Raw genomic sequence first — 57,671 nt, forward strand, 5'->3', positions numbered from 1 at the left:
CGCCGACGCCGTCGCCCCGGGCATCGCCTTCGCCCAGGCGATCGGCCGCTGGGGCAACTGGTTCAACCAGGAGCTGTACGGACGAGAGACGCACGTTCCGTGGGCGCTGCACATCACCTCCTCGACGGACGGCCGGGTGCCCGGGTACTACCACCCGACGTTCCTGTACGAGTCGCTGTGGTGCGTGGGCGTCGGCTTCCTGGTCATCTGGGCCGACCGCCGCTTCCGGCTGGGCCACGGCCGCGCCTTCGCGCTCTACGTCGCCGCGTACTGCGTGGGGCGCGGCTGGATCGAGTACATGCGCGTCGACGACGCCCACCACATCCTCGGTCTGCGGCTGAACGACTGGACCGCGATGATCGTGTTCCTGCTGGCGGTGGCCTACATTTGGGTGTCGGCGAAGAAGCGGCCGGGCCGCGAGGCCGAGGTCGAGCGCGGCTTGGCCGCCGACGGCGAGGCGACCGGGGCGGAAGCGGCCCAGACGCCGGGCCCGGACGAGAAGGGCGCCGCGACGCCCGGCAGCGCGGGGGAGCCGGCCGAGGATGGCACGGCCGGAAAGCCTGCTGAGGACGGCACGGCCGCGAAGCCTGCCGGGGACGGCACGGCCGGGGAGCCTGCCGGGAAGTCTCGCGCGGCCGAGACCGCCGGAGCAGCCGCGGGCGCCAGCGCCTCCGGGAGCGCCGGGGCCGCCGACGCGGAGGTCGGCGCCCCGCGCGATGCCGCGGCTCAGGACGCCCGGAACGCCCGGAACGCCCGAAACTCTGAGACGGCCGAGCCGGACGGACCGGTCCTGGCGGACGCCGACGCGAAGGACTCGGCTCTCCCGCAGGACTCCGCTGTGGCTGAGGACTCGGCTCTCGCGAAGGAACCCGGTCTGAAGGACGGCGCCGGTTCCGGTTCGCTGCGCAAGGGCTGACGCGCGACCGCGACACGCAGGAGGGCGCCCCCGGAGTTTTCCGGGGGCGCCCTCTTTCGCACGGGGCCGGGCGCCCGGAAGGAGGCGCGGCCCGACGGAAGGCAGGGGGCTCCTGGGCGCGGCATCGGGCTGCCCCGGCGTGCCGGGCGTGCTGGGCAGGCCGAACCAAGAGCCCGCCCCGAGGGCGCCTCCCGCGCGCGGGGTCGGACAGGGGCATCACGCTTGCCGTATCCCGCCAGGGGGGCCTCCTGTGCTCGGGGCCAGGGTCGGGGCGTCGCGCTCGCTTTGCCCAGCAGGTGGGGCGTCTCCTGCGCGCGGGGGCGGGGTCGTCAAGATCTGCGGGCCAGTGCCAAGGTGCGGTGTGCGTCCGCGACCACTGCCGCGTCGACGAAGCGGCCGTCGGCCAGTGCCTGCGCGCCCCGGTCCATGGCGGCTGCCTTGACGACCGTCTCGGCCTCCTCCAGTTCGCGGTCGGTCGGCAGGTAGGCGCGCTCGATGATCGGGAGCTGGCGGGGGTGGATGGCGGCCCGGCCGAGGAAGCCCAGGGCGCGGCCGCGGGCGCAGGAGGCGGCCAGCCCCTCCAGGTCGCGGATGTCGGGGTGCACGGACTGCGCGGGCGGGGCGAGGCCGGCCGCCCGCGCGGCGACCACGACCCGGGCCCGGCACCAGTCGAGCCCGGAGTCCTGCCGCACCCCGAGGTCGGCCCGCAGGTCCGCCTCGCCGAGCGAGACGCCCCGCACGGACGGGTGCGCGGAGGCGATGGCGTAGGCGTGCTCGATGGCCTGGGCGCTCTCCAGCAGGGCGTAGAGCGGCGTGCCGGGGCCGTCGGCCGTCGGCGCGCCGCGCCGCGCGATCCCGCGCCCCTGCCGCGCTGACGTCGCCTTCGGCAGCGGCAGCAGCCGCGCGATCCCGCGCACCTGCCGCGCCGAGGTCACCTTCGGCAGCCGTAGCCCGGCCAGGCCCGGCCGGTCGGCCACCGCCGCCAGGTCGGCGGCGGCGAGCGGCCCGTCGAGCGCGTTGACGCGCACGTGGACCGGGACCGGCGGGGGCTCGCTCAGCAGGTCCGCGGTGGCCTCGCGGGCGTACTCCTTGCGGTCCGGGCCGACCGCGTCCTCCAGGTCGATCACCACCACGTCGGCGCCGGAGGCGAGCGCCTTGACGACCACGCGGGGGCGGTCGCCGGGGGCGTACAGCCAGGTGAGCGGGAAGGGGACGGCGGTCGTCACAGCGCGCCCTCCGCGCGCAGCGCGGCCAGCTCCTCGGGGGTGAGTCCCAGCTCGGTCAGCACCGCGTCGGTGTCCGCGCCGTGCGGGCGGCCCGCCCAGCGGATGGTGCCCGGCGTGTCGGACAGCCGGAAGAGGACGTTCTGCATGCGCATCCGGCCCAGCTCCGGGTCGTGCACCGTGGCGAGCGTGCCGAGCGCCTGGTACTGCGGGTCGGCCATCACGTCCCGTACGTCCTGGACCGGTGCGATGGCCGCCTCGGCCTTCTCGAACGCGGCCGTCACCTCGTCGCGGGTGTGCCGGGCGATCCAGCCGCCGACCGCCTCGTCCAGGACGTCGGCGTGCGCCGCCCGCTCGGCGCCGGTCGCGAACCACGGCTCGTCGACCAGCTCCGGGCGGCCCACCAGGCGCATCACCCGCTCGGCCACCGACTGGGCGGAGGCCGAGACGGCGACCCAGGTCCCGTCCGCGGTGCGGTAGGTGTTGCGCGGGGCGTTGTTGCGGGTGCGGTTGCCGGTGCGCGGCTGGACGTAGCCGAGCTGGTCGTACCAGAGGGGCTGCGGGCCGAGCACCATGAGGATCGGCTCGATGATCGCCATGTCCACGACCTGGCCCGTGCCGGTGCGCTCGCGAGCCGCCAGCGCGGTCATCACGGCGTACGCCGTGGCCAGGCCCGCGACGGAGTCGGCGAGCCCGAACGGCGGCAGGGTCGGCGGCCCGTCCGGCTCCCCGGTGATCGCGGCGAACCCGCTCATCGCCTCGGCCAGGGTGCCGAAGCCGGGACGCGAGGAGTACGGGCCGAACTGGCCGAAGGCGGTGACCCGGGCGAGGACCAGGCGCGGGTTGGCCGCCGACAGCTCCGCCCAGCCCAGGTCCCACTTCTCCAGGGTGCCGGGGCGGAAGTTCTCGATGATCACGTCGGCGTCCGCGGCCAGCCGCAGCAGGGTCGCCCGGCCCCCACGCGTGGACAGGTCCAGGGTGATGGCGTGTTTGTTGCGGCCCAGCAGCTTCCACCACAGGCCCACGCCGTTCTTCGCCGGTCCGTGGCCGCGTGCCGGGTCGGGCTTGGCGGGGTGCTCGACCTTGACGACCTCGGCGCCGAAGTCGCCGAGCATCGTGGCGGCGATCGGACCGGCGAACAGGGTCGCGAGGTCCAGGACGCGGAGCCCGGCGAGGGGCGCGGCGCCCTGCGGGCCGGGCGGGTGCGCCGTCATGGGCGGGACGCCTCCAGATGGGTGAGGTGGGCCAGGGCGTCGAAGCCGACGCCGTCGAAGTCGCCGACCGTGCTGGCCAGGCGGTTCTTCAGCGGGGCGGTCCAGCGCTCGGGCAGCGCGCCGGGGGCGCCGGCCAGCAGTCCGGCGAGCGACCCGGCCGTGGCGCCGTTGGAGTCGGTGTCCCAGCCGCCGGAGACCGCCCGGCAGACGGCGCCGCCGAAGTCGCCGTCGGCGTGGGTGAGGGCGGCGGCGATCAGCGCGGTGTTGGGGACGGCGTGCACCCAGTGGCAGCCCGCGTGGGCGGCGTGCAGCGCGTCCACGACCGCGTCGAAGTCCGGATGGGTGTTCGCCAGCCGCACGGCCTGGCGGACCGCGACGGCCAGCCGCGAGCCGGGCGGCACCACGGTCAGCCCGGCGGCCAGGCAGGCGTGCACGTCGTGGCCGCCGGCCGCCGCCGTCGCCAGCGCGGCGGCGGCGAACATCGCCGCGTAGACGCCGTTCGCGGTGTGGGTGAGGCAGGCGTCCCGGTACGCCTGTTCGGCGGCGGCGGCCGGGTCGCCCGGGTTGGTCCAGCCGTGCACGTCGGCCCGGATCAGGGCGCCGATCCACTCGCGGAAGGGGTTGCGGTGCCGGGCGGTGCGCGGCGGCTCGATGCCGAGCAGCAGGTTGCGGTACGCGACGCGCTCGGCGGTGAAGGCGCGGCCGGCGGGCAGTTCCTCCAGCCAGAGCCGGGCGACGTCGGCGGTGCGGAAGGCCCGGCCGTGCCGACGCAGCAGCATCAGGTTGAGCAGCGGGTAGTCGAGGTCGTCGTCCTCGGGCATGCCGTCGATGTTCTCGGCCAGGCTGGTCGCCGCGGAGCGGCGGTTCCACGGGTAGCGGGCTGCCAGGTCCGCGGGCACGCCGCGGGCGGTGAACCAGGCGCTCAGCGGCCAGTCACCGGCGGCGCGGGCGAGCAGGCGGATGCCCTCCAGGGGGAGCTTCTCGACGGGCTTGCCGAGCAGGCAGCCCGCCGCCCGGCCGAGCCAGGCGGCCTCGTAGCGCTCGGGCCGGGGCACGGCGGGCGCGGCCTGGCCGTCCCGTCGGGGGTCCGCGGGCCAGTCGGGGCACAGGGCCCGGATCCCGGCCAGGTCCGCCGGTTCGGCCTCCGCCCAGCGGCTCGGCAGTTCGGCCAGCTCGTCCAGGAGGTCTTCCGCGAGCAGCCGCATGTACCGGGAGGCCGGTTCGGGGGAGGCGCCGGCGCGGGCCGGGGCGTCCAGTCCGCCCGCCGCCCGCCACCGGGCGGCGATCGCCGACGGCTCGCGCCCGTCTTGGGCGGCCTCGCGCAGCTCATGGCCCAAAAGGTCCTCGGGCTGGACCCAGGTCAGTCGGAGCACGCCGGGCCTCCCATCGCGGCGAACGCCCGCTCGTGCGCCCGCCGCCGCCGTACGTCCGCGGCGAAGACCTCGCCGGTCACCTCGGCCAGGGTGCGGGCCGGCGCCCACAGGTCGAGGCGGCTGGCCTCGGCCACCGTCGTCGCCCAGTCCTGCGGGACCGGCGAGCCCAGCGCCCCGGCCAGCGCCCCGGCCATGGTCGCGATGGAGTCGCAGTCGCGGCCGTAGTTCACCGCGCCGAGGACGGCCTCGCGGAAGTCGCCGCGGGCCGCCACGAGCATGCCGAGCGCGACGGGCAGTTCCTCGATCGCGTGCAGCCGGGACGGGCGGCGGGCGCCCAGCGAGGGGGCGCGGTAGTCCGGGCCCACCGTGTCGTACGGGGCGACGGCGGCGCGCAGCGCGCCGAGCGCCGACTCGGCGTCCGCGCAGCCGCCTGCCGCCTCGCAGACCTTCTCGATCGCGGTCCGGGTGCCGTCCTTGGCCAGCGCGAGGCAGGCCGTCACGACCGTGTCGGGGCTCGCCTCCGGCGCGCAGGCCGCCGCCACCCCGGCGGCGAGCACGCCCGCCGCCTCGCGGCCGTAGGAGGACTGGTGGGCGCCGGCCACGTCCAGCGCCTCGGCGTACGCGGCGGCCGGGTTGGCCGCGTTGACCAGGCCGACCGGGGCCATGTACATCGCGGCCCCGCAGTTGACGATGTTGCCCACGCCCGCCTCGCGCGGGTCGACGTGGCCGTAGTGCAGCCGCGCCGCCAGCCACTTCTCCGCCAGGAACACCCGGTGCAGCGGCAGCGCCTCGGCCTCCAGTTCGGGGATCCAGCGCGGGGTGGTCATCAGGTCGGGGACCAGGTGGTCGGCGACGGCGTAGGCGTCGAGGTGGTCGCGGACCCGGGCGTACACCCGCACCAGGGCGTGCGTCATCAAGGTGTCGTCGGTGACGTGGCCGTCGCCCTTGTGGTAGGGCGCGACCGGACGGGCGGTGCGCCAGTCGTCGCCGTGCCAGGGGCCGACGACGCCGCGGATCCGGCCGCCGTGGCGCTCGAGGATCTGGTCGGGGGAGTAGCCCTCGACGGGTCCGCCGAGCGCGTCGCCGACCGCGGCGCCGACGAGCGCCCCGGTGATCCGCTCCTCCAGCGTCGGCTCGTGACCTTCCGAGCGCGTTCCCTCTGTGCGCGTTTCTTCTCTGGTGGGCGTCATGCCCGCATCATCCCCTCGGCTGAGCCGGTTGCGCGGTTTCCAGTAGTCCGGCGAGTTCCACCAGGTCGGTGCCGGTGAGCCGGGGCAGCACACAGCCGGACAGGACGCGGCACGCGTCCCGCCAGGGGCCCGGGATCGCCGCGGCGCCGCCCAGCGCGCCGGTGAGCGCGCCCGTCAGGGCGGGGGCCGAGTCGGCCACCCGGGACAGGCAGGCCGCGGCGGGCAGCGCCCGCGCGATCCGGCCGTCCGCCGCCACGGCCAGGGCCAGGGCGATGGGCACCGTCTCGGCGGCGGCGACGCCGTAGCTGTAGACGTGGTCGACGATCTCGTGCTCCAGCAGCGGGACCAGCGCGAACGGGTCCTCGCCGGCGCCGGCCAGGCGCAGGGCGTGCCGGGCGTTGCGGCCGATCTCCGTCCGCGCGGGCAGCTCGGCCAGCGCGGCCGCCGCGCAGTCGCCGCTCTCCGCGCCGGCCAGGGCCGCGGCGAGCGCCGCCGCCATCGCCCGCGCGCCGTGCACCCCGTCGCCGTCCTGCGTGTAGCGGGCGTCGAACTCCGCCAGCTCGGCGGCGCCCAGCGGGTCGCCGGGGCAGGCGGCGGCCAGCACGCAGGCGCGGACGCAGGCCGCGTCGTCGAAGTAGTGCGGATTGTCGTGGCCGGCGGCGGGCGGCCGCAGTCCGGTGGCCAGGTTGCCGAGACCGGCCCGTACGGAGATCCGGGCGCGCAGCGGGAGGACGGCGCACCCCGCCTCGAGCGGGCGGTCGGCGGCGGCCGCGACCTCGGCGGCCGCGGCGCTCCAGGTGAGATCGATCGCGGCCCTGATCCGGCGTTCCCGGCTGAGGTCGCCGAGCGCGTCGTCGTCCCCGGCCCGCAGCAGCGCCTCGGCGGCGAACGCCGCCCACTCGGCGTCGTCGGAGGGACCCAGGCGCAGCGGCTCGGGCGGCTGGTTCAGCGCGATCGGGACGGGCAGGGTCGTCGTCGCGTGCTGTTCGGCGAAGGCGTCCAGCTCACGGGTGAGCCGGCGCGTCCACTCCGGCATCCGCGCGGCCCGGTGCCGCGCGGCGGGCCAGCCCGCGGCGTCCCCGGCGGCCAGCCCGAGCAGCATCCCCTCGATCCGCCGGGGCCCGGTCGCGGCGTCCGGCTCGCGGCACTCGGTCATGTCCCCGCCTCGGCTTCGTCGGCGGTGAGCACATAGGCGGCCGGGTCGGGCGGCGCGGGAGCGGCGGCGGCCACGGGGCGCGCGTCCGCCGGCGTCCGGCCGCCCGTCCGCGCGCAGTCGCCGTGCGCCGCGGCCCCGGCCTCGATCAGGCGGTCCGCCAGGTGCAGCACATGACGGCCCGCCATCGACGGCAGGCAGCTTCCGCGGGCCGGGCCGATGGCGGCCGCCCAGTCGCCGGGGATGGCGGACGCCCCGTGGGTCGCCCCGGCCAGGGCGCCCGCGACCGCCGCCGTGGTGTCGGCGTCGCGCCCCATGTTGACGGCGGTGAGGACCGCGTCCCGGAAGTCGCCGTCGGCGGCGGCGTAGGCGCCGAAGGCGAGGGCCACCGCCTCGGGGGCCAGGTCGGACCAGGGGTAGCCGCCGATCACCGCCGCGGCGCGCACCGCCCGTTCGCCGCGGCGGGCCGCCGCGACCGCCCGGCGCAGCGCGCGGGCGGTCCAGGAGTCGTCCGGGACCACCGCGAGGGCCGAGGCCACCACGGTGACCGGCGGCGCGCCCGCCATGGCCGCCGCGACCCCGGCCGCCACCGCCCGGCCGCCGTGCACGCCCTCGCCCTCGTGGCTGACCGAGCCGTCGATCGCGACCAGCCGGGCCGCCTCCGCGGGGCGCCCGGCGGCGAACACCCCGTAGGGGGCCGCCCGCATGGCCAGACCGTCGCTCCAGGCGTGCCGGTGCTGCGCGGAGACCGGGGCGGCCAGGCCGCGGCGCAGGTTCTCCAGCGTGCCCCGCTCGCTGAACCCGGCGCCGCGGAAGGGGCCCTCGGCGCGGCAGGCGATCTCCTCGTGCCAGGCCGTCTCCACGTCGGCGGGGGTGAGCGCGGCGCCGTGCCGCAGCAGCAGGCAGCCGGAGAAGAGGGCGTACTCGGTGTCGTCGGTACCGGCCGGGCGCGCGGCGACGTAGCCGGTGATCCGGCCCCAGCGGGCGCGGATCTCGGACGGCCGCAGGTTCTCCGCGGGCGCGCCGAGGGCGTCGCCGACCGCGAGGCCGAGCAGCGCGCCGCGCGCCCGCTCCTGTAGCTCGGTTGCCATCGCGGGCTCTCCTCTCGCCGCGCCGGGCGCGCCGTACCGGGCGCGGCGCCCCCAGGGCGTGTCTCACGCGTCCCGTCCGTCAGACGCCGCCGGGGCCGCCCCGCGGGCGGACGGCGCTGCTCTCGAGACACGCCCTGGCGGAACTGTCCCCGGTCCGGGCCGCGACGCAGCCTCTCCGGCCTCCGCGTCACCCGGACGACAGCGCGGCGGGTTGATCCACCGCTGCCGGGGCATCGGTGAACTCCCTGGTTAGCGCAGCCTCCCCTTGCTGGCGGGCGGGAATCCCGCGGCATAGATTGAGTGTTGTCGAAAAGTAGAACGCGTCCAAAAGCAAGCCTTTCCTAACCTGACTGGGGGACCGTCGTGGCCATCCTCGACACCGAAGCGACGCTGCACGAGGCGCACCGGGACAACCACACCCACCGCGACGTCAACGGCGGCTGGCTGCGCCCCGCGGTCTTCGGCGCGATGGACGGCCTGGTCTCCAATCTCGCCCTGATGACCGGCGTCGCGGGCGGCTCGGTCGGGCAGCAGGCCATCGTCCTGACCGGGCTCGCCGGGCTGGCCGCGGGCGCGTTCTCCATGGCGGCCGGCGAGTACACCTCCGTCGCCTCCCAGCGCGAGCTGGTCGAGGCCGAGCTGGACGTCGAGCGCCGCGAGCTGCACAAGCACCCGCAGGACGAGGAGGACGAGCTGGCCGCGCTGTACGCGGCGCGCGGCGTCGAGCCCGCGCTCGCCCGCGAGGTGGCCCGGCAGCTCTCGAAGGACCCCGAGCAGGCGCTGGAGATCCACGCCCGCGAGGAGCTGGGCATAGACCCGGGGGACCTGCCCTCCCCGCTGGTCGCCGCGGTCTCCTCCTTCGGGTCCTTCGCGCTCGGCGCGCTGCTCCCGCTGCTGCCCTACCTGCTCGGCGCCGCCGCGCTGTGGCCTGCCGTGCTGCTCGCCCTGCTCGGGCTGTTCGCCTGCGGCGCGGTGGTCGCCAGGGTGACCGCGCGGAGCTGGTGGTACAGCGGTGTGCGGCAACTGCTGCTGGGCGGCGCCGCGGCCGGTGTGACGTATCTCCTGGGGGTCCTGTTCGGGACGGCCGTAGGATGAGTGGACAGGGGCCTGAGCGGAGCGCCGCACAAGTACCCGGTTACCCGCTGGTTTCGGGGGTGTGACCGCCGGGCATGAGCCGTACGCGCTCCGGGCAACGAGGCCCGCCGCGCACCCCTGCGGAGCGGGCGAAGCCGCCGCTCTCTCCCCCCTGGGCCGCCGGGCGCGGCATCCGACCGATCCCGCCCGTCCCACTCCTGCGCGAAGTCTCCGCCGCCGGGCGCGGAAACCCCACGCCGCCCACGGTCGTGTCCGCATGTTGGACAGGACTATCCGCTCACCGAGATGCGCCCCATCATGTAACCTGCACGAAATTTCGCATCCCGCACGAGGGCCAACGTCGTCCCTTCAGCACCTGCACATGCCACCGACGACGACGGGAGAGCCGATGCGTACGCCGCGCCAGCCGTCCCAGCACTCCGCGAACGGCCGAAACTGGTCCTTCATGGATGCTCGCCCTGCCGCGCAGGGTATGTACGACCCCCGCGACGAACACGACGCCTGCGGCGTCGGCTTCGTGGCCACCCTCACCGGCGAGGCGAGCCACGCGCTGGTCGAGCAGGCGCTGACCGTGCTGCGCAACCTGGAGCACCGCGGCGCCACCGGCTCCGAGCCCGACTCCGGCGACGGCGCCGGCCTGCTCTGCCAGGTGCCCGACGCGTTCCTGCGCGCGGTGGCCGGATTCGAGCTGCCCGCCGCCGGCGCCTACGCCGTCGGCGTCGCCTTCCTGCCCGAGGACGGCGCCGCGGACGCCGTCGCGCACCTGGAGACGATCGCCGCCGACGAGGGCCTGACCGTCCTCGGCTGGCGCGACGTCCCGGTCGCCCCCGAACTCCTCGGCGCCACCGCCCGCTCCACCATGCCCGTCTTCCGCCAGCTCTTCGTCGCCGCGGAGCGGTCCGAGAGCGCCGCCGCCGTCGAGGGCATCGCGCTGGACCGCAAGGCGTTCGTGCTGCGCAAGCGCGCCGAGCGCGAGGCCGGCGTCTACTTCCCCTCGCTGTCCGCCCGCACCCTCGTCTACAAGGGCATGCTGACCACCGGCCAGCTCGAGCCGTTCTTCCCGGACCTGTCCGACCGCCGCTTCGCCTCGGCCATCGCCCTGGTCCACTCCCGCTTCTCCACGAACACCTTCCCGAGCTGGCCGCTGGCCCACCCCTACCGCTTCGTCGCGCACAACGGCGAGATCAACACCGTCCAGGGCAACCGCAACTGGATGCGCGCCCGCGAGTCCCAGCTCGCCTCCGGGCTGTTCGGGGACGCGGAGCGGCTGGAGCGGATCTTCCCGGTCTGCACCCCGGACGCCTCCGACTCCGCCACTTTCGACGAGGTCCTGGAACTGCTGCACCTCGGCGGCCGCTCGCTGCCGCACTCCGTGCTGATGATGATCCCGGAGGCGTGGGAGAACCACGCGTCCATGGACGCGGACCGGCGCGCGTTCTACGCCTTCCACTCCACGATGATGGAGCCCTGGGACGGCCCCGCCTGCGTCACCTTCACCGACGGAACCCAGGTCGGCGCCGTGCTGGACCGCAACGGCCTGCGCCCGGGACGCTACTGGGTCACCGACGACGGCCTCGTCGTCCTCGGCTCCGAGGTCGGCGTCCTCGACATCGACCCCGGCAAGGTCGTCCGCAAGGGCCGCCTCCAGCCCGGCCGGATGTTCCTCGTCGACACCGCCGAGCACCGCATCATCGAGGACGACGAGATCAAGGCGTCCCTCGCCGCCGAGCAGCCCTACGCCGAGTGGCTGGAGGCCGGCGAGATCGAGCTGGGCGACCTGCCCGAGCGCGAGCACATCGTGCACACCCACGCCTCGGTCACCCGCCGCCAGCAGACCTTCGGCTACACCGAGGAGGAGCTGCGCGTCATCCTGGCGCCGATGGCCAAGTCCGGCGCCGAGCCGATCGGCTCCATGGGCACCGACTCGCCGATCGCCGCCCTCTCCGCGCGCCCGCGCCTGCTCTTCGACTACTTCACCCAGCTCTTCGCCCAGGTCACCAACCCGCCGCTGGACGCCATCCGCGAGGAACTGGTCACCTCCCTGCGCAGCTCGCTGGGTCCGCAGGGCAACCTGCTCGACCCCACCGCGGCCTCCTGCCGCAGCGTCACGCTGCCGTTCCCGGTGATCGACAACGACGAGCTGGCCAAGCTCATCCACATCAACGCCGACGGCGACATGCCCGGCTTCAAGGCCGCGACCCTCTCCGGCCTGTACCGGGTCTCCGGCGGCGGCGACAGCCTGACCGCGCGCATCGAGGAGATCTGCGCCGAGGCCGACGCCGCCATCGGCAACGGCGCCCGGCTGATCGTGCTGTCCGACCGCCACTCCGACGCCGAGCACGCGCCGATCCCGTCGCTCCTGCTCACCGCGGCCGTGCACCACCACCTCATCCGCACCAAGCAGCGCACCCACGTGGGCCTGCTGGTCGAGGCCGGCGACGTCCGCGAGGTCCACCACGTCGCGCTGCTCATCGGCTTCGGCGCCGCCGCGGTCAACCCCTACCTGGCCATGGAGTCCGTCGAGGACCTGGTCCGCGCGGGCACCTTCCTGCCGGGCGCCGAGCCGGAGACGGCCATCCGCAACCTGATCCACGCCCTCGGCAAGGGCGTGCTGAAGGTCATGTCCAAGATGGGCGTCTCCACCGTCGCCTCCTACCGCGGCGCCCAGGTCTTCGAAGCCGTCGGCCTCGACGAGGCGTTCGTCGGCGAGTACTTCGCCGGCACCGCCACCAAGATCGGCGGCGTCGGCGTCGACGTCATCGCCAAGGAGGTCGCCGCCCGCCACGCCAAGGCGTACCCCGCCTCCGGCATCGCCCCGGCCCACCGGGCGCTGGAGATCGGCGGCGAGTACCAGTGGCGCCGCGAGGGCGAGCCGCACCTGTTCGACCCGGAGACGGTCTTCCGCCTCCAGCACTCCACGCGCACCGGCCGCTACGACGTCTTCAAGAAGTACACCTCCCGGGTGAACGAGCAGTCCGAGCGCCTGATGACGCTGCGCGGCCTGTTCGGCTTCGCGTCCGGCCGGCAGCCGGTCCCGCTCGACGAGGTCGAGCCCGTCTCCGACATCGTCAAGCGCTTCTCCACCGGCGCCATGTCGTACGGCTCCATCTCCCAGGAGGCGCACGAGACCCTCGCCATCGCCATGAACCAGCTCGGCGGCAAGTCCAACACCGGCGAGGGCGGCGAGGACCCCGAGCGCCTGTACGACCCGGCCCGCCGCTCAGCGATCAAGCAGGTGGCCTCCGGCCGCTTCGGCGTGACCTCCGAGTACCTGGTCAACGCCGACGACATCCAGATCAAGATGGCCCAGGGCGCCAAGCCCGGCGAGGGCGGCCAGCTCCCCGGCCACAAGGTCTACCCGTGGGTCGCCAAGACCCGGCACAGCACCCCCGGCGTGGGCCTCATCTCGCCGCCGCCGCACCACGACATCTACTCCATCGAGGACCTGGCCCAGCTCATCCACGACCTGAAGAACGCCAACCCGCAGGCCCGCATCCACGTGAAGCTGGTCTCCGAGGTCGGCGTCGGCACGGTCGCGGCCGGCGTGTCCAAGGCGCACGCCGACGTGGTGCTCATCTCCGGCCACGACGGCGGCACCGGCGCCTCCCCGCTGACCTCGCTCAAGCACGCGGGCGGCCCCTGGGAGCTGGGCCTGGCCGAGACGCAGCAGACCCTGCTGCTCAACGGGCTGCGCGACCGCATCGTCGTGCAGACCGACGGCCAGCTCAAGACCGGCCGCGACGTCGTCGTCGCCGCGCTGCTGGGCGCCGAGGAGTTCGGCTTCGCCACCGCTCCGCTCGTCGTCTCCGGCTGCGTGATGATGCGCGTCTGCCACCTGGACACCTGCCCGGTCGGCATCGCCACCCAGAACCCGGTGCTGCGCGAGCGCTTCGCGGGCAAGGCCGAGCACGTGGTGAACTTCTTCCAGTTCATCGCCGAGGAGGTCCGCGAACTCCTCGCCGAGCTGGGCTTCCGCTCCGTCGACGAGGCCGTCGGTCACGCCGAGGCGCTCGACGTGACCCGCGCCGTGGACCACTGGAAGGCGCAGGGCCTGAACCTGGCGCCGCTGCTGCACGTGCCGGAGCTGCCCGACGGCGCCGTCCGCCACCGGGTCGTCGCCCAGGACCACGGCCTGGAGAAGGCCCTGGACAACGAGCTGATCCGGCTCGCCGCCGACGCGCTGGCCGCGCCCGGCGCCGCCGAGGCCCAGCCGGTGCGCGCCCAGGTCGCCATCCGCAACATCAACCGCACGGTCGGCACCATGCTCGGCCACGAGGTGACGAAGAAGTTCGGCGGCGCGGGCCTGCCCGAGGACACCGTCGACGTCACCTTCACCGGCTCCGCCGGCCAGTCCTTCGGCGCGTTCCTGCCGCGCGGCGTCACGCTGCGCCTGGAGGGCGACGCGAACGACTACGTCGGCAAGGGCCTGTCCGGCGGCCGGATCGTGGTCCGCCCGGACCGCGCGGCCGAGCACCTCGCCGAGTACAGCGTCATCGCGGGCAACACCCTCGCCTACGGCGCCACCGGCGGCGAGTTGTTCCTGCGCGGCCGCACCGGCGAGCGGTTCTGCGTCCGCAACTCCGGCGCGCTGGTCGTCTCCGAGGGCGTGGGCGACCACGGCTGCGAGTACATGACCGGCGGCCGCGCGGTGGTCCTGGGCGAGACCGGCCGCAACTTCGCGGCCGGCATGTCCGGCGGCGTCGCCTACGTCGTCGACCTCGACCGGGACAACGTCAACGCAGGCAACCTGGGCGCCGTGGAGGCGCTGGACGACGCCGACCGGCAGTGGCTGCACGACGTGGTCCGCCGCCACCAGGAGGAGACGGGCTCCACCGTCGCGCGGAAGCTGCTCGCCGAGTGGGACACCGCGGCGCCGCGCTTCAGCAAGATCATTCCCAGCGCCTACAAAGCAGTGCTCGCCGCCAAGGACGCCGCCGAGCGAGCCGGTCTGTCCGAGACCGAGATCACCGAGAAGATGATGGAGGCGGCGACCCATGGCTGACCCGAAGGGCTTCCTGCACCACGGCCGTGAGATCGCCGCGTCCCGCCCGGTGCCCGAGCGCGTGCGGGACTGGAACGAGGTGTACGTTCCCGGCTCGCTGCTGCCGATCGTCAGCGCCCAGGCCAGCCGGTGCATGGACTGCGGCATCCCGTTCTGCCACAACGGCTGTCCGCTCGGGAATCTGATCCCGGAGTGGAACGACTACGCCTACCGCCAGGACTGGGCGGCCGCCTCCGAGCGCCTGCACGCCACCAACAACTTCCCGGAGTTCACCGGCCGGCTGTGCCCCGCCCCGTGCGAGTCCGCCTGCGTGCTGGGCATCAACCAGCAGCCGGTCACCATCAAGAACGTCGAGGTCTCGATCATCGACAAGGCGTGGGAGACCGGCGACGTCGCCCCGCAGATCCCCGAGCGGCTCTCCGGCAAGACCGTCGCGGTCGTCGGCTCGGGCCCGTCCGGCCTGGCCGCCGCCCAGCAGCTCACCCGGGCCGGTCACACCGTCGCCGTGTACGAGCGGGCGGACCGCGTCGGCGGCCTGCTGCGCTACGGCATCCCCGAGTTCAAGATGGAGAAGCGGCACATCAACCGCCGTATCGAGCAGATGCGCGCGGAGGGCACCCGCTTCCGCACCGGCGTCGAGGTCGGCCGCGACGTCAAGGCCACCGATCTCAAGAAGCGCTACGACGCGGTGGTCCTGGCCGTCGGCGCGACGACGTCCCGCGACCTGCCGGTGCCCGGCCGCGAGCTGAACGGCATCCACCAGGCCATGGAGTACCTGCCGCTGGCCAACAAGGTGCAGGAGGGCGACTACGTCAGCCCGCCGATCACCGCCGAGGGCAAGCACGTCGTCGTCATCGGCGGCGGCGACACCGGCGCGGACTGCGTGGGCACCGCCCACCGCCAGGGCGCCGCCTCCGTCACCCAGTTGGAGATCATGCCGCGACCCGGCGACGAGCGGCACCCGACGGACCAGCCGTGGCCGACGTTCCCGATGCTGTACAAGGTCACCTCGGCCCACGAGGAGGGCGGCGAGCGGATCTACTCCGCCTCCACCAGCCACTTCGAGGGCGACGAGGACGGCAACGTGCAGTGGCTGCACCTGACCGAGGTCGAGTTCGCCGACGGCAGGCTCGCCTCCAAGCCGGGCACCGAGCGCCGCATCCCCGCGCAGCTCGTCACGCTCGCCATGGGCTTCACCGGCACCGACCGGGTCAACGGCCTGGTCGAGCAGTTCGGCCTGGAGCTGGACGAGCGCGGTAACATCGCCCGGGACGCCGACTTCCAGACCAACGTGCCCGGCGTGTTCGTCGCGGGCGACGCCGGCCGCGGCCAGTCGCTCATCGTGTGGGCCATCGCCGAGGGCCGCTCGGCCGCCCGCGGCGTCGACCGGCGCCTGACCGGGGCCAGCGACCTGCCGTCCCCGATCCGCCCGACGGACCGCTCGCTCATGGCCTGATCCGCGGCCCTAAGACGTCCCGTACAACGGCGTACGGAACACCGCCGGCGCCTGCCCGCCCGTCCCCGACCGGACACCAGGGCAGGCGCCGTCACATGCCGGGAGGCAACCTGGGGGCGTCCGGGCGACCGGTCCCTAGGGCGTGTTGCGAAAGTAGCGTCGTCCGCCCGCCGGGCAGACGGGACTTTCGCAACACGCCCTAGGTGTCGCACTCCAGCACCGTCCGGCACAGCGCGCAGCGGGCTCGCACCCGGCCCCGCACCGGCACCCTGATCCGCTGGTGGCAGGTCGGGCAGGGGAACGACACCCGCAGCGGCTCGCCCCCGGACGCCGTGAAGGAGTACGGCGCCTCCGGCCCGGCGGACGGCTGCCCCGGCCCGCGCTCCTGCGCCTGGCGCCGGTCGCGGGCGTAGCGGCGGCGCCCCGCCCACCCGGCCGCCGTCAGCGGCGGCTGCTGCTCGTCCCGGCGCGCCCGCGCCAGCCCCCGCGCGTACGCCTCGTACGCCTGCGGGCTGGTGAACCACGTCGAAGGGTCCTCCCCGAAGAACAGCGCCCGCTTGGCCAGCACGTAGCCGAACTCCTCCGGCGTGAGGTACCCCAGCTTCTGCGAGGCCTCGCCGTGCTCCCGGAAGGCGTCCAGAAGCAGCCAGCCGGCGCCCAGGTACGTCGCCGCCGTGTCGGTGAGGACCTCGTTGTCGCGGGTGCCGGGGAAGGACAGGCCCAGCCGGTGCAGGTACACGTGCATCACTTCGTGGGCCAGCGCCGCGCCGATGTCCCTGCGGTGGGTGCGGAAGCGGTCGTTCAGCTCGACGAAGTACTCGGGGCCCGCCGTCAGTTCCACGTTCGCCGCGTGCGCCATCTCCCGGAAGCTGACGATCAGACGGGCGTCCGGCAGCCCGTAGTGCCGGACCATCTCCCGGGCCACCCGCTGCGCTCCCAGGTGCAGGTCGTCGGTGTCGCAGAACGCCACGTCCACGGGGGCCACGCTCACCCCGAAGGTCTGCACCGTGTCGCACGTCAGCCGCCGGTAGAGCGCCGTGATCGCCGCGCGCACCGTCTCCAGGTGCGGGTAACCCCGCTCGACCGGTCCGCCGTCCGTCACGCCCGTACCCCCAAAAGACGCCCTGGCCCTCTCCCACTGTAGGCGCAGCCGGGGGCGTACTCCCGGTTCCCGCGCGGACGGGGGGATGGGCTAGGGCGTCTGTCGTCGACCGCAGAACGGGTTCAGGCGGCGAGGCGCGGCGCCAGGGACCGCGCCTCGAGGGCGCTGTCCTGACGAGGCGTCGCCGCCTGAACCCGGTGTGGCGCCGCGTCTACCAGCGGTACCAGCGGCCCTTGCGGCCGCCGCTGCCCGCGGGCCGCACGACGAAGCCGAGCAGCCACACGACCAGGACGATCACCGCGATCCACCAGAGCGCCTTCAGCGCGAAACCCGCGCCGAAGAGAACCAGAGCCAGAAGAAGAACCAGAAGCAGGGGAACCATTGTCATCAACCTCCTGGCCACCGCTTGCCCTTACGCCCGCCCCGCACACACACGAGAACCGGATTTCTTCCACGGCGTCCCGGAACACGGTCCCGGACATGGACATGGACATGGACATGGGCATGGGCATGGGCATGGACATCGTCCCGGACATGCCCGCATCGCGCGTCAGTCCCCCTTTTCCCGCTTCCTATGCACGGTGAGTACGGAGGAATGGAAAGTCAAATCGGTTCCGGTGCACAAGGTTTGCGAATCCCGGACGCGGTCACACGATCTTCCAGCAGACGACGTCGACACAGGAAGACGGTGAGCGAGATGACCGCCAGCGAGAAGGCCAAGGCGAAGACCGAGCAGGCTGCCGGCAAGGTCAAGGAGGCCGCGGGCAGCACGGTGGGCAACGAGCGGATGACCGCCGAGGGCCGCGCCGAGCAGGTCAAGGGCGACGCCCGTCAGGCCAAGGAGAAGATCAAGGACGCCGGCCAGCACTGAAGCCGTCAGGGCGTTCACGGCGTGCGGCGACCCCTTTTCCGGGGGGCTCGCCGCACGCCGTTTCTTTGCGTGGAGTTCTCTGCGTGCAGGGATGGGAGTGAGACCTGGGTCTGAAGTGAGCGGTTCGACGATTCAATTCCTTTGATCCCGTGCGCACTTGGCCTGGGGCACGCGTCACAGTTCTGCCGCCGCGAGGCAGCGCCTCCCAGGCGGACGACGGGTAGCCGCGCAGGCAGGGCCTAGGGTTGACTTCTATGACCACCACCACCGGCGACGGCGGCGTCGCCCCCGCCGTCCGCGAGGAACTCGCCCGGCTGCGCGACAGCATCGACAACATCGACGCGGCCGTCGTCCACATGCTGGCCGAGCGGTTCAAGGCGACCCAGCAGGTCGGCCATCTCAAGGCCGCCCACCACCTGCCGCCCGCCGACCCGGCCCGCGAGGGCCGCCAGATCGCCCGGCTGCGCGCCCTGGCCGAGGACGCCAAACTCGACCCGGCGTTCGCCGAGAAGTTCCTGAACTTCATCATCGCCGAGGTCATCCGCCACCACGAACGCATCGCCGAGGACTCCGCCGACGCCGACCCGGCCGACGCCCCGGCCGACCGGCGGGCGCGCTGACCCGTACGGAGCGCTGACCCGTACGGAGCGCGGGCGGGCGGGGAAACCGGCCGTTCGGACCGGCCGCAGCGCGCCGGCGCCGACCGCCCCCGGCGCGGCGCCGGCGCGGTGCTCCCGACACGGCCGGGCGTCCGCTCCGGCCACCCCCTCGTGCCGCGCGCCGGCCATCAGGCAGCATGGCGTCCATGTCCGTTCTCACGCGCGACGAAGCGCAGACCCGTGCCCAGCTCCTCGACGTCCAGCACTACGCCGTCGACCTCGACCTGACCGTCGGGGAGGACGTCTTCGACTCCCTGACCGTGATCCGGTTCACCGTGCGCGCCGGCCAGGACGGCACGGACACGTTCGTGGAGCTGAAGCCCGCAGCACTGCGTTCCGCCGCCCTCGACGGACAATCCCTCGATCCCGCCGCCCTCACCGGCAGCCGGCTGCACCTGAAGGGCCTCGCCCCCGGCGAGCACGAGCTGCGCGTCGACGCGCGGATGCGCTACTCCCGCACCGGCGAGGGCATGCACCGCTTCACCGACCCCGCCGACGGCGAGACCTACGTCTACACCCAGCTCTTCCTGGACGACGTCCAGCGCGTCTTCGCCGCCTTCGACCAGCCTGACCTCAAGGCCGTCTTCGACCTCACCGTCAAGGCCCCCGAGGACTGGACCGTCCTCGCCAACGGCGTCGCCGAGCACACCGGCGACGGCGTCTGGAAGGCAGCCGCCACCCCGCCGCTGTCCACCTACCTCGTCGCCGTCGCCGCAGGCCCCTGGCACTCGGTGCGCACCGAGCACCGCGGCCTGCCCTTCGGCCTGCACTGCCGCCGCTCCCTCGCCCCGTACCTCGACGCCGACGCCGACGAGATCCTCGACGTCACCCGCGCCTGCTTCGACCGCTACCACGAGAAGTTCGACGAGCCCTACCCCTTCGACTCCTACGACCAGGCGTTCGTCCCCGAGTTCAACGCCGGCGCCATGGAGAACCCCGGACTGGTCACCTTCCGCGACGAGTTCGTCTACCGCTCCGCCGTCACCGACACCGAGCGCCAGACCCGCGCCATGGTCATCGCGCACGAGATGGCCCACATGTGGTTCGGCGACCTCGTCACCCTCACCTGGTGGGACGACATCTGGCTGAACGAGTCCTTCGCCGAGTACATGGGCTTCCAGACCACCGCCGAGGCCACCCGCTTCACCGACACCTGGACCCAGTTCGGCGTCTCCCGCAAGTCCTGGGGCTCCGACGCCGACCAGCGCCCCTCCACCCACCCGGTCGCCCCCGAGGCCGTCGACGACACCGCCTCCGCCCTGCTCAACTTCGACGGCATCTCCTACGCCAAGGGCGCCTCCGCCCTGCGCCAACTGGTCGCCTGGCTCGGCGAGAAGGACTTCCTGGCCGGCATCAACACCCACTTCCGGCGCCACCGGTTCGGCAACGCCTCCCTCGCCGACTTCGTCGACTCCCTCGCCTCCGCCACCGACCGCGACGTCCACGCGTGGGCCGAGGCGTGGCTGCGCACCACCGGCGTGGACACCCTCACCCCGCGGCTCGACTCCGGCGCCGACGGGGGCTGCGCCCTCACCGTCGACCACCACGGCAGCCGCCCGCACCGCGTCGCCGTCGGCCTGTACGACCAGGACCTCACCGACGAGGGGCGCCTCATGCTGCGCGGACGCCCCGGCCTCGACGTCCCGCAGACCGCGCCCCACCCCCTCGGCAGGCGCCCCGCGCTGCTCCTCCTCAACGACGGCGACCTGACCTACGCCAAGGTCCGCTTCGACCCCGAGTCCTTCCAGGCCGTCCGCCAGGGCCTGTCCGGCCTGCCCGACCCGCTGACCCGCGCCGTGGTCTGGAACGCCCTGCGCGACGCCGTCCGCGACGGCGACCTGCCCGCGGCCGCCTATCTGGAGACCGCCCGCGCGCACCTGCCGCGCGAGACCGACCTCGCCCTGGCCGAGGCCGTCCTCGCCTTCGCCCACCGGCACGTCGCCGACCGCTACCTCACCGCCGAGGAACGGCCGGCCGCCCTGGCGACCCTCGCCTCCCTGTGCCGCGACCTCATCCGGCGCACCGAGGACGGCGACAACCCCGGCCTGCGGCTGATCGCCGTGCGCAAGGCCGTCGACGTCGCCGCCCAGCCCGACGCCCTCGCCGCCTGGCTCGCCGACGGCACCGTCCCCGGCGGTCCCGAACTCGACCCCGAGCTGCGCTGGCGCGTCCTCGCCCGGCTCGCCGTCCTCGGCGCCGCCGACGAGGCCGCCATCGCCGCCGAACTGCGCCGCGACCCGTCCGCCGCCGGACAGGAGGGCGCCGCCCGCTGCCGCGCCGCCCTGCCCGACCCCGAGGCCAAACAGGCTGCCTGGCAGGCGATGTTCGGCGCCGACGAGGACGCCGACCTGTCCAACTACCTCTTCACTGCCACCGCCCAGGGCTTCTGGCAGCCCGAACAGGCCGCCCTGGTAAGGGACTACGTGCCCCGCTTCTACACGGACGCGGTCTCCGTCGCGGCCCGACGCGGCCCGGCCATCGCCCGCGCCGCCGGCCAGTGGGCCTTCCCCGCCCACGCCGTCGACGACGCTCACCTCCGCCTCGGCGAGGCGTGCCTGCGCGAGGGCGGCCCCGTCCCCGCCCTGCGCCGCACGCTCGTCGACCAACTCGACGACCTGGCACGGGCGCTGCGCGTCCGCCAGGCCGCGACACGATGTGACGCCCAGGACGGCGACGACACGCGGGGCGCCGACGAGCGGGGCGACGAGGCGCGGGGCGCCGACGACGTGCGCGACGGGCAGGAGCAGCACGCGGAGGGGCGGTAGGCCGCCCCGGGCTGCTCGCCATGCCCGGCCGCTCGCCACGCCCGGCCGCACACCGCGCCCGGCGGCACACCGCGCCCGGCGGCCCACCATGCCCGGCCGTCACGGCGCCGGGCGTGGCACCCGCCTCGGCGCGGTGCGCGCCTCGGCTCACCGGCCCTTGGGCCCTCGCCGGGCCTCGGTGGCCCTCGCCGGGCCCTTGGGCTCTATAGCCGTCGTACCCGAGTCAGGGCCCGGCGCCGCGACAGCGCGGGCAACGCACCGGGGGCGGGCGGGCGGGAGCGCAGGCGGGGCGCCGGGAGACGGGCGGCACGCGAGGGGGACGGGCGGGGCACGACGGAAACGGGCTCGTGGCCGAGGGAAGGGCCTAGGCTCGGAACCGCCCATGGACGTACAGCCCGACCCACGGAGGACCACCGTGATCGCAGTGACCGGCGCGACCGGCAACGTCGGACGCGCCCTCGTCGAACGCCTCGCCGCCGACGGCCGCCCCGTGCGCGCCCTGACCCGCGACCCCGAGCGGGCCGCGCTGCCCGACGGCGCCGAGACGGTCCGCTTCGACCTGGACGACCCGGCCGCCCTGTTCACCGGGGTGGACAAGCTCTTCCTCTACGTTCAGGCGGGCGGCGAGCACTTGGCCGCCCTGCTCGCGGCGGCCCGCGGCGCCGGCGTGCGGCACGTCGTCCTGCTCTCCTCCGCGATCGTGCAGGAGGGCGCCGACGAGTCCCACCCGATCTACGTCATGCACGCCACCGCCGAACAGCAGATCCGCGACAGCGGTCTCGCCTGGACCTTCCTGCGGCCGGGGGCCTTCGCCGTCAACGCCCTCCAGTGGGTTCCGCAGGTCCGCGCCGGCGACACCGTCCGCGGCGTCTTCGCCGACGCCCGCAGCGCGCCCATCCACGAGGACGACATCGCCGCGGTCGCCGAGCGCGCCCTGCTCGACGACGGCCACGAGGGCGCCGTCCACCGCCTCAGCGGCCCCCGGGCCGTCAGCAACGCCGAGCAGGTCGCAGCGATCGGCCGGGCCCTCGGCCGTGACCTGGACTTCACCGAGGTGCCGGTCGAACAGGCGGGGCCCGAACTCTTCCCGTATGTGCCCCCGCACCTCTTGCAGGGCCTGCTGAAGACCTTCGAGGCCATGATCGGCGCCGAGCCCGAGATCACCGACACCGTGGAGAAGGTCACCGGCGTCCCGGCCCGCACCTTCGACCGCTGGGCCGAGGACCACGCGGCCGACTTCCGGTCCTGAACCTCCGCTTCTGAAGCACTCCGCCCGAACCGCTGCTCCCGGACCACCACGCCGGAGCGCCCCCGCCGCGCTCAGCACAGCGGGGGCGCCCCGCCGGTCCTCGGCGGAGCGCCCCCGCTGCCACGCGCCCTCAGCGTCGCGGGCCGCCAAGCCGCAACTCGGCCCGGCGAAACGGGCGTTCGTCAGGTCCCGGCCGCCGGTTGCCGACCGCGTCGGCCGGGGCCGAGGCGTCCTCCAGCGTGAAACCGAGCCGCAGCAGGAACCGCTCCCCGGGCCCGTGCCCGCCTCCGTGCCCGTACCCGCGCTCGCCTCCGCCCCGTGCCCGCCGTCGCCCCCGCGCCCGGCCGGACGTGCCCGCGCCGGACGTGTCGCGCAGGAGCACGACCGCCCCGCGCCCGCCCCCGTATCCGCCCCCGCGCCCGCGCCCGCCCCCGGCAGGATTTTCCGTCACGGCAGTACCCCCGTTCGGGTTCCGCTCGTTGGGCTATTCGGGTGCGTCGGATCCCCGGCGCGCGCCCCGGCACTCCCTCGCCCCGCGCCCGGAGGACAGCCATGAGTACCGCGCCCCCGCCGGACGCCCGCCTCGCCTCCGGCCCGGACGGCTCCCGCGCGCTGCGACCTCTGCTGCACACCGTGCTCGACGCCCTCGACGGCGGGCGGCGCGCCCGCGGCGGGCCGCTGCCCGCGGGCGGCCCCGAGGCCGTGGCCGCCCGGATGCGCGCCGCCGCCGGGGACGTGCTGCCCGACCACGGCGACCCCGACGCCCTGCGCGTCCTCGTGCACGCGCTCGCCGAGGGCGCCGCCGACCCCGCCGACCCGCTGTGCGCCGCCCATCTGCACTGCCCGCCGCTCGCCGTCGCCACCGCCGCCGACCTCGCCGTCAGCGCGCTCAACCCCTCCCTGGACTCCTGGGACCAGGCCCCGGCAGCCTCCGTGCTCGAAGCCATGGTCACCGGCGCGCTGGCCCGCGCGACCGGTCTCGCCGACGCCGTCGTCACCACCGGCGGCACCGAGTCCAACCACCTGGCCCTGCTGCTCGCCCGAGAGAGCCGCGCCGGCGCCGCCCGCCTGGTGTGCGGCGCCAACGCCCACCACTCCCTGCCCCGCGCCGCCTGGCTGCTCGGCCTGCCCGAACCCGTCACCGTCCCCGCCCCCTCCGGCGTCCTGGACCCCGCCGCCCTGCGCGACGCCCTCACCGGACTCACCGGACGCACTGAGCGCACCGACCTTCCCGGCCCCGGCGGCGCCCGCGGCCCGCTGGTCGTCGCCGCCACCGCCGGCACCACCGACGCCGGGCTGATCGATCCGCTGCCCGAGATCGCGGCCCTGTGCGCCGAGCACGGCGCCCGCCTGCACGTCGACGCGGCCCACGGCGGCCCGCTGCTGTTCAGCGACCGCCACCGGGACAAGCTCGCCGGTCTCGACGCCGCCGACAGCGTCACCCTCGACCTGCACAAACTCGGCTGGCAGCCGGTCGCCGCCGGACTCCTCGCCGTCCACGACCCCGGCGACCTGGACGTCCTGCACCAGCACGCCCACTATCTGAACGCGGGCGACGACACCGAAGCGGGCATCCCCGACCTGCTCGGCCGCTCCCTGCGCACCACCCGGCGGCCCGACGTGCTCAAGATCGCCGTCACCCTCAAGACGCTCGGCCGCACCGGCCTCGGCGCTCTCGTCGACACGGTCTGCGCCCGCGCCCACGAGTTCGCCGCCCTCGTCCGGAGGCACCCCGGCTTCGAGCTGTACGCCCCGCCCGCCATCAGCACGGTCCTCTTCCGGCCCGCCCATGCCTCAGACGCCGCCGTCGCCGCCGTCCGCCGCCGCCTGCTCGACCAGGGCCGCGCCGTCCTCGGCCGCGCCCGCCCCGACGACCGGCTCTGGCTGAAGGCCACCCTGCTCAACCCCGACACCCGGCCCGAAGACCTGGCCGCCCTGCTGCAACTGGTGGAAGGAAGCACCTCCGCATGAGCCACCCCCCGGCGACCGCCGCCCACCCCCCACGCCACACCCCGGAGGCGCCCCGTGACCTGGTCGGCGTCGGCATCGGCCCGTTCAACCTCTCGCTCGCCGCCCTAGCCCAGCCCCTCACCGGCCTCGACACCGCCTTCTACGACCAGCGCCCCGGCTTCCGCTGGCACCCCGGCCTGCTCCTCGACGACGCCCGCGTCCAGGTCCCCTTCCTCGCCGACCTGGTCACCCTCGTCGACCCGGCCAGCCCCTGGACCTTCCTCAACCATCTCCGGGCCCGCGACCGCCTGTTCCCCTTCTACTTCGCCGAGCGCCTGCACATCCGGCGCTCCGAGTACGACGCCTACTGCCGCTGGGTCTGCGACCACCTGCCCTCGCTGCACTTCGGCCGCCAGGTGGACGCCGTCCGCTGGAACCCGCAGCACCGGGTGTTCGAAGTCGACGTCACCCAGCTCGACGCCGACGGCGAAGCCGAGGCCCTCGGCCGCACCTACACCCGCAACGTCGTCCTGGGCCTGGGCACCGAGCCGCACGTGCCGGCACCGCTCAAACCGCTGCTCGGCACGGCCGGCGCCCCCGTCGTGCACGCCGCCGACTACCTCGGCCACCGCGACGCCCTGCTCGCCGCCGGGCACGTCACCGTCGTCGGCTCGGGGCAGTCCGGCGCCGAGATCTTCCTCGACCTGCTCCGCCGCCGCCCGGCCGGCCGCGAAGGACTGCACTGGATCGGCCGCACCGAGGCGTTCGCCCCGATGGAGTACTCCAAGCTCGGCCTGGAGCACTTCACCCCCGACTACACCCGCTACTTCCACGCGCTGCCCGAAGCCGTGCGCGACCGGCTCGTCCCCGCCCAGTGGCAGCTCCACAAGGCCGTCGACGCCGACACCCTCGCCGCCGTCCACGACGAGCTGTACCGCCGTACGCTGCACGGCGGCTGGCCCGACGCCGTCCTCACGCCGGGGGTCCGCGTCCGCACCGCCGGCCGTGTCGGCGGAACCAAGGTCGAACTGCACCTCGAACACACCCAGCAGGGCGCCCGCAGCCGCCTGACCACCGACGCCGTCGTCCTCGCCACCGGACACGAGCGGCGCCCCCTGATGCCGCTGCTCGCCGGACTCGACCCCTACCTGCACCGCGACAGCGGCGAGCGCCCTCGCGTCGACGACCGCTACCGCCTGGTCCTCGACCGCGCCGTCGCCGCCGCCGGCTGCCATGTCTACGTGCAGAACGCCGAGATCCACACCCACGGCGTCGGCACGCCCGACCTGGGCCTCGCGGCCTGGCGCAGCGCGGCCATCCTGAACGCCGTGACCGGCGCCGAGCCCTACCCGCTGCCCGCCCGCACCGCGTTCACCACCTTCGGACTCCCGCAGGAGCGGCCCCAGACCCCGGCCCAGCGCCAGGCGAGGAGTCTGACGCCGCTGGGGGACGGGGTCTGAGGCCGCCGCGGTTCTCGGGCCGCCGTCAGAGACGGCCTAGAACACCGGCGTGCCGCCCCGCGTCAGCCTCCAGTCCACCGACGCGAAGTCCTTCGGGTCCAGCACGCCCTTCGCCGTGACCCACTCGGAGATCCGGGTGCGGATCTCCGTCGACTCCGACCACAGCTCCTGCGCCGACGCCACGTAGGGGAACGCGCCGCCGCCGTTGGCCCGGTAGTTGTTCACCGCGAGGACGAACTGCTGCGCGTCGTCCAGCGCCGCGCCCTGGTAGGTCAGGTTCTTGATCCGCGAACCGGCCGGCTGGGAGACGTCGATGTCGTACCGCAGGCCCGACACGTAGTCGTAGTTGTAGTCGGGACGGTCGTTCGCGTTCGTCAGCTTGTCCACGTCGACCGGGGCGTCCGGCGCCGTCTGCACGTAGTACTGCGCCGAGTACTCCAGGTACGCCCGCACCTGGGCGCCCGTCATCAGCTTCGCCACCAGCGTGTTGTCGTATACGTACAGGCTGGACAGGTCCCGGATCGTCACGTCGCCCGCGGGGATCTCGGAGGTGCGGGAGAACGGGGACGCCTGCGCGATCACCGGCAGCGAGGCGTACGCGGTGCCCGCCAGCGCGGCCTTCACCACGTCCTCCTGCACCTTGGTGATGAGGTCGATGATCGGCGCGTCCTTGTACCGCGCCTCGGCCGTCGTCAGGGTCTCGGTCGCCCGGCCGACGACCTGGTTGACGTAGGCCACGACCTTGGCGTGCTCGTCCTTCAGCAGCCGGGTGATCCGCGGGTCGTCCGGCACCGTGCGGGAGTCGCGCAGCGAGGCGGACACCGACTCCACCTGCCAACGCCCCTCGGCGAACACCAGCTCGACGTCGAACAGGGTCAGCCGCTCGGCGTAGCACAGCGGTTCGGAGAGCACCACCGTCTTGCCGGTCGCGTCGTTGACGACCTTCATCTCCGGGATCTCCACGTGCGCGTGGCCCACCAGGATCGCGTCGATGCCGGGCACCTGACGGGCCACGTTGGCGGCCGCGTTCTCGACGTAGGGCACCTGGTCGCCGTAGGACGAGGTGCCCGAGGCGCCCGAGTGCGCCGAGACCAGGACCACGTCGGCGCCCATCGAACGCAGCTTCGGCACCCACTTCGCCGCCTGCTCCTCCAGCCCCGGGAAGGTCAACTTCCCCTGCACGTACGCCTTGTCCCAGATGGCGATGCCCGGGTTCGTCAGCCCGAGCACGGCCACCTTCACCGGCGGGGCGCCGGGCACGTGGAACTTCTTGAAGAAGTACGGCGCGAACGCGGGCCGTTGCGTCTTCGCGTCCAGCGCGTTCGCCCCGAGCAGCGGGAAGCGGCACTGCTGTTCGAACTTGCGCAGAGTCTCGATGCCGTAGTTGAACTCGTGGTTGCCCAGCGCCGCCGCCTCGTATCCGATCGCGTTCATCGCCCGCGCCATCGGATGCACCGGGCCGCCCTTGGCGGTGATCGGGTCCACCCTCGCGTAGTAGTACGCCAGCGGGGTGCCCTGGATCGTGTCGCCCGCGTCCAGCAGCAGCGTGTTGCACCGGCCCTTCTCCGCGCGGACCTGGTCGACCAGCGTCGAGATCCGCGCCAGGCCCTGCGCGTTGCCCGCCGCGTCGGCGTACTCCGCGTTCTTGAAGTAGTCCCAGTTGAAGACGTGTCCGTGCAGGTCGGTGGTGCCCATCACGGTCAGCGCGTACCTCTTGTGGGGCTTGCCCGGACGGTGCGCCGGGACGGCCCCGGTCGCGGCCTCGGCCGCCGGAGCCGCCGCCGTGCCCGCCAGCGCCACCCCCGCTCCGGTCACGGCCGAATCCTTCAGGAACTTACGGCGGTCGAACGCCATCTCTGGTTCTCCTAGTGAACGGGTCGGCGACGCGCACGGCTGCGGACGCGCGTAGATTCTGACCGGAGCACGGCAAAGCGCACCAGTCCCCCCGGGTTGCGATCCGGTGACCGGCGCCGGTGCACGGGGCGCGGTGACACAGTGGACGCATGAACTCCGACCCGCTGCACCCCGACCCGGCCCGGGACGCGAGCCCCGCCGCCTCCCACGGCGCCTCCGACGCGCCGCGCGTCGCCGTCCAGGGCGAAGCCCACCTGGAAGTCGACCCCGAGATAGCCCGCCTCGGCATCACCGTCGCCGCCCGCGGCAGAGACCGCCGTTCCGCCCTCGACGACCTCACCCGGCGCAACGCCGACGTCCTCGACCTGGTCAGGTCCTACGGCGACGCGGTCGAACGCCTGGAGACCGGCGCCTTGTCCATCACCCCCGAACTCACCCGGCACGGCCGCGGCGAACGCGTCCGCACCTACCACGGCGCCGTCCACCTCACCGCCGAACTCAACGACTTCACCGCGCTCGGTGAACTCACCACCCGACTGGCCGACTTGGACCTCACCCAGGTGGACGGCCCCTGGTGGGCGCTGCGCCCCGACTCGCCCGCCCACCGCCGTGCCCGCCAGCAGGCCGTACGGGAAGCCGTCCAGCGCGCCAGGGAGTACGCGGAGGCGCTGGACACGACCCTCGCCTCGCTCGTGGACATCGCCGACCTCGGCGCGGACGGCCCCGCGCCCTTCCCGGCACCCGGCGGCCGCACCCGCTCCCTGGCCGGCTACGGAGCGCCCGCGCCGGACGACGAGCCCGCCCCCCTCGACCTCGAACCCCAGCGGCAGCACGTGTACGCGCGGCTCAACGCGCGCTTCACCATGCACTCGCCTGTTCTGTGAACGCGGGAGGACGGCGCCGCTCGTGAACGCATCGGAGCGGCGCCGCTCGTGAACGCGCGGGGACGGCACTCCTCGTGAACGCGTGGGGACGGCGCCGCGAACGCCCCGCGAACGCGCGCCGGCCGTCCCCCGCACGCGCCCAACGCTCACAAGAGCGCCGCCCCGCCCACGTCAACACCGGTCAACGACCCGTCACCCGGCTGGCGTTGGGCGGCCATGTCACACCCCGTCCTTACCGGCTGGTAGGGCCTAGGCTCGGCTCATGCGCCGAGCAAAGATCGTCTGCACTCTGGGGCCCGCCGCCGACACGTACGACCAGATCAAGGCACTGGTCGACGCGGGAATGGACGTCGCCCGCCTCAACCTCAGCCACGGCGGCCACGCCGAGCACGAGGAGCGCTACGGCCACGTGCGCAAGGCCGCCGACGAGAGCGGCCGCAGCGTCGGCGTGCTCGCGGACCTCCAGGGCCCGACGATCCGCCTCGGCCGCTTCCGCGAGGGCCCGGTGCTCCTCGAACGCGGCGACGTCTTCACCGTCACCGTCGAGGACGGCGTCGAAGGCGACCGTCACACCTGCGGCACCACCTACGCCGGACTCGCCGAGGACGTCACGCCCGGCGAGCGCATCCTGGTCGACGACGGCCGGGTGACGCTCAAGGTGACGGCCGTGGACGGCCCCCGCGTCCGCACCGAAGTGCTCGAAGGCGGCATGGTCTCCGACCACAAGGGCCTCAACCTGCCCGGCATCGCCCTCTCCGTCCCCGCGCTGGCCAAGAAGGACGAGGACGACCTGCGCTGGGCGCTGCGCACCGGCTGCGACGTCGTCGCCCTCTCCTTCGTCCGCAGCGGCCGGGACGTGCGCGACGTGCACCGCATCATGGACGACGAGGGGCGCCGCCTCCCGGTCATCGCCAAGATCGAGAAACCCCAGGCGGTGGAGGCGCTCGACGACATCGTCGCCGCCTTCGACGGCATCATGGTCGCCCGCGGCGACCTCGGCGTCGAGATGCCGCTGGAGCAGGTCCCCCTCGTCCAGAAGCGTGCGATCAAACTGGCCCGCCGCAACGCCAAGCCGGTGATCGTGGCCACCCAGATGCTCGACTCCATGATCGAGAACGCCCGGCCGACCCGGGCGGAGGCGAGCGACGTGGCCAACGCCGTCATCGACGGCGCGGACGCGGTGACGCTCTCCGGCGAGACGAGCGTCGGCCGGCACCCCGTCGCCACCGTCCGCACCATGGCGAAGATCATCGCCGCCGCGGAGGAGGACCTGCCCGCCAAGGGGCTGCCGCCGCTGACCGACCGCGACAAGCCCCGGACCCAGAGCGGCGCGGTGGCCCGCGCGGCGGCGGAGATGGGCGACTTCCTCGGCGCGAAGTTCCTGGTCGCCTTCACTCACTCGGGTGACACCGCCCGCCGCCTCTCCCGCTCCCGCTCGCCCATCCCGCTGCTCGCCTTCACCCCCGAACCGGCCACCCGCTCCCAGCTCAGCGCCACTTGGGGCGTCGAGACCTTCCTCGGCCCGCGCGTGGACTCCACGGATGCGATGGTCGACCAGGTCGACGAACTGCTGACGGCGTACGGCCGCTGCGAGAAGGGCGACGTGGTCGTGATCACGGCCGGCTCGCCGCCGGGCGCGCCCGGCTTCACCAACCTGGTCCGCGTCCACCGCATCGGCGAGGACGACGGCGCCCGGTAGCCGCCCCGGGCCGCCGGGCGTGCGCGACGACGGCCCGCACGCGTACGCGACGGCGGGCGGCCGGCGAGAAGACGGCGGCCGGGCAGCGAAAAGCGGATGTCCGCGTGAGCGTGGACATCCGCTGTCAGAGTGCGACCTTGGAATCCAAGGAAAAGTGCCCCGGGTCGGACTCGAACCGACACTGTATGGGTTTTGAATCCATTGCCTGCTGCCAATTGGGCTACCGGGGCCCGACGAATCGAAGGTGCTCATCGACCCGCTGCCCGACCACCTTACCGCAGCTAGGTAGGCTCTTGGGAGCAGCATCTGCCCCGCCCCGGAACGAGGAGCGCCCCCGTGACCGCCGAGTCGCCCCAGCCCGTAGACGTGTCCGACGACGACAAGTCGCACGTGCCCCCGCTGACGACCCGCGTCGTCATCGCCGAGGACGAGGCGCTGATCCGGCTGGACCTCAAGGAGATGCTGGAGGAGGAGGGCTACTCCGTCGTCGGCGAGGCCGGCGACGGCGAGCGGGCGGTGGAGCTGGCCCGTGAGCACCGCCCCGACCTGGTCATCCTCGATGTGAAGATGCCGAAGCTGGACGGCATCTCGGCGGCCGAGAAGATCGCGGGGGAGCGCATCGCGCCGGTGCTGATGCTGACCGCGTTCTCGCAGCGCGACCTGGTGGACCGGGCGCGGGACGCGGGCGCGATGGCGTATCTGGTGAAGCCGTTCAGCAAGAGCGACGTGGTGCCGGCGATCGAGATGGCCGTCTCGCGGTTCACCGAGCTGAAGGAGCTGGAGAAGGAGGTCGCCGACCTCTCGCAGCGGCTGGAGACCCGCAAGCTGGTGGACCGCGCGAAGTCCATCCTCCAGACGGAGTACGGGCTGACCGAGCCGGCGGCCTTCCGCTGGATCCAGAAGACCTCGATGGACCGCCGGATGTCGATGCAGCAGGTGGCGGAGGCGGTCATCCTGGACAGCGACGAGAAGAAGGCGGCCAAGGGCCGGCCGTCCGACCAGGACTGACCGGCCCCGCCGTGCGCCCGAGCGGCGCGCGGCGCGGCTTCGACGCGCGGCGAGGCCCGCACCCCCGGCCGGGAGTGCGGGCCTCTGCCGCGTGCGGGCGCGGATCCGGGCGGACCGGCTGGTCCGGGCGGACCAGCCGGTCCGCGCCGAGATCAGTCCTCGCCGAGGTACGCCTTGCGCACCGACTCGTCGTGCAGCAGGTCGCGGCCCGTGCCGGACAGGACGATGCGGCCGATCTCCATGACGTGCCCCTGGTCGGCGAGGGAGAGCGCCGCCTGGGCGTTCTGCTCGACGAGCAGGATGGTGGTGCCCTGGGACTTCAGCTCGGAGATGGTCGCCATGATCTTCTGCATCATGATCGGGGAGAGGCCCATGGAGGGCTCGTCGAGCATGAGCAGCTTGGGCCGGGACATCAGGGCGCGGCCCATGGCGAGCATCTGCTGCTCGCCGCCGGAGAGGGTGCCCGCGGCCTGCCTGCGCCGTTCGCCGAGGATGGGGAAGAGGTCGTAGGCGCGCTGGATGTCCTTCTCGATGCCGTCCCGGTCCTTGCGCAGGAAGGCGCCCAGGCGCAGGTTGTCCTCGATCGTCATGCGCGGGAAGATGTGCCGCCCCTCGGGGGAGTGGGCGAGGCCGAAGGCGACGATCTCGTGCGCGGGGATCCTCTTGAGGGACCTGCCGTTGAACTTGATCTGGCCGCCCACCGGCTTGAGCAGGCCGGAGAGGGTGCGCAGGGTGGTGGTCTTGCCCGCGCCGTTGGTGCCGATGAGGGTGACGACCTGCCCGGCCTCGACCGAGAAGGAGACGCCCTTGACGGCTTCGATCTTGCCGTAGGCGACGCGGAGGTCCTCGACTTCGAGCAGCGCGGTCATCGGTCGTTCTCCTTGCCGGGCGCGGCGTCCGTGGTGGGTGCGGCGTGCGCCTCGGCGTCCGCCGCGCGGGCGGCCTCCTCGTCGTCGGGCGCGCCGTCGAAGGGCTCGCCGAGGTAGGCGGCGACGACCCGTTCGTCCCCCTGCACGGTGGCGCTGTCGCCCTCGACGAGCTTCTCGCCCTGCACCAGGACGGCCACGCGGTCGCACAGATTGAAGATGAACCGCATGTCGTGCTCGATGACGAGGACGGCGATGCCCATGTCGCGGATGGCGAAGACCAGTTCCTCGGTGGCCCGGGTCTCCTGGGGGTTCATGCCCGCGGTGGGCTCGTCCAGCAGCAGCAGGCCGGGCTCGCTGGCCAGCGCGCGGGCGATCTCCAGCTTGCGCTGCTCGCCGTAGGGGAGGTTGCGGGCGAGGTGGTCGGCCTTGTCGGCGAGGCCGATGAACTCCAGGAGTTCCGTGGCCCGTGTGCGGGAGGCCGCTTCGGCCCGGTGGAAGCCGGGGCCGCGCAGCACCGCCGACCAGAAGCCCTCCTTGGTCCGGGTGTGCCGGCCGACGAGGACGTTCTCCAGGACGGTCATGTTCGCGAACAGCCGGATGTTCTGGAAGGTGCGGGCGATGCCGGCCGCCGTGACCTTGAACGACTGGGACGGCAGCACGTCGCCCTTGTAGCGGACCTCGCCCTCGGTGGGGATGTAGAGGCCGGTGAGGCAGTTGAAGAAGGTGGTCTTCCCGGCGCCGTTGGGGCCGATCAGTCCGACGATCTCGCCGCTGTTGACGGTGAGGTCGACGCCGCGCACGGCGGTGAGGCCGCCGAAGCGCATGGTGACGCCGCGTGCGTCGAGGACGGTCTCGCCGCGGGCAGTGGTCTGGGCAGTCATGGTGGTCAGGCCCCTGTCTCGCCGAGGACCGTGGGCGCTTCGGCCTCTTCGTGGAATTCCAGTTGGCGGCGCCGGTTGGGGATCAGTCCCTCCGGGCGGAAACGCATCAGCAGGATGAGCGCGACGCCGAAGGCGAAGAGCTGGTAGTCGCCCAGGAACTGGAGCTTGTTGGGGATGAGGAAGAGCAGCGACGCGCCGATGAGCGGCCCGGCGATGGTGCCCATGCCGCCGAGGACGACCGCGGCCAGCAGGAATGCGGAGTTGGGCGGGATGGGCCCGGCGAACAGGTACTGCTCCGGCGTGACGGTGTAGGTGACGTGCGCCTGGACGGTCCCGGCGAGCCCGGCGAGGGAGGCGCCGACGGCGAAGGCGATGAGCTTGACGCGGAAGCCGTTGATGCCCATGGCCAGCGCCGCGGTCTCGTCCTCGCGGATGGCGACCCAGGCGCGCCCGATGCGGGAGTTGCCGCTGCGCCGGAAGACGAGGACCACGACCGCGGTGATGATCAGCATCAGGAAGAAGTAGTTGGCGAACCGTCCGATGGTGAACCCGGCCACGTCGTGCGGGGCGCCGAAGTCGAAGCCGGCCACGTCGAGGTTCGGGATGGACGAGATGCCGTTGGAGCCGTTGGTGACGTCCGGTCCGGAGACGCCGTCCAGGTTGTTGGCGGTGATCCGGAAGATCTCGCCGAAGCCGAGGGTGACGATGGCGAGGTAGTCGCCGCGCAGCCGCAGAGTCGGCGCGCCGATGAGGACGCCGAACACGAGTGAGGCGAGCGCGCCGATGAGCACGGCCGCCCAGAAGGGGAAGTGCACGTGGAACGGCGAGTTGGGCGAGCCGGAGACCAGCGCGGCCGCGTAGGCGCCGACGCCGAGGAAGGCGACGTAGCCGAGGTCGAGCAGGCCGGCGAGGCCGACGACGATGTTCAGGCCCAGGGCGACGGTGGCGAAGATGAGGATGTAGACGCCGAGCGTCGCGTACTGGTCGTCGGTCTGGGTGAAGGGGAACAGGGCGGCGGCGAGGAACGCGCCGACGGTGGTGACGTTCTGATGCCGCGCGGTGATCTGCGCGGCGTGCGCGATCAGCCCGGCCTTGGTGAGGGCGGCGAAGCTGAAGCCGGCGGTGAGGAGGAAGCCGACGAACAGCTCGTCGTACTCGGTGCCGATGCCGTAGGTGAAGACCGTCAGGCCCAGCGCGAGGACGGCGGCGATGATGAGGATCTCGACGTACGGGGGCAGGGCGCGCACCGGCCGCGGGCTGGGCGCGGCGAAGGCCGCCTTGGCGGTGCTCCAGCCGTGGGCGACGCGGTGCCGGGCCTTCTCCCCGGCGCTGCTGTCGGGGTCGATCGGGTCGGGCTCGGGCCGCTCGAAGGGCAGCGCCAGCGCGCCGAGAAGGGCCGCCAGGCTGGTGACGGCGACCAGGTAGCCGCCCGGTTCGAGGTTGACGACGCCGCCGAGTTCGACGCTGATCGCGAGGACGGTGTACCAGGCGGCGGCGAAGGTGGCGAGCGCGGCGAACCGGACGGCCGCGTCGGCTCCGCCGGGGGTGAGCCAGCGAAGTCCCTGAACGCCGTAGGAGGCCAGCGCGAACAGCGTGGTGAGGGCGCCGCCGATGAGGACCAGCACCTGGAGGCCGCCGGGGTAGCCGTAGACGGTGAGGTCGCCGGGGAACGCGGCGGTCCAGGTCCAGGACAGGAAGGCGGAGACGACGGTGAGGACGGCGCCGCCGAGGGCGACCGCGCGGGCGACGTGGGCCGGAACGCCGAACAGGCCGGCGCCGCGGGCGCCGGCGGAGCGGGCGCCCGGGGTCTCGGGTGCGGTGGTCTGTGCAGTCATCGGTGTCACGCCCTGTCCGCCACGCGCTCGCCGAGCAGGCCCTGCGGCCGGAACAGCAGCACGAGGATGAGGAGTACGAACGCCCAGACGTCGGCCCAGCTCTGGGTGCCGAACTTGTCCATGGCGGGAAGGTCCGCGATGTAGGCGGTGGCCAGGGTCTCGGCGATGCCGAGGACGACGCCGCCGATCATGGCGCCGTAGATGTTGCCGATGCCGCCGAGGACTGCGGCGGTGAACGCCTTCAGGCCGAGGATGAAGCCCATCCGGAAGTCGACCTGGCCGTACTTGAGGCCGTAGGCGACGCCGCCGACGGCGGCGAACGCGGCGCCCAGCGCGAAGGCGACCACGATGATGCGGTCGGTGTCGATGCCCATCAGCTTCGCGGTGTCCGGGTCCTGGGCCGTGGCCTGCATGCCGCGTCCGGTGCGGGTCTTCATGACGAAGTAGGCGAGGACGGCCATGCTGATCGGCGCGGCGGCGAGGAGGAAGACGTCGCCGGTCTGGATGGTGACGTCGCCGAGGTGGAAGGGGCCGCCGGGGATCTGCGGGAAGGTGCGCGCGGACTTCGCGTCGGGGTACCAGGACCAGACGGCCTGCTGGAGCGCCAGGGACAGGCCGATGGCCGTGATGAGCGGCGCGAGGCGGGGCGCGGTGCGCAGCGGACGGTAGGCGAACCGTTCCGCCCCCATGGCGACCAGGACGGCGACGATGATCGCGCCGAGCAGCATGAGGGGCAGGGCGACCCACATGGAGGTGCCGGTGGGCAGGATGTACGCGGAGACCGTGAGGGCGCCGAAGGCCCCGGTCATGAAGATCTCGCCGTGGGCGAAGTTGATGAGCTGGACAATGCCGTAGACCATGGTGTAGCCGATGGCGATCAGCCCGTACATGGATCCCAAGAGCAGGCCGTTGACTAGCTGCTGCGGCAGTTCGTTCACCGCATGTCCTCCGAGACTTTCGGACGTTCGACGGATGTGGCCGGGGTGTGACCGGATGCGAGTCCGCGCGGGGCGCCTGTGGAATCAGCGCCCCGCGCGGCTGTCGAGCGGTCTGGGTGTGGGTCAGCCGGTGTAGGTGCCCGACTTCTCCGCGGCCCAGGCGGCGCCCTTGACGGCGTACACGGTGAGCTGCTTGTTCGTGGCGTCGCCGAACTCGTCGAAGGAGACCTTGCCGGTCACTCCGTCGAAGGAGACGTTCTGGAGGGCCGCGGTGACCTTGGCGCGGGCGTCGTCGGGGAGCTTGCCGCCGTTGTCGTCGACGACCTTCTTGACGGCCTCGATGATCGCCCAGGCGGAGTCGTAGGAGTAGCCGCCGTAGGCCGCGTAGCTCTCCTTGTAGCCGCCCGCCTGGTAGTCGGCGACGAACTGCTTGGCGGAGGGGAGGGTTTCGACGGGGGCGCCGACCGAGGTGGCGAGGTCGCCGGCGGAGTCGCCGCCCGCCAGCTTGATGAAGGTCGGGTCGTAGATGCCGTCGCCGCCGACCAGCGGGATCTTGGAGCCCGCGGCCTTGATCTGCTTGCTGAGCGGACCGGCCTGCGGGTACTCGCCGCCGTAGTAGACGACGTCGGCGCCGGAGTTCTTCACCTTGGTGGCGACCGCGGAGAAGTCCTTGGTGTCGGGGTTGATGTGCTCCGTGCCGGCGACCGTGCCGCCGAGCTTCTTGAACTCGTCGGTGAAGGTGCCGGCGAGGCCGGCGCCGTAGGTCTTCTTGTCGTCGATGACGAAGACCTTCTTCTTCTTGGCGTCGTTGTACAGGTACTGCGCGGCGAACGGGCCCTGGATGGCGTCCGTGGTCGCGGTACGGAAGTACGACTTGAACTGACGGACCTTCTTGGTGCGCCAGTCCGGGCCCTGGGTGAGGGCGGGGCCGGTGTTCGCCGGGGAGACCTCGGCGAGCTTGGCGTCGTCGAAGACCTTCTGCATCGACTCGGCGACGGAGGAGTTCAGCGGGCCGACGACGCCGAGGACGGCCTTGTCGGCGACGAGCGCGGTGGCGTTCTGCTGGCCCGAGGAGGGCTGCGCCTGGTCGTCGCGGGCCTCGATCTTGAAGGTGACGCCCTTGACGTAGTTCTTCTTGTTGGCGGTCTTCGCGGCGAGGTCGACGGAGTTCTTGATGCCGAGGCCCAGGGCGGACAGGTCGCCGGTCAGCGGGGCGTCGACGCCGATGGTCACGGTGGTCCCGCCGCCCGACTCGGAGTTCTTGTCGCCGCTGTCGCGCGAGCCGCAGGCGGTGAGGGTGAGGGCTCCGGCCGCCAGCGCGGCGGTGACGGCGATGAGAGAACGTTGACGCACGATCAGTCCTTTCCCAGGCGCGGCCCATCCCCCCTGGAAGGGGCCGAGTCGAGCGCCGGTCCGGAGTGCTCGTCCGACAGCGCGGTGACTGGCCGTGACTCTAGGCGCGGGTGAGGAACGTGGAGAGTGTCTGGCCCATGCTGTGACGTTCTTGTTATGACACGGCGTAATGCACAGCGGTGCCGCCTGGGTGGAACAGCGGAATTCAGGCCGATTCGCCCTGTCCGCATTCTGAGAATGCGCAGGACGTGCCGTGACCGCGTTCAGGCGTCTCGGATGTTTTGGTCATGACCGTGAAGCGGCGTCGCACGCGTCCCGCAGGGACTCGGAGAGCGCCCGCGCATAGCGCGTCCCGAGGATGAAACTGTGCACCTCTCTCGCTCGTGCATTACGCAGCGTCACATCCAGGAAAGGGAGGCCGGCATTCACCGGCGCTTTCCCGCATTCCGTGACGTGCAGGGTGAGGATGACTTTCCGCGCGGAACCGGCCTCCGTCCGGAAAGGCGTGCGAGGCGTGGCGGTCACGGAAAGTCCCGCGTACGGCTGGCTTATCCGGTCGACGGTGACGGGCGGCCCGGAGTCCACGTCGACCAGGACCGCGAAGCTGAAGCTGCGGGGCGGTGAGCCGCTGGGCGGCGCCACCGCGTCCAGGTAGGAGACGTCGACGACCTGGGAGGGGAACGGCGGTGCGGGGGGCGGCGGTTGGGGATCGCGAGCGGCGTAGAGGAATCCGCCGACGGCGAGTGCGGCGGCGACCGTCGCGACCGTGAGGACGACGCCGCGGCGGCGGCCGATGAGCCGCGCCGCACGCCCGCCGCGGGGATGGGCCGGGTGCGGTGCGGCGGGGTCGTACGTGTCCCGCGCATCCTGCGCGTGGGTGCCCTCGCCCGGCTCCAGGGGCCCGACACCGTTCACTGTGGGCAACCTTGACGGTGCGTCGGGAGCGGTGCGGTGGGGTGCGTGCGGTGCGGGACCGCGCTCCGCGCACGCGGCGGCCTCGCGGCTCGGTGGTTACGTTGAGTGATGTGTCGTCCACGGGGCGGGGCCGCCGGGCGACGGTCGCGGGATGTGGCGTACGGCCCACGGGGCGGCGCCGGTTGGCGGTCGCGGTGGGCGGAATATGGCCCGTGGGGCGGCATTGCCGGTCGGCGGTCGCGGTGGCTGGCGCGTGGGGTGTCGTCGGGCGCGCGGCGGGGCGTGTCGCCGGATGCGTCGCCGGACGCGCTGCCGGCCGCCTTGTGGGCGGCGGCGCCGTCCCCGGGATCCGGCGCTCGGCCGGCGGCTCTCCGTGTCCTGCGCGGTCTCGGCGTTGCCATGCCCCGAAGCTAGGGCGTGGGAAGCCGGCGGGCAACGGCCTTGCGAGCGCTCGGTGGACGGGCCGCGCGGGCACGCCTCCTACGAGCGGCGGTGGTGCGGGGACGCTTTTGGCGAGCAGCGGTCGTGCGGGGACGCACCGGTGCGGGGCCTCGGGCGATCGGCGCGCGGCGCCCGACCTGGGGCAGCCCTCAAGAGCCATGGCGGTGCGGGGGCTTCGGACGACGGGCGTGGGACGCCCGGCGTATAGAGGCGGTGCCCCGCGGCTCCTGCGGTGCGGGCTACGGCCGCACGGCGGGCGGCGGTGCGGCCGTTGGGCGGCTGTGGTGCGGGCGGCCGGTGGGCGCCTCGTGCGCCGATGGGCACCCCGTGCATGGGGGCCGCCCACCGGTGCGGTCAGCGCGCCGCGGGCGCGGTGGTCAGCCCGCGGCGAGCACCTGGTCGGCGTCGCCCGGACGCGCGTCGCGCAGCAGGCAGGTCAGGCGGGCGGTGCACACCCGCCGCTCCTGCTCGTCGCTGATCACGATCTCGTACGTGGCCGTCGAGCGCCCCCGGTGCACAGGAGTGGCGACACCGGTGACCAGGCCCGAGCGGGCCCCGCGGTGGTGCGTGCAGTTGAGGTCCACGCCGACCGCGATCTTGGACGGGCCGCCGTGCAGCATGGAGCCGACCGAGCCCAGCGTCTCCGCCAGCACCGCCGAGGCGCCGCCGTGCAGCAGCCCGTACGGCTGCGTGTTGCCCTCGACGGGCATCGTCCCGACGACCCGCTCCGCCGACGCCTCGACGATCTGCACGCCCATCCGCGCCCCCAAGTGGCCCGCCGAGAAGAGCGCCTGGAGGTCGACGCCGAGGGCCGCGTACTCGTCGGTGACGTCCTGCGGGAACGTCACGTTCTGCTTCTCACCCATGGGCCCGGCTCCGTCCGTCGTCCACCGACTGTCCGCTGAGCAAACGCTCAGTCGGTCGCCGATTGTTCCAGACGGGCTGCCGGACGCTCCTCCGGGTGGTCGTCCCCAAGGTCTTCGGGGCGGTCGGCGATGCGGTCTTCGGGGCGGTGCTCCGGGCGGCTTTCGAGGCGGACCACAAGGGATTTGCTCGCCGGGGTGTTGCTGGTGTCGGCGGTGGCGTCCAGCGGCACCAGGACGTTCGTCTCCGGGTAGTACGCGGCCGCGCAGCCGCGCGCGGTCGGGTAGTGCACGACCCGGAAGCCGGGCGCCCGCCGCTCCACACCGTCGCGCCACTCGCTCACCAAGTCCACGTACGAGCCGTCGGCCACCCCGAGCCGGCGCGCGTCCTCGGGGTTGACCAGCACCACCCGGCGCCCGTTCCTGATGCCGCGGTAGCGGTCGTCGAGGCCGTAGATCGTGGTGTTGTACTGGTCGTGCGAGCGCACCGTCTGGAGCAGCAGCCGGCCCTCGGGCAGCTCGGGGTACTCGACCGGCGCGGCCGTGAAGTTGGCCTTGCCGGTGGCAGTCGGGAAGCGGCGCTCGTCGCGCGGCGCGTGCGGCAGGGCGAAGCCGCCGGGGCGGCCCACGCGCTCGTTGAAGTCCTCGAAGCCGGGGACCACCCGGGAGACGCGGTCGCGGATCGCGCCGTAGTCCTTCTCGAACTCCTCCCACGGCACCACGCTGTCCTCGCCCAGCACCCGGCGGGCCAGACGGCAGACGATGGCCGGCTCGGACAACAGGTGCGCGCTCGCGGGCTTCAGCCGGCCGCGCGAGGCGTGCACCATGCCCATGGAGTCCTCCACGGTCACGAACTGCTCGCCCGCCGCCTGCACATCCCGCTCGGTCCGCCCGAGCGTGGGCAGGATCAGGGCCCGCGCGCCCGTGACCGCGTGCGAGCGGTTCAGCTTGGTCGACACGTGCACGGTCAGCCGCGCACGGCGCATGGCCGCCTCGGTGACCTCGGTGTCGGGAGAGGCGGAGACGAAGTTGCCGCCCATCGCGAAGAACACCTTCGCCGCGCCGTCGCGCAGCGCGCGGATGGCCCGTACGACGTCGTAGCCGTGCTCGCGGGGCGGGGCGAAGCCGAACTCCTTCTCCAGCGCGTCCAGGAAGGCCGGCGCGGGCCGCTCGAAGATGCCCATCGTGCGGTCGCCCTGCACGTTGGAGTGGCCGCGCACCGGGCACACGCCCGCACCCGGGCGGCCTATGTCGCCGCGCAGCAGAAGGAAGTTGACCACCTCGCGGATGGTGGGCACGGAGTGCTTGTGCTGGGTCAGGCCCATCGCCCAGCACACGATGGTGCGTTCGGAGGCGAGGACCATCTCCAGCGCCCGGTCGATCTCCTCGCGCGTGAGCCCGGTCGCGGCCAGCGTCTTGTCCCAGTCCGCGGTGCGCGCCGCGGCCTCGAACTCCTCGTATCCGTGGGTGTGCTCGCGCACGAACGCCTCGTCGACGCCGCCCTCGGTCTCGATGATCAGCTTGTTGAGGAGCCGGAACAGGGCCTGGTCGCCGCCGAGGCGGATCTGGAGGAACAGGTCGGTGAGCGCGGCGCCGACGGCCAGCCCCTTTGCGGTCTGCGGGTTCTTGAACCGCTCCAGGCCCGCCTCGGGCAGCGGGTTCACGCTGATGATCCGTGCGCCGCTCGCCTTGGCCTTCTCCAGCGCGGAGAGCATCCGGGGATGGTTCGTGCCCGGGTTCTGCCCGGCCACGATGATCAGGTCCGCCTGGTACAGGTCCTCCAGCAGCACGCTGCCCTTGCCGACGCCGATCGTCTCCGACAGGGCCGAGCCGGAGGACTCGTGGCACATGTTGGAGCAGTCCGGCAGGTTGTTGGTGCCCAGCTCGCGCGCGAAGAGCTGGTAGAGGAAGGCGGCCTCGTTGCTGGTGCGGCCGGAGGTGTAGAAGACCGACTCGTCGGGCGAGCGGAGGGCCGCGATCTCCTCGGCGACGATCCCGAAGGCGCGCTCCCAGGAGACCGGCTCGTAGTGGTCGCCGCCCTCGGGCAGGTACACGGGGTGGGTGAGGCGGCCCTGCTGGCCCAGCCAGTAGCCGCTGCGGCCGGCCAGGTCGGCCACCGAGTGCGCGGCGAAGAATGCCGGGGTGACCCGGCGCAGCGTGGCCTCCTCGGCGACCGCCTTCGCGCCGTTCTCGCAGAACTCCGCCGCGTGCCGGTGCTCCGGCTCCGGCCAGGCGCATCCCGGGCAGTCGAAGCCGTCCTTCTGGTTGACTCGCAGCAGGGTCAGCGCGGTGCGGCGCACGCCCATCTGCGCCTGCGCGGCGCGCAGGGTGTGCCCGACGGCCGGCAGTCCCGCCGCCGCGTGCTGCGGCTCGGAGACCCGCGGCGCGTCCTGCACCGGATCGCCCTTGGGCGGCTTGGCGGCCATCGTGCCCTCCTCTTCGACCGTGCGAGTGAGCTATGTCTCCGATCCTCGCACGAGGCGCTGACAACGGGTCCTGGCGGGGCGACGGACGCGGGGGAGGCGGGGGAGGCGGGGCAGGCGGGGAAGGTGAGGTGCACGGGGCGGCCGGGGCCGGTGGGTTCCGGGCGGACAGGGCGGCCGACCGAGACGGGGCAGGCGGGGACGAGTTCAGCCCGCGCCGGGGCAGGACGCGGCGTGGCGCATGCGGCCGCACGCGGCTGGATCGAGTTCAGCCCCCGCCGGGGGCGGGACGCGGCGTGCGCGCGGCGGGGCGAGCGGGCCGCGGCGCCGGGCGCCGGGCACGGGCCTCCCGGCCGCCGGGCGGGCCGACCGAAGGCGGCGGACCCGGCCGGGCCACGGCTGTCAGTGGCACGTGGCAGGATCGGGGACGTGGCAGAGACAGCATCGAAGAAGACCGAACCGACGTCCGGCGGCGACCGTCCCCGGCTGATGCTCATGGACGGGCACTCGCTGGCCTACCGCGCGTTCTTCGCGCTGCCCGCGGAGAACTTCACCACCGCGACGGGCCAGCCGACCAACGCGATCTACGGCTTCGCGTCGATGCTGGCCAACACCCTGCGTGACGAGGCGCCCACGCACTTCGCGGTCGCCTTCGACGTGTCCCGCAAGACCTGGCGGTCGCAGGAGTTCACCGAGTACAAGGCGAACCGCTCCAAGACCCCCGACGAGTTCACGGGCCAGGTCCAGCTCATCTGCGAGCTGCTGGACGCGATGCACGCCTCCCGCTTCGCCGTCGAGGGCTACGAGGCGGACGACGTGATCGCCACCCTCGCCACCCAGGCCGAGGCCGAGGGCTTCGAGGTGCTGATCGTCACCGGCGACCGCGACTCCTTCCAACTCGTCTCCGACCACACCACGGTGCTGTACCCGACCAAGGGCGTCTCCGAGCTGACCCGGTTCACCCCGGAGAAGGTCGTCGAGAAGTACGGGCTGACGCCCGCCCAGTACCCGGACTTCGCGGCGCTGCGCGGCGACCCGTCCGACAACCTCCCCGGCATCCCGGGCGTCGGCGAGAAGACCGCCGCGAAGTGGATCAACCAGTTCGGTTCGTTCGCCGAGCTGGTGGAGCGGGTGGACGAGGTCAAGGGCAAGGCCGGGCAGAACCTGCGCGAGCACCTGGAGGCCGTCAAGCTCAACCGCCGGCTCACCGAGCTGGAGCGCAACGTGGAGCTGCCGCAGCAGGTCACCGGCCTCGCCCGCGAGCCGTACGACCGCAAGGCCGTCGCCACGGTCCTGGACGCCCTGGAGATCCGCAACCTCTCGCTGCGCGAGCGGCTCTTCGCCGTCGACCCGGGCGCCGAGGAGGCCGAGACCGCCCCGGTCACGGCAGAGGGCGTGGAGCTGGACGGCGCGGTGCTCAGCACCGGCGAGCTGGCCGGATGGCTCGCCGAGCACGGCGACCAGCCCCTGGGCGTCGCCACCGTCGGCGCCTGGGCGCTGGGCGCCGGCTCGGTCGCCGAGGTCGCGCTCGCGGCGTCCGGCGGCGCCGCCGCCTGGTTCGACCCCTCCCAGCTCGACGAGGCCGACGAGCGGGCGTTCGCAAGCTGGCTCGCCGACGCCGACCGGACCAAGGTCCTGCACGACGCCAAGAGCGCGATGCGCGTCTTCGCCGAGCACGGCTGGAGCGTCGAGGGCGTGCGGATGGACACCGCGCTCGCCGCCTATCTGGTCAAGCCCGGCCGCCGCTCCTTCGCCCTGGACGCCCTCTCCCTGGAGTACCTGCACCGGGAACTGTCCCCCGCCCAGGCCGACGGCCAGCTCGCCTTCGGCGCGGACGACGCCGCGGAGGCCGAGGCCCTGATGATCCAGGCCCGGACCATCCTCGACCTCGGCGAGGCCTTCGAGAGCCGCCTGCCCGATGTGAACGCCGCGGACCTGCTGCGCGACGTGGAGCTGCCCACCTCCGCCCTGCTGGCCCGCATGGAGCGGCACGGCATCGCCGCCGACCGCGGCCACCTGGAGACGATGGAGCAGACCTTCGCCGGCGCGGTGCAACAGGCCGTGAAGGAGGCGCACGCGGCGGCGGGCCACGAGTTCAACCTCGGCTCGCCCAAGCAGCTCCAGGAGGTCCTCTTCGGCGAGCTGGCCCTGCCCAGGACCAAGAAGACCAAGACCGGCTACACCACCGACGCCGACGCCCTGGCCTGGCTGGCCGCGCAGACGGACAACGAGCTGCCGGTGATCATGCTCAGGCACCGCGAGCAGGCCAAGCTCCGCGTCACCGTCGAGGGCCTGATCAAGACCGTCGCGGCCGACGGCCGCATCCACACCACGTTCAACCAGACGGTCGCCGCGACCGGCCGGCTGTCTTCCACCGACCCCAACCTCCAGAACATCCCGGTCCGCACCGACGAGGGCCGGGCCATCCGGCGCGGCTTCGTGGTCGGCGAGGGCTACGAGTCGCTGATGACGGCCGACTACAGCCAGATCGAGCTGCGGGTGATGGCCCACCTCTCCGAGGACGCGGGCCTGATCGAGGCGTTCACCTCGGGCGAGGACCTGCACACCACGGCCGCCTCCCAGGTCTTCCGCGTCGAGCAGTCGGCGGTGGACGCGGAGATGCGCCGCAAGATCAAGGCGATGTCGTACGGGCTGGCGTACGGCCTGTCCGCCTTCGGCCTGTCCCAGCAGCTCAACATCGAGGCGGCCGAAGCCCGCGCCCTGATGGACGCCTACTTCGAGCGCTTCGGCGGCGTGCGGGACTACCTGCGCCGCGCGGTCGAGGAGGCGCGCGCCACCGGCTACACCGAGACCCTGTTCGGCCGCCGCCGCTACCTGCCGGACCTCAACAGCGACAACCGCCAGCGCCGCGAGATGGCCGAGCGGATGGCCCTCAACGCGCCGATCCAGGGCACGGCGGCGGACATCGTCAAGATCGCCATGCTGAACGTGGACCGCGCCCTGCGCGAGGCCGGTCTCACCTCCCGGATGCTGCTCCAAGTCCACGACGAAATCGTCCTGGAGATCGCCCCGGGCGAGCGGGCCGCGACGGAAGAGATCGTCCGCCGCGAGATGTCCGGCGCCGTCCGGCTCCGGGCCCCGCTGGACGTCTCGGTGGGCGTCGGCCCGGACTGGGAGTCGGCGGCGCACTAGTGCGGTGGCCGGAAGGGTCTGCCGGACAGCTCAGCGCGTCACGGGCCGCGTGCGGTGCGGTGCGTCGCATGGCGGAGGACTGCCCGTGTATGGGATGTCCTCCGGTAACGCCACGTACTCGGGCTGTGCGACGACGCGGCGAGGCGCCGCGGCGGGCGTCGTGAGCCGGTGAACCTCTCCGGCCGCAGCGCTGTTGGGCGTGTCGTCCCCCAGTCGTCGCCCGCAGGGCAGACGGCAAGGTGATCGACAGGTCTTGGCGGGCGGCGCGCGGCGCGGTCGAACGCAGAAGGGGGCCTCGGCGGCCCTTGGCGGGCGGCGGCCCAAGTCCGGTAGGGGCCGCCAAGCTCTAGGCCCAGTGCGGCAGGGCCGCCGAGCTGTGGCCCTGCCCGGCGGCCGTAGTCCTGCCGTGGCCGTCCCGCCGCGGCGGGACGGCCACGGTGACGTCCTCGCAGGTCGCCGCGGTCCATCACTCTCGTGGCCCCCGAAGAAACGCAGCCGTCCTCCCGCCCCTGCCAGGATGCGGACATGGGTATACGCATGCTCAACCACCGGCCGGCGGCGCCCCGGACCCTCGTGGGGGAAGCGCCCGACGTGACGGCGCCGTCGGTTCCCGCCTTCGCGACCGGCGCAAGCACCGCCCGTGTCCCCGCCGGCCTCGCGACCGCCTTGCGCCGCGCCGTGGCCGGTCTGCGCCGTCGGTCGGACCCCGCCGACCCGCAGCCGTGGCACCTGTGGGCCGACCTCACCCGCGGCTACCTCGCGCTGCTGCTGAACCGGCTGCCGCAACCAGACCCGTCGAACACCGTCACCGTCTTCGTCGCGGCCCCGGCCTTCACCGCCGACGGCCCCAGCGGCCGCCCCGCCCGCTGAAACGAGCCACCGAGCCGCTCGTGGACACGCCGCCCGAACCGGCCCTGCACATCACCGCCTCACCGCGCCCAGGCACGCGGCGCACGGACCGTACGGTTCGCGGCCTCCCCGACGAAGACGAAACCATCGCTGCAACTGCGACCAAGGAGGGCGTGTGCTTTGCGCACGCGCCCTAGCTGCCCGCCTCCAGCGCCACGGCTGCCACCGCCCCTGCCCAACCCCTGTCGCTACCCCCGCCCGGCCCCACGGCTGGACCTACGGCTGCGCGGGCTCCACGGCTGAGCCAGCGGCAACGGAGGCCGAGCGGGTGCGGCCGCCGCTGCGGACCCGGCCGGTCAGGCCCCTCGTGCGTCCCGGCCGCCGCCCGGCGTCGGCCCCGCCAGGGCCCGCGTCGGCGTCCCCGCGTCGCGCTCGGGCTCCCGGCGCGCCCGCAGCGCCCTGAGACCGGTCGCGTAGGCGACGACTCCCACTGCCAGCCCGGCGCCCGTGCCGAAGCACACGGCCGGGACCAGGTCCAACAGCGTCCCACCGGGACCGGTCCATGACTCGCTCACCCGCTGCGCCGCGCCCGCCGCCGCGCAGCCCGCGATCACGGCCCCGGCCCACCAGCGGTCCCGCACCGACAACAGGGGCACTCCGGGAGCCCCTGCGGCCGGCGCCCGCCTCAGCGCGCGCACCATGAACCAGACGATGACGACCGCGGCCGCCGCCGAGCTGCCGTACTGCAGGCACCAGTACAGCGGAGCGCCCGCCGCCTCGTGTCCCAGCACCGGGAACAGCCGCACCCCCCACCGGCCGGGATGCGTGAACGCGTCCCACACCACGTGCGTCAGCGCGCCCAGCACAGCGGAGACGTACCACCGCAGGACCAGGGACGCCGTCACGCGCGACGGCGGCGCCCCGCACCGCAGCAGCGCCGCCGGACGCCCCTGACGGGCTCGCGGCAACAGCGCCACCAGCGGCTCGCGGACCGCCAGCCACAGCCACGCCGACGCCCAGGCGGTCGCCGCGTCCACGGAGAAGACGCCGGGGACGGAGTGCGTCACCTCGCCGAACTCCATCGCGCCAGGCAGCACGTTAGCCGCGTAGTACGTCATGTCGGGGGCGAAGGAGCCCGCCAGGAGCATCGCCGGGACGAGCCGGGCCCGCCCCGTTCCGTCGCCGCGCACCGCGGGGAGCACGGCGGCCGCATGGCTCAGGGTGAATGGCAACGGGGCTCCCGGGGAAGGGGGTTGAGCCGGGGACGCTGGGACCCCGGTGGTCGCCGTGGACCGTACCCGGGGCACGGCGACGCTCCGACTCGGCCACGGTAGGTGGCCAAACGGTGAAAACCGGGCGCGAACGGCTCCCGACGGAAAGCAAGTTGTCGTAGGGTCTCCTGGGTCATACACCTGGAAGGCTCCACGAGGGCAACCAGTATCGCGGGTCGACCGTCACAACAGGGCGAGCAGACAGTGCAGAAGGGCGCTCGGGCGTCCACGGGAGGGGTTCACTCCATGGCGGCGCATTTCGGCAGGAGACTCTACAAGGGAGCGGCCACCACAGCCGTGGCCGCGGCGGCGGTCGCGGCACTGTCCGCATCCCAGGCGCCGGGCGCGACACTCGACGGCCAGGGAAGACAGAACGCCGCGGGCGCCACCCCGGCGCCGGCGCCCGTCACGGGCCTCGACGGCGACGGCGCCGCGACCGGCAACTCCCCGTACTACACCGACCTGCCCCCGCTCAAGAGCCCCGCCCCAGCGCCCACCGCCAGCACTCCGTCCCCCGGCGTTCCGGTCGTCAGCGGTCCGACCGAGGCGGGCATACCCGCCACCGTCCTCGACGCCTACAAGAAGGCCGAGGCGGAGCTGCGCGCCGCCAAGCCAGGCTGCAACCTGCCCTGGCAACTGCTCGCCGCCATCGGCAAGGTCGAGTCCGGCCAGGCGCGCGGCGGCCGAGTGACCGCCGACGGCACCACGCTCTCCCCGATCCTGGGTCCCGTCCTCGACGGCGCCGGCTTCGCCCACATCAGCGACACCGACCACGGCGTCTACGACGGCGACAGCACCTACGACCGCGCGATCGGCCCCATGCAGTTCATCCCGTCCACCTGGGCGTGGGCGGGCCGCGACGGCAACGGCGACGGCAAGCGCGACCCGAACAACGTCTACGACGCGGCCCTCGCCGCCGGCCACTACCTCTGCCGCGACGGCTGGGACCTGTCCGACGGCGCCGACCTCAGCCAGGCGATCCTCAGCTACAACCACTCGCAGGACTACCTCGACACCGTCCTGTCCTGGCTGGAGTACTACCGCAACGGCACCCACTCGATCCCGGACGGCACCGGCGCACTGCCGGCCGGCCGCAGCGACGCCGGGACCGGGGCTTCCCGCGGGCCGTCGCCCTCGCGACCGTCCTCGGCGTCGCCCGCGCCGCACCACTCCGGCGCCCCGGCCGGGCCTGCCAAGCCGAGCGCCCCCGGCAAGCCGGACGGCGACGGCAACGGCCCCACCCCGCCCCGGCCGACCTCGCCGACCGGTCCGCCCTCCTCGCCCTCTGCGCCGCCCACGCCCACCGACACCGTGGACCACCTCAAGGGCGCGATTTCGGCCAAATTCACCGCTATGGCGGGCCACGCGTTCACCCAGAAGATCGGTGCCCGCGCCGAGACGAAGGCCGGACAGGCGGTGGCCAAGGTCAGGGTCCGGTTCGTGATCGACGGGGACACCGACGCCGCCTTCACCGGCGGCGAGAAGACCGCCACCGTCCTCACCGGCGCCTCCGGGACCGCCGTCGCCCCGGCGCTCCAGGCGGGCGAGAAGACGGGCGGCTTCACCGTCCGCGCCGTGGTCGTCGGCCGCACGGTCGCCGCCCTCGCCTACTCGGCCGGCGTCACCGAGCGCGCCGCCGACGCCCTCACCCGCACCGACGACACCGCGCTCACCTGCACCCCCGGCGGCGAGTTCGCCCACCAGCTCGAGGTCGCGGCCACCTACCAGGGCGCCGCCGCGGACAAGGTCGCGGTCACCGCCACCCTGGCCAAGTCGATCCTCGACCCCGCCGCGAACGACAAGGGCCCCTACTTCAAGGACGCCGACGGCAAGGCCGTCCGCACCCTGACGAACCTCACCACGGACGCCAAGGGCCTGCTGAAGCTGCCGAAGCTGTACGCGGACGACGTCACGGGAACCTTCCTGCTCCGCGTCACCACCGCCGGCGGCGCGACCCTGACGGTGGAACTCAAGGTCGCGGCCGACGGCGCCACGACCCAGCCGTCGCCCGCTCCCGGCAGCGCCTCCCCGTCGCCGACGTCTGCCTCCCCGTCGTCCTCGTCGTCCGCATCGCCCTCCGCGGCGGCGTCGAAGCGCTCGTAGGGCTCGTGACACCGTGCGGCCCGGTCGTGACGAGCCGGGCCGCACGGCCCGTCAGCGCCCGAGCCGGGCGTTGGTGTGCCGGGTCGGCGCCGCGCCGGCCGGGTCTTCGGGCCAGGGATGCTTCGGATACCGCCCGCGCAGCTCGGCCCGTACGCCCTTGTAGCCGTCCCGCCAGAACGAGGCGAGGTCGGCGGTGACGGCGGCGGGCCGTCCCGCGGGGGAGAGCAGATGCACGAGGACCGGAACCCCGGCCACCTCCGGTGACTTCTCCAGCCCGAACATCTCCTGCACCTTCACCGCGAGCACCGGCTGATCCGGGTCGCCGTAGTCCACCCGTATCCGGGAGCCGCTGGGCACGGTGATCCGCTCCGGGGCGAGTTCGTCCAGCCGGGCGGCCTCGCCGCCGGTCCACGGCAACAGCCGGTTTAGAGCCTGTCCGGCGTCGATCCGCGCCAGGTCCGCACGCCGCCGGGCGCGACTCAGCTCCGGCTCCAGCCACTGCGCCACGCGCGCGTGCAGCGCGTCGTCGCCGACGTCCGGCCAGGGCTCGCCGAGCCGCCGGTGCAGAAAGGCGAGCCGCCGCCGCAGCGCCTCGCCGTCCGGCGACCAGCGCAGCACCCCGAACCCCTCCTGGCGCAGCCCGTTGAGCAGTGCCTCCCGCACCAGGGCCGGGTCCGGCCGGGTGAGCGGGCGCACGGCCAGCTCCACCGCCCCCAGCCGCTCGACCCGCCGGGCCACCACGTCCCCGCCGGACCAGCGGACCTCTTCCCGCTCCTCGTGCAACGCTCCGGCCGCCAGCCGCGCCACGTCCTCGTCGATCGCCGCGGCGAGCTGCACACGCGCGTGCCCCCTGCCCAGCGGCCGGTCCGCCACGGCGACGGCGATCCAAGGCTGCCCGCGCAGCGCCGACCCCTCGGGCAGCTCCGCACGCGTCCCGGACGCCATCAGATACGACCCGCCGTCCGCCTTGGCGACCCGCTCAGGAAAGGCGAGCGCGGCGACGAGCCCCGCGACATACGCGTCCCCGCCCGCCTCGCTCCCCTCGCGATCACCGGCCGCCGCCGCGCGGGGCCGCTCAGCGGCCCCCTTCAGGGCGGACCGCAGTCGCCGGACCTCCGCGCGCCACCGCGCGGCGTAGGCGTCACCGCCGCGCGAGGCCGTCCGCACGGCCGCGGCGAGGTCGTCGCCGTACTGCCGCGGCGCCTCCTCGCTGAGCAGCGCCACCGCCTCCGCGGCCCGGCGCGGCCCCACCGCCGCCTCCGCGTCCAGCAGCGCGCGCCCCAGCCGGGGGTGCACGCCCAGCCGCGCCAGCCGCCGCCCCCGCGCGGTGACCCGCCCGGAGGAGTCCACCGCGCCCACGGCCGCCAGCACCCCGCGCGCCGCCGCCATCGCGCCGCTCGGCGGCGGATCCAGCAACGCCAGCCCGGCGGCGTCCGGTTCGCCCCAGCAGGCCGCCTGGAGCGCGAACGCGGTCAGGTCGGCCGTCTTGATCTCCGGGGCGGGGAACCGCGGCAGCCGCCTGTCCTCGGTCTCGCTCCAGCACCGGTACACCGCGCCCGGCCCCTCACGCCCGGCGCGTCCGGCCCGCTGCCGCCCCGCAGCCCGCGAGGCCCGGACCGTCGCCAGCGCGCTCAGCCCGCGCGCGTGGTCCACACGCGGCTCCCGCGCGAGCCCCGAGTCGACGACCACGCGCACGCCCGGGACCGTAAGCGACGACTCGGCCACAGACGTGGCGAGCACCACCCGGCGCCGCCCGCCGGGCGCCAGCACCGCGTCCTGCACGGCCGCCGGCGCCCGCCCGTGCACCTGGAGGACGTCTGCCTCAAAGTCCTCGCCCAGCCGCGCCAGCTCGCCCGCCACCCGGGCGATCTCGCCGACGCCCGGCAGGAAGCACAGCACGTCACCGGTCCGCTCGGCGAGCGCCCGCCGCACCACCGACGCCACGTGCGCGAGCAGCGCGGGGTCCACCCGCATCCCGTGCGGCGGCCGCACCGGCCGCGCGGGCGGCGCCCAGACCACCTCCACCGGATGCGTGACGCCCTCGGCCCGCACCACCGGGGCATCGCCCAGCAGCCGTGCCCACCCCTCGGCGTCCGTGGTCGCCGACGCGGCCACCAGCAGCAGCTCTGGGCGGAGCGTGTCGCGCACGTCGCACAGGAACGCCGCCGCCGTGTCCGCGTCCAGATGCCGCTCGTGGCACTCGTCCAGCAGCACCGCGTCGACGCCCGCCAGTTCCTGGTCGCGCTGGAGCCGTTGCAGCAGCACTCCGGTCGTGACGACCTCCACGCGCGTGTGCCGCCCGACGACCCGCTCTCCGCGGACGCTGTACCCGACGCTCCGGCCGACCTCCTCGCCCAGCAGCCACGCCATCCGCCGCGCCGCCGCCCGCGCGGCGATCCGGCGCGGCTCGGCCACCACGACCCGCCGCGCCGGCCCCTCGCCCAGCAGCCCGGCGAGCACCGGCGGCACCAGCGTCGTCTTGCCGGTCCCGGGCGGCGCCACCAGGACGGCGGTCCCGGCCGCGTCGAGGGCGTCGTTCAGAGCGGGCAGCGCACCGCGCACCGGCAGCGCGTCCAGAGCGTCATAACGGATCACACCCCCAGTCTCGTACGCGGCACTGACATCCCGGTCACGAAGAGCGAGAACCCAGCCACCCCACCCCGAGCCCGGCCCACACGCGCCGAGCCCGGCCCGCGGGTGCTCAGCCTGGTTATCCCGGGCTCTCAGCCCGGCGTCGCAGCCGCCCAGACTGACCCGCAGCCGCCCAGCCCGGCGTCGCAGCCGCCCAGTCCGGCCCGCGGCCGCCCAGCCCGGCGTCGCCGGGCGCGCACGCTGCCCACTACCGGCGGACGCCCGGCCCGGCGCGCGGGCACTCAGCCCGCCCCGCGCGCCCTTCAGTCCCGTTCGCAGACGAAGATCGCCGTTCCTGGGATCAGGCCCCCGCGCAGCGGCGACCAGCCGCCCCACTCGGAGGTGTTCCAGACGGGCCACTCCGGCTCCACCAGGTCCACCAGGCGGAAGTCCGACGCCGTTACGTCGCGCACCCGGTCGCCGAGCGTGCGGTGGTGCTCGACGTACACGGCCCGCCCGTCGTCGTCCTGCTCTACATAGGGCGTGCGGTCGAAGTAGGAGGCGGACACGCTCAGTCCCTCCGGGCCCGCCTCGTCGGGGAAGGCCCACCGCAGGGGGTGCGTCACCGAGAACACGAACCGCCCGCCCGGCCGCAGCACCCGGCGCACCTCCCGCAGCACCAGGCGTGGATCGGCGACGAAGGGCAGCGCCCCGTACGCCGAGCAGGCCAGGTCGAAGGAGCCGTCCGCGAAGGGGAGCGCGCCCGCGTCGGCGCACACCAGGGGGAACGGCGCGCCGATCCGCAGCGCGTGCTGGAGCTGGCGGTGGGACAGGTCCAGGGCGACCGGACGCGCGCCCTGCCCGGCCAGCCAGCGCGAGCACTGGGCGGCCCCGGCGCCGATCTCCAGGACGTCCCTGCCCCGCAGCGCCTCGGCCGGCCCGAGCAGCTCCGCCTCCACCTCGTCCAGGCCCTCGGGGCACCACACGAAGCGGTCGTCGCCCAGGAACGTGCCGTGCTCGCTCTGGTACTCGTCCGCGTTCCGGTCCCACCACCCCCGGTTGGCCCGCGCGCTCTCGGTGACTCCGGCCGCGCGCCGGGTGGCCTCCGGCTCGAACGCCTCGGCGGTCTCGGACACTCCTGGCTCTTGGATGACGGGCTCCCTCGTATTAATGTGCGGCTCCTCCGCTTCGCCCGGCGGGGCTGTGCGAAGCCCAGGCAGAGGGGGCGCACGGCACGCCTGTGGCCGCGGAAGAAAGGAACGGCGCCGGAATTGCGGCGAACCGCCCTGGCTGTGCGGCTTCGCGCATTGACCCTGCCCGGCTGCCCCCGTATGCTACAAGTTGCGCTGCGGGCCTGCGCGCCTCAGACGGAGCAGGCTGTGCTCGCATCTGTCGTATGTCCCTCGGTTGTCGAGGCGTCACCGAAGTTTCCTCGGGTGTGACGCTTCCTCGGCTGTCCGGCTTCTTCAGAGCGAAACGGGCTCCCGGCGTGAGCAGTGCCTACGACTTCAATGTCCGTACCGGAGCCCTTTCCCACATGACGAGCAGCACCGAGACCACCGCCACCACCCCGCAGGTAGCGGTCAACGACATCGGTAACGAGGAAGCCTTCCTCGCCGCGATCGACGAGACGATCAAGTACTTCAACGACGGCGACATCGTCGACGGCGTCATCGTGAAGGTCGACCGGGACGAGGTCCTGCTCGACATCGGTTACAAGACCGAAGGTGTCATCCCGAGCCGCGAGCTCTCGATCAAGCACGACGTCGACCCTAACGAGGTCGTGGCCGTCGGCGACGAGATCGAGGCCCTGGTCCTCCAGAAGGAGGACAAGGAAGGCCGCCTGATCCTCTCGAAGAAGCGCGCCCAGTACGAGCGCGCCTGGGGCACCATCGAGAAGATCAAGGAAGAGGACGGCATCGTCACCGGTACCGTCATCGAGGTCGTCAAGGGTGGTCTCATCCTCGACATCGGCCTCCGCGGCTTCCTCCCGGCCTCCCTGGTCGAGATGCGCCGTGTCCGCGACCTCCAGCCGTACGTCGGCAAGGAGCTCGAGGCCAAGATCATCGAGCTGGACAAGAACCGCAACAACGTGGTTCTGTCCCGCCGCGCCTGGCTGGAGCAGACCCAGTCCGAGGTGCGCCAGACGTTCCTCACGACCCTTCAGAAGGGTCAGGTCCGCTCCGGCGTGGTCTCCTCGATCGTCAACTTCGGCGCCTTCGTGGACCTCGGCGGCGTCGACGGTCTGGTCCACGTCTCCGAGCTGTCCTGGAAGCACATCGACCACCCGTCCGAGGTCGTCGAGGTGGGCCAGGAGGTCACCGTCGAGGTTCTCGACGTCGACATGGACCGCGAGCGCGTCTCCCTGTCGCTGAAGGCGACCCAGGAAGACCCGTGGCAGCAGTTCGCCCGCACCCACCAGATCGGCCAGGTCGTGCCCGGCAAGGTCACGAAGCTGGTGCCGTTCGGTGCGTTCGTCCGCGTCGACGAGGGCATCGAGGGTCTGGTCCACATCTCCGAGCTGGCCGAGCGCCACGTGGAGGTTCCGGAGCAGGTCGTCCAGGTCAACGACGAGATCTTCGTCAAGGTCATCGACATCGACCTCGAGCGCCGTCGCATCAGCCTCTCGCTGAAGCAGGCCAACGAGTCCTTCGGCGCCGACCCGTCGGCGGTCGAGTTCGACCCGACCCTGTACGGCATGGCCGCGTCCTACGACGACCAGGGCAACTACATCTACCCCGAGGGCTTCGACCCCGAGACCAACGACTGGCTCGAGGGCTACGAGAAGCAGCGCGAGGAGTGGGAGCGCCAGTACGCCGAGGCGCAGAACCGCTTCGAGCAGCACCAGGCGCAGGTCATCAAGTCCCGCGAGGCCGACGCCGCTGCCGCCGCCGAGGGCGGCGAGGCCGCTGCTCCGGCCGCGTCCGGCGGTGGCTCGTACTCCTCCGAGGGCGGCGACACCTCTGGCGCCCTGGCCTCGGACGAGGCGCTGGCCGCGCTGCGCGAGAAGCTGGCCGGCGGCCAGAGCTGACCCAGTCGGCCACCGGGCTCGCCCGGGTCGCTGACTGACACCGGCTGAAAGCTGAGGGGCCGCACCTTTCGGGGTGCGGCCCCTCAGCCGTGCCCGGAGGAGGAGACGAGACCGCGGGCCGAGGGCGTGCGAGGCCGGCGCAGACCCGGTTTCAGGCTGACGCCGACTCGGTTCGAGGGGTGCGGCGACCCGGTTCGAGGGTGGCGCCGACTGCTTCTGAGAGCCGGTGTCCGGTGGGCCGACCGCGTACGGCCGACCCCGCCGGACGCCGGCCGGCCGCGACCGGTGGGCCGGTCCGGGAATGCCGACGGCCGGTTGCCCGTTGTGATCGATGAACACAAGGAGGGGCGGTCACAGTGCTTGATCCGCAGGGTTTGTACGCATGGGAGCCGAAGGGCCTGGCGGTCGTCGACACGGCGCTGGCCCAGGAGTCGGCCGGACTGGTCATGCTTTACCACTTCGACGGATACATCGACGCGGGCGAGACCGGCGACCAGATCGTCGAGCGTCTGCTGGACTCGCTGCCCCACCAGCTCGTGGCGCGCTTCGACCACGACCGGCTCGTGGACTACCGCGCCCGCCGCCCGCTGCTGACCTTCAAGCGCGACCGCTGGAGCGACTTCGAGGAGCCCGCCATCGAGGTGCGCCTGGTGCAGGACGCCACCGGCGCGCCGTTCCTGCTGCTGTCCGGTCCCGAACCCGACGTGGAGTGGGAGCGTTTCGCGGCGGCCGTACGGCAGATCGTGGAGCGCCTGGGCGTGCGCCTGTCGGTGAACTTCCACGGCATCCCGATGGGCGTCCCGCACACCCGCCCGGTCGGCCTGACCCCGCACGGCAATCGCAGCGACCTCGTGCCCGGCCACACCAGCCCGTTCGAGGAGGCTCAGGTGCCGGGCAGCGCCGAGGCCCTGGTGGAGTACCGCCTCATGGAAGCGGGGCTCGACGTCCTGGGCGTGGCGGCGCACGTGCCGCACTACATCGCCCGCTCGGCGTACCCGGACGCGGCGCTGACCGCCCTGGAGGCCGTCACCGCGGCCACCGGACTGGTCCTGCCCACCGTCGCGCACTCCCTGCGCAACGACGCCCACCGCACCCAGACCGAGATCGACCGGCAGATCCGGGAGGGCGACGACGAGCTGACGTCCCTCATCCAGGGCCTGGAGCACCAGTACGACGCGGCGGCCGGCTCCGAGACCCGGGGCAACATGCTCGCCGAGCCCGTCGACATCCCCTCGGCCGACGAGATCGGCCGCGAGTTCGAGCAGTTCCTGGCCGAGCGGGAGCGCGACAACTGAGGGCCGCAGGGCGCGTCCGCCACAGCAGGGCCTAAGCTGCCGCTCATGCTGAAGGCGGGCCTGACCGGGGGCATCGGAGCCGGTAAGAGCGAGGTGTCGCGGCTGCTCGTCGCGTGCGGGGCCGTGCTGATCGACGCCGACCGCATCGCCCGCGAGGCGGTGGCGCCCGGCACCCCCGGCCTCGCGGCCGTCGTGGACGCCTTCGGCCCGCAGATGCTCGCCGCCGACGGCAGCCTGGACCGGCCCAAGCTGGGCGCCGTCGTCTTCGCCGACCCTGACCGGCTCGCCGTCCTGAACGCGATCGTGCACCCCCTGGTGCGCGCCCGCTCGCGCGAACTGGAGCAGGCCGCCCCCGAGGACGCCGTGATCGTCCACGACGTCCCGCTCCTCACCGAGAACGGCCTGGCGCCGCTGTACGACCTGGTGATCGTCGTCGACGCCGCCCCCGAGACCCAGCTCGACCGGCTCGTCCGGCTGCGCGGCATGAGCGAGGAGGACGCCCGCGCCCGCATGGCCGCGCAGGCCACCCGGGAGCAGCGCCGGGCGATCGCGGACATCGTGATCGACAACGACGTGCCGCTGGACCGGCTCGCGCAGCGGGTACGGGAGGTGTGGTCGGAGCTGACGCGCCGGGCGGGGGCGGCGCGCACCGAGACGCGCGAGACGGGCGAGGCGCCGGAGCCCGCGTGGCCGCCGGAGCGGGAGCAGGAATAGGGGTGTGCGGGGCAGGCGTTGAACCATCCCAGCAAGGGAAGGACTCTGCCGTGCCCGACGCCAGCGGTTCCACCGGACGAACTCCGGAAACGCATGTCATCGACTTCCGCGCCGCCGAACACCTGCTCGCCGCGCGCGACCCGCGGGGCGCGGTGAAACTGCTCGACGGCGTCATCGCCGCGCACCCGGAGAACACCGCCGCCCGCCTGCTGCGGGCGCGCGCCTTCTTCGCCGCCGCGCAACTGAGACCGGCCGAGCTGGAGTTCACCATCGTGCTGGAGCGAGAGCCGGACAACGCCTACGCGCACTTCGCACTGGCCCGGACCTATGAGCGGCAGGGTCGTCCCGACCAGGCCCGACGTCACTTCCGGCTCGCGGCCGCCCTGGACCCGAACCCGGAGTACCTCCAGCGGGCCCGGTTCGACACCTGAGCCGCGACGGTCAGCCCGCGGCGGTGTCAGGTCAGCGGCAGTGCCGGGTCAGCCGCGGTGGCGGGGCGGAGAGTAGGGCGGCACGCCGGGCCCCGGCTGGTAGTGCGGCCCCTGCCTGATGTGCCGGACGATCAGTGTGAAGTCGACCGCGATCACCAGCCACAGCACCGCGCACGCGGCCGCCCACCCGGGCAGCCCGACCAGCACGAACACCACCGTGCCGAACGCCGCCCAGAGCAGACCCCACAAGCTCAGCCACCATCGCGCCCGCAGCGCGCTGCGGGCGGTCGTGGGTTCGTTCCCGGTACGCATCGCCGCCCCTCGCTCCTCCCTGCAACGTACTCCGCGCCCCCTCGCGCACCAAGTGAGCGGGGCGCGTCGTGCGGGCGCGCGGAAACCGGCGCTGACCGGCCCCCGGGGACGCGCTCACTGGGCGCGCCGGGGGTGGAGGAGGCAGGGTGAGCGGTCAGCGGTTCCCGGGGCGTCCGGCGGGACCGCTCGGGCCGTCCAGGCCGCCCAGG

42 protein-coding genes and 1 tRNA gene (2 of these 43 only partly in view) are annotated in these 57,671 nt (G+C 73.7%); 20 read left to right on the forward strand and 23 right to left on the reverse strand.

What is annotated here, in order from left to right; all coding sequences use genetic code 11:
- Positions 1-916: the 3' portion of a prolipoprotein diacylglyceryl transferase gene (gene lgt, locus ABZ861_RS03625; protein WP_361623014.1), read on the forward strand. 374 nt of this gene lie to the left of the window's left edge; only the last 916 of its 1,290 coding nucleotides appear in the window; its start codon lies beyond the left edge, outside the window; its stop codon occupies positions 914-916.
- Between the two features lie 329 nt (positions 917-1,245).
- On the opposite strand, the gene ABZ861_RS03630 is transcribed toward lgt, so the two are convergent.
- Genes ABZ861_RS03630 through ABZ861_RS03655 form a run of 6 tightly spaced genes read right to left on the reverse strand, consistent with a single transcriptional unit; the run spans position 1,246 to position 8,160 of the window.
- Positions 1,246-2,142 carry an aldolase/citrate lyase family protein gene (locus ABZ861_RS03630; protein WP_361623017.1) on the reverse strand — a complete coding sequence of 299 codons (897 nt, stop codon included), beginning with the start codon at positions 2,140-2,142 and terminating at the stop codon, positions 1,246-1,248.
- Positions 2,139-3,353, reverse strand: a complete 1,215-nt coding sequence (locus ABZ861_RS03635) for a CoA transferase (protein ID WP_361623020.1) — start codon at positions 3,351-3,353, stop codon at positions 2,139-2,141. Before ABZ861_RS03635 ends, ABZ861_RS03630 begins: the two co-directional genes overlap by 4 nt.
- Complete coding sequence (locus ABZ861_RS03640) at positions 3,350-4,726, reverse strand: ADP-ribosylglycohydrolase family protein (protein ID WP_361623023.1); 1,377 nt, start codon at positions 4,724-4,726, stop codon at positions 3,350-3,352. Before ABZ861_RS03640 ends, ABZ861_RS03635 begins: the two co-directional genes overlap by 4 nt.
- Positions 4,714-5,916 (reverse strand): ADP-ribosylglycohydrolase family protein, encoded by a 1,203-nt coding sequence (locus ABZ861_RS03645; protein WP_361623026.1) that lies wholly within the window; start codon positions 5,914-5,916, stop codon positions 4,714-4,716. Before ABZ861_RS03645 ends, ABZ861_RS03640 begins: the two co-directional genes overlap by 13 nt.
- A 7-nt stretch (positions 5,917-5,923) precedes the next feature.
- A complete protein-coding gene (locus ABZ861_RS03650; protein ID WP_361623029.1) occupies positions 5,924-7,072 on the reverse strand; it encodes an ADP-ribosylglycohydrolase family protein in 1,149 nt (382 codons plus the stop codon).
- A complete protein-coding gene (locus ABZ861_RS03655; protein WP_361623032.1) occupies positions 7,069-8,160 on the reverse strand; it encodes an ADP-ribosylglycohydrolase family protein in 1,092 nt (363 codons plus the stop codon). Before ABZ861_RS03655 ends, ABZ861_RS03650 begins: the two co-directional genes overlap by 4 nt.
- A 363-nt stretch (positions 8,161-8,523) precedes the next feature.
- On the opposite strand from ABZ861_RS03655, the gene ABZ861_RS03660 reads away from it, so the two are divergent.
- From ABZ861_RS03660 to ABZ861_RS03670, 3 genes are all read left to right on the forward strand, one after another.
- Positions 8,524-9,255, forward strand: coding sequence for a VIT1/CCC1 transporter family protein (locus ABZ861_RS03660; protein ID WP_361623035.1), 732 nt, complete (start codon positions 8,524-8,526; stop codon positions 9,253-9,255).
- A 472-nt stretch (positions 9,256-9,727) separates the two neighbouring features.
- On the forward strand, positions 9,728-14,257 hold the full coding sequence (gene gltB, locus ABZ861_RS03665; protein ID WP_361623622.1) for a glutamate synthase large subunit: 4,530 nt from the start codon (positions 9,728-9,730) through the stop codon (positions 14,255-14,257).
- Positions 14,250-15,713, forward strand: a complete 1,464-nt coding sequence (locus tag ABZ861_RS03670) for a glutamate synthase subunit beta (protein WP_361623038.1) — start codon at positions 14,250-14,252, stop codon at positions 15,711-15,713. The genes gltB and ABZ861_RS03670 overlap by 8 nt, the downstream gene beginning before the upstream one ends.
- Before the next feature lie 199 nt (positions 15,714-15,912).
- On the opposite strand, the gene ABZ861_RS03675 is transcribed toward ABZ861_RS03670, so the two are convergent.
- Together ABZ861_RS03675 and ABZ861_RS03680 are read right to left on the reverse strand one after the other, a co-directional pair.
- Entirely contained in the window at positions 15,913-16,815 is a 903-nt protein-coding gene (locus ABZ861_RS03675; protein ID WP_361623041.1) for a hypothetical protein, read from the reverse strand.
- A 211-nt stretch (positions 16,816-17,026) separates the two neighbouring features.
- Positions 17,027-17,197, reverse strand: coding sequence for a hydrophobic protein (locus ABZ861_RS03680; protein ID WP_361623044.1), 171 nt, complete (start codon positions 17,195-17,197; stop codon positions 17,027-17,029).
- A 315-nt stretch (positions 17,198-17,512) separates the two neighbouring features.
- On the opposite strand from ABZ861_RS03680, the gene ABZ861_RS03685 reads away from it, so the two are divergent.
- From ABZ861_RS03685 to ABZ861_RS03710, 6 genes are all read left to right on the forward strand, one after another.
- A complete protein-coding gene (locus ABZ861_RS03685; protein ID WP_361623625.1) occupies positions 17,513-17,686 on the forward strand; it encodes a CsbD family protein in 174 nt (57 codons plus the stop codon).
- A 254-nt stretch (positions 17,687-17,940) separates the two neighbouring features.
- Positions 17,941-18,306 carry a chorismate mutase gene (locus tag ABZ861_RS03690; protein WP_361623047.1) on the forward strand — a complete coding sequence of 122 codons (366 nt, stop codon included), beginning with the start codon at positions 17,941-17,943 and terminating at the stop codon, positions 18,304-18,306.
- Between the two features lie 185 nt (positions 18,307-18,491).
- Positions 18,492-21,110, forward strand: a complete 2,619-nt coding sequence (gene pepN, locus ABZ861_RS03695; RefSeq protein WP_361623050.1) for an aminopeptidase N — start codon at positions 18,492-18,494, stop codon at positions 21,108-21,110.
- Positions 21,111-21,525: 415 nt separating this feature from the next.
- A complete protein-coding gene (locus ABZ861_RS03700) occupies positions 21,526-22,359 on the forward strand; it encodes an NAD(P)H-binding protein (protein ID WP_361623053.1) in 834 nt (277 codons plus the stop codon).
- Between the two features lie 552 nt (positions 22,360-22,911).
- The gene (locus ABZ861_RS03705; RefSeq protein ID WP_361623056.1) at positions 22,912-24,330 is read left to right on the forward strand and encodes a pyridoxal-dependent decarboxylase; all 1,419 of its coding nucleotides are present in this window, start codon (positions 22,912-22,914) and stop codon (positions 24,328-24,330) included.
- Positions 24,327-25,769, forward strand: a complete 1,443-nt coding sequence (locus ABZ861_RS03710) for a SidA/IucD/PvdA family monooxygenase (protein ID WP_361623059.1) — start codon at positions 24,327-24,329, stop codon at positions 25,767-25,769. The genes ABZ861_RS03705 and ABZ861_RS03710 overlap by 4 nt, the downstream gene beginning before the upstream one ends.
- 36 nt (positions 25,770-25,805) lie before the next feature.
- Here ABZ861_RS03710 and ABZ861_RS03715 read toward each other — a convergent pair whose 3' ends face one another.
- On the reverse strand, positions 25,806-27,623 hold the full coding sequence (locus ABZ861_RS03715) for a 5'-nucleotidase C-terminal domain-containing protein (RefSeq protein WP_361623062.1): 1,818 nt from the start codon (positions 27,621-27,623) through the stop codon (positions 25,806-25,808).
- Between the two features lie 149 nt (positions 27,624-27,772).
- On the opposite strand from ABZ861_RS03715, the gene ABZ861_RS03720 reads away from it, so the two are divergent.
- A complete protein-coding gene (locus tag ABZ861_RS03720; protein WP_361623065.1) occupies positions 27,773-28,507 on the forward strand; it encodes an SIMPL domain-containing protein in 735 nt (244 codons plus the stop codon).
- A gap of 262 nt (positions 28,508-28,769) precedes the next feature.
- A complete protein-coding gene (gene pyk, locus ABZ861_RS03725) occupies positions 28,770-30,206 on the forward strand; it encodes a pyruvate kinase (protein ID WP_361623068.1) in 1,437 nt (478 codons plus the stop codon).
- 155 nt (positions 30,207-30,361) lie between these two features.
- On the opposite strand, the gene ABZ861_RS03730 is transcribed toward pyk, so the two are convergent.
- Positions 30,362-30,436: transfer RNA gene (locus ABZ861_RS03730), tRNA-Leu, on the reverse strand.
- A gap of 106 nt (positions 30,437-30,542) precedes the next feature.
- On the opposite strand from ABZ861_RS03730, the gene ABZ861_RS03735 reads away from it, so the two are divergent.
- On the forward strand, positions 30,543-31,214 hold the full coding sequence (locus tag ABZ861_RS03735) for a response regulator (RefSeq protein WP_361623071.1): 672 nt from the start codon (positions 30,543-30,545) through the stop codon (positions 31,212-31,214).
- Between the two features lie 152 nt (positions 31,215-31,366).
- Here ABZ861_RS03735 and ABZ861_RS03740 read toward each other — a convergent pair whose 3' ends face one another.
- The 8 genes from ABZ861_RS03740 to ABZ861_RS03775 all read right to left on the reverse strand — a co-directional run bounded on the left by ABZ861_RS03740 (position 31,367) and on the right by ABZ861_RS03775 (position 41,735).
- Positions 31,367-32,083 (reverse strand): ABC transporter ATP-binding protein, encoded by a 717-nt coding sequence (locus ABZ861_RS03740; protein WP_361623074.1) that lies wholly within the window; start codon positions 32,081-32,083, stop codon positions 31,367-31,369.
- Positions 32,080-32,964, reverse strand: a complete 885-nt coding sequence (locus ABZ861_RS03745) for an ABC transporter ATP-binding protein (protein ID WP_361623077.1) — start codon at positions 32,962-32,964, stop codon at positions 32,080-32,082. The genes ABZ861_RS03740 and ABZ861_RS03745 overlap by 4 nt, the downstream gene beginning before the upstream one ends.
- Before the next feature lie 5 nt (positions 32,965-32,969).
- Positions 32,970-34,799, reverse strand: a complete 1,830-nt coding sequence (locus tag ABZ861_RS03750; RefSeq protein WP_361623080.1) for a branched-chain amino acid ABC transporter permease — start codon at positions 34,797-34,799, stop codon at positions 32,970-32,972.
- A gap of 5 nt (positions 34,800-34,804) precedes the next feature.
- Positions 34,805-35,737, reverse strand: coding sequence for a branched-chain amino acid ABC transporter permease (locus ABZ861_RS03755; RefSeq protein WP_361623083.1), 933 nt, complete (start codon positions 35,735-35,737; stop codon positions 34,805-34,807).
- Positions 35,738-35,860: 123 nt separating this feature from the next.
- Positions 35,861-37,090: a branched-chain amino acid ABC transporter substrate-binding protein gene (locus ABZ861_RS03760; protein ID WP_361623086.1), complete on the reverse strand. Its 1,230-nt coding sequence runs from the start codon at positions 37,088-37,090 to the stop codon at positions 35,861-35,863.
- A gap of 285 nt (positions 37,091-37,375) precedes the next feature.
- Positions 37,376-38,005: a Tat pathway signal sequence domain protein gene (locus ABZ861_RS03765; protein ID WP_361623089.1), complete on the reverse strand. Its 630-nt coding sequence runs from the start codon at positions 38,003-38,005 to the stop codon at positions 37,376-37,378.
- A gap of 818 nt (positions 38,006-38,823) precedes the next feature.
- Positions 38,824-39,312 carry a hotdog fold thioesterase gene (locus ABZ861_RS03770; RefSeq protein ID WP_361623092.1) on the reverse strand — a complete coding sequence of 163 codons (489 nt, stop codon included), beginning with the start codon at positions 39,310-39,312 and terminating at the stop codon, positions 38,824-38,826.
- 47 nt (positions 39,313-39,359) lie between these two features.
- Entirely contained in the window at positions 39,360-41,735 is a 2,376-nt protein-coding gene (locus ABZ861_RS03775; RefSeq protein WP_361623095.1) for an FdhF/YdeP family oxidoreductase, read from the reverse strand.
- Positions 41,736-42,161: 426 nt separating this feature from the next.
- Between ABZ861_RS03775 and polA the strand changes: the two genes are divergently transcribed.
- Together polA and ABZ861_RS03785 are read left to right on the forward strand one after the other, a co-directional pair.
- The gene (gene polA / locus ABZ861_RS03780; RefSeq protein ID WP_361623098.1) at positions 42,162-44,885 is read left to right on the forward strand and encodes a DNA polymerase I; all 2,724 of its coding nucleotides are present in this window, start codon (positions 42,162-42,164) and stop codon (positions 44,883-44,885) included.
- Positions 44,886-45,410: 525 nt separating this feature from the next.
- A complete protein-coding gene (locus ABZ861_RS03785) occupies positions 45,411-45,755 on the forward strand; it encodes a hypothetical protein (RefSeq protein ID WP_361623101.1) in 345 nt (114 codons plus the stop codon).
- A gap of 335 nt (positions 45,756-46,090) precedes the next feature.
- Here the strand turns inward: ABZ861_RS03785 and ABZ861_RS03790 are convergent, their stop codons facing one another.
- Positions 46,091-46,966, reverse strand: a complete 876-nt coding sequence (locus ABZ861_RS03790; protein WP_361623104.1) for a DUF4184 family protein — start codon at positions 46,964-46,966, stop codon at positions 46,091-46,093.
- 285 nt (positions 46,967-47,251) lie between these two features.
- On the opposite strand from ABZ861_RS03790, the gene ABZ861_RS03795 reads away from it, so the two are divergent.
- Complete coding sequence (locus tag ABZ861_RS03795) at positions 47,252-49,108, forward strand: lytic transglycosylase domain-containing protein (RefSeq protein WP_361623107.1); 1,857 nt, start codon at positions 47,252-47,254, stop codon at positions 49,106-49,108.
- 51 nt (positions 49,109-49,159) lie between these two features.
- Here the strand turns inward: ABZ861_RS03795 and hrpB are convergent, their stop codons facing one another.
- On the reverse strand, positions 49,160-51,703 hold the full coding sequence (gene hrpB, locus ABZ861_RS03800) for an ATP-dependent helicase HrpB (protein WP_361623110.1): 2,544 nt from the start codon (positions 51,701-51,703) through the stop codon (positions 49,160-49,162).
- 299 nt (positions 51,704-52,002) lie between these two features.
- Complete coding sequence (locus ABZ861_RS03805; RefSeq protein WP_361623113.1) at positions 52,003-52,815, reverse strand: class I SAM-dependent methyltransferase; 813 nt, start codon at positions 52,813-52,815, stop codon at positions 52,003-52,005.
- Between the two features lie 401 nt (positions 52,816-53,216).
- Here ABZ861_RS03805 and rpsA point away from each other — a divergent pair, with 401 nt between their 5' ends.
- The 4 genes from rpsA to ABZ861_RS03825 all read left to right on the forward strand — a co-directional run bounded on the left by rpsA (position 53,217) and on the right by ABZ861_RS03825 (position 57,150).
- The gene (gene rpsA, locus ABZ861_RS03810) at positions 53,217-54,710 is read left to right on the forward strand and encodes a 30S ribosomal protein S1 (protein WP_361623115.1); all 1,494 of its coding nucleotides are present in this window, start codon (positions 53,217-53,219) and stop codon (positions 54,708-54,710) included.
- Positions 54,711-55,066: 356 nt separating this feature from the next.
- Positions 55,067-56,005 (forward strand): PAC2 family protein, encoded by a 939-nt coding sequence (locus ABZ861_RS03815; RefSeq protein WP_361623118.1) that lies wholly within the window; start codon positions 55,067-55,069, stop codon positions 56,003-56,005.
- Between the two features lie 45 nt (positions 56,006-56,050).
- Positions 56,051-56,719, forward strand: a complete 669-nt coding sequence (gene coaE, locus ABZ861_RS03820) for a dephospho-CoA kinase (protein ID WP_361623121.1) — start codon at positions 56,051-56,053, stop codon at positions 56,717-56,719.
- 50 nt (positions 56,720-56,769) lie between these two features.
- Entirely contained in the window at positions 56,770-57,150 is a 381-nt protein-coding gene (locus ABZ861_RS03825) for a tetratricopeptide repeat protein (RefSeq protein WP_361623124.1), read from the forward strand.
- A gap of 48 nt (positions 57,151-57,198) precedes the next feature.
- Here ABZ861_RS03825 and ABZ861_RS03830 read toward each other — a convergent pair whose 3' ends face one another.
- Both ABZ861_RS03830 and ABZ861_RS03835 read right to left on the reverse strand, forming a co-directional pair.
- Positions 57,199-57,462 carry a DUF6343 family protein gene (locus tag ABZ861_RS03830; RefSeq protein WP_361623127.1) on the reverse strand — a complete coding sequence of 88 codons (264 nt, stop codon included), beginning with the start codon at positions 57,460-57,462 and terminating at the stop codon, positions 57,199-57,201.
- A gap of 154 nt (positions 57,463-57,616) precedes the next feature.
- A protein-coding gene (locus ABZ861_RS03835) for an RNA-binding S4 domain-containing protein (RefSeq protein ID WP_361623130.1) crosses the window boundary here: on the reverse strand, positions 57,617-57,671 show its final stretch. 500 nt of this gene lie beyond the right edge of the window; 55 of the gene's 555 nt are visible here — the last part of the coding sequence; the start codon falls outside the window, past its right edge; the stop codon is at positions 57,617-57,619.

This window comes from Streptomyces sp. NPDC046985, assembly GCF_040644415.1.
Taxonomy (GTDB): Bacteria; Actinomycetota; Actinomycetes; order Streptomycetales; family Streptomycetaceae; genus Streptomyces.

Bases quoted from the DNA above. Each gene is read 5' to 3' on its own strand.
- ABZ861_RS03635 (WP_361623020.1), bottom strand. From the start codon at position 3,353: ATGACGGCGCACCCGCCCGGCCCGCAGGGCGCCGCGCCCCTCGCCGGG.
- ABZ861_RS03645 (WP_361623026.1), bottom strand. From the start codon at position 5,916: ATGACGCCCACCAGAGAAGAAACGCGCACAGAGGGAACGCGCTCGGAA.
- ABZ861_RS03650 (WP_361623029.1), bottom strand. From the start codon at position 7,072: ATGACCGAGTGCCGCGAGCCGGACGCCGCGACCGGGCCCCGGCGGATC.
- ABZ861_RS03655 (WP_361623032.1), bottom strand. From the start codon at position 8,160: ATGGCAACCGAGCTACAGGAGCGGGCGCGCGGCGCGCTGCTCGGCCTC.
- gltB (WP_361623622.1), top strand. From the start codon at position 9,728: ATGTACGACCCCCGCGACGAACACGACGCCTGCGGCGTCGGCTTCGTG.
- ABZ861_RS03670 (WP_361623038.1), top strand. From the start codon at position 14,250: ATGGCTGACCCGAAGGGCTTCCTGCACCACGGCCGTGAGATCGCCGCG.
- ABZ861_RS03680 (WP_361623044.1), bottom strand. From the start codon at position 17,197: ATGGTTCCCCTGCTTCTGGTTCTTCTTCTGGCTCTGGTTCTCTTCGGC.
- ABZ861_RS03685 (WP_361623625.1), top strand. From the start codon at position 17,513: ATGACCGCCAGCGAGAAGGCCAAGGCGAAGACCGAGCAGGCTGCCGGC.
- ABZ861_RS03690 (WP_361623047.1), top strand. From the start codon at position 17,941: ATGACCACCACCACCGGCGACGGCGGCGTCGCCCCCGCCGTCCGCGAG.
- pepN (WP_361623050.1), top strand. From the start codon at position 18,492: ATGTCCGTTCTCACGCGCGACGAAGCGCAGACCCGTGCCCAGCTCCTC.
- ABZ861_RS03705 (WP_361623056.1), top strand. From the start codon at position 22,912: ATGAGTACCGCGCCCCCGCCGGACGCCCGCCTCGCCTCCGGCCCGGAC.
- ABZ861_RS03710 (WP_361623059.1), top strand. From the start codon at position 24,327: ATGAGCCACCCCCCGGCGACCGCCGCCCACCCCCCACGCCACACCCCG.
- ABZ861_RS03715 (WP_361623062.1), bottom strand. From the start codon at position 27,623: ATGGCGTTCGACCGCCGTAAGTTCCTGAAGGATTCGGCCGTGACCGGA.
- ABZ861_RS03720 (WP_361623065.1), top strand. From the start codon at position 27,773: ATGAACTCCGACCCGCTGCACCCCGACCCGGCCCGGGACGCGAGCCCC.
- pyk (WP_361623068.1), top strand. From the start codon at position 28,770: ATGCGCCGAGCAAAGATCGTCTGCACTCTGGGGCCCGCCGCCGACACG.
- ABZ861_RS03740 (WP_361623074.1), bottom strand. From the start codon at position 32,083: ATGACCGCGCTGCTCGAAGTCGAGGACCTCCGCGTCGCCTACGGCAAG.
- ABZ861_RS03745 (WP_361623077.1), bottom strand. From the start codon at position 32,964: ATGACTGCCCAGACCACTGCCCGCGGCGAGACCGTCCTCGACGCACGC.
- ABZ861_RS03750 (WP_361623080.1), bottom strand. From the start codon at position 34,799: ATGACTGCACAGACCACCGCACCCGAGACCCCGGGCGCCCGCTCCGCC.
- ABZ861_RS03770 (WP_361623092.1), bottom strand. From the start codon at position 39,312: ATGGGTGAGAAGCAGAACGTGACGTTCCCGCAGGACGTCACCGACGAG.
- ABZ861_RS03775 (WP_361623095.1), bottom strand. From the start codon at position 41,735: ATGGCCGCCAAGCCGCCCAAGGGCGATCCGGTGCAGGACGCGCCGCGG.
- ABZ861_RS03785 (WP_361623101.1), top strand. From the start codon at position 45,411: ATGGGTATACGCATGCTCAACCACCGGCCGGCGGCGCCCCGGACCCTC.
- ABZ861_RS03795 (WP_361623107.1), top strand. From the start codon at position 47,252: ATGGCGGCGCATTTCGGCAGGAGACTCTACAAGGGAGCGGCCACCACA.
- rpsA (WP_361623115.1), top strand. From the start codon at position 53,217: ATGACGAGCAGCACCGAGACCACCGCCACCACCCCGCAGGTAGCGGTC.
- coaE (WP_361623121.1), top strand. From the start codon at position 56,051: ATGCTGAAGGCGGGCCTGACCGGGGGCATCGGAGCCGGTAAGAGCGAG.
- ABZ861_RS03830 (WP_361623127.1), bottom strand. From the start codon at position 57,462: ATGCGTACCGGGAACGAACCCACGACCGCCCGCAGCGCGCTGCGGGCG.